This is a genomic window from Streptococcus caballi DSM 19004, from assembly GCF_000379985.1.
Lineage (GTDB): Bacteria > Bacillota > Bacilli > Lactobacillales > Streptococcaceae > Streptococcus > Streptococcus caballi.
Genome location: NZ_KB904122.1, coordinates 1 through 57,671, shown reverse-complemented (window position 1 = coordinate 57,671; position 57,671 = coordinate 1). Strand labels below are relative to the sequence as shown.

The 57,671-nt window shown below is 39.8% G+C and carries 57 protein-coding genes and 5 pseudogenes (1 of these 62 running past the window's edge); 7 read left to right on the top strand and 55 right to left on the bottom strand.

Annotation, left to right across the window (positions count from 1 at the left end; translation table 11 throughout):
• From parC to parE, 5 genes are all read right to left on the bottom strand, one after another.
• On the bottom strand, window positions 1-2,277 hold the 5' portion of the coding sequence (parC, locus tag A3GS_RS0110760) for a DNA topoisomerase IV subunit A (RefSeq protein WP_026216386.1). The gene continues 183 nt to the left of window position 1, outside the view; the window shows 2,277 of its 2,460 coding nt (coding positions 1-2,277); it begins with the start codon at window positions 2,275-2,277; its stop codon lies off the left edge, out of view.
• Between the two features lie 303 nt (window positions 2,278-2,580).
• Complete coding sequence (locus A3GS_RS0110755; protein WP_018365400.1) at window positions 2,581-3,399, bottom strand: hypothetical protein; 819 nt, start codon at window positions 3,397-3,399, stop codon at window positions 2,581-2,583.
• A gap of 3 nt (window positions 3,400-3,402) precedes the next feature.
• Entirely contained in the window at window positions 3,403-4,149 is a 747-nt protein-coding gene (locus A3GS_RS0110750; RefSeq protein WP_018365399.1) for a DUF6261 family protein, read from the bottom strand.
• A gap of 259 nt (window positions 4,150-4,408) precedes the next feature.
• A complete protein-coding gene (locus A3GS_RS0110745; RefSeq protein WP_018365398.1) occupies window positions 4,409-5,302 on the bottom strand; it encodes a hypothetical protein in 894 nt (297 codons plus the stop codon).
• A 9-nt stretch (window positions 5,303-5,311) separates the two neighbouring features.
• Window positions 5,312-7,261 carry a DNA topoisomerase IV subunit B gene (gene parE / locus A3GS_RS0110740; protein ID WP_018365397.1) on the bottom strand — a complete coding sequence of 650 codons (1,950 nt, stop codon included), beginning with the start codon at window positions 7,259-7,261 and terminating at the stop codon, window positions 5,312-5,314.
• 123 nt (window positions 7,262-7,384) lie between these two features.
• On the opposite strand from parE, the gene plsY reads away from it, so the two are divergent.
• A complete protein-coding gene (gene plsY, locus A3GS_RS0110735; protein ID WP_018365396.1) occupies window positions 7,385-8,029 on the top strand; it encodes a glycerol-3-phosphate 1-O-acyltransferase PlsY in 645 nt (214 codons plus the stop codon).
• A 172-nt stretch (window positions 8,030-8,201) separates the two neighbouring features.
• Here plsY and nt5e read toward each other — a convergent pair whose 3' ends face one another.
• From nt5e to pyrF, 7 genes and pseudogenes are all read right to left on the bottom strand, one after another.
• Complete coding sequence (gene nt5e / locus A3GS_RS0110730; RefSeq protein WP_018365395.1) at window positions 8,202-10,466, bottom strand: cell surface ecto-5'-nucleotidase Nt5e; 2,265 nt, start codon at window positions 10,464-10,466, stop codon at window positions 8,202-8,204.
• 136 nt (window positions 10,467-10,602) lie between these two features.
• Entirely contained in the window at window positions 10,603-11,871 is a 1,269-nt protein-coding gene (locus tag A3GS_RS0110725) for a dihydroorotase (protein ID WP_018365394.1), read from the bottom strand.
• Window positions 11,872-11,883: 12 nt separating this feature from the next.
• Window positions 11,884-12,537: a uracil-DNA glycosylase gene (locus tag A3GS_RS0110720; protein WP_018365393.1), complete on the bottom strand. Its 654-nt coding sequence runs from the start codon at window positions 12,535-12,537 to the stop codon at window positions 11,884-11,886.
• An 8-nt stretch (window positions 12,538-12,545) separates the two neighbouring features.
• A complete protein-coding gene (locus A3GS_RS0110715; protein WP_018365392.1) occupies window positions 12,546-13,046 on the bottom strand; it encodes a YbhB/YbcL family Raf kinase inhibitor-like protein in 501 nt (166 codons plus the stop codon).
• A 40-nt stretch (window positions 13,047-13,086) separates the two neighbouring features.
• Window positions 13,087-13,716, bottom strand: coding sequence for an orotate phosphoribosyltransferase (gene pyrE / locus A3GS_RS0110710; RefSeq protein WP_018365391.1), 630 nt, complete (start codon window positions 13,714-13,716; stop codon window positions 13,087-13,089).
• A gap of 12 nt (window positions 13,717-13,728) precedes the next feature.
• A pseudogene (locus tag A3GS_RS11925) lies at window positions 13,729-14,055 on the bottom strand (inorganic diphosphatase).
• Window positions 14,048-14,740, bottom strand: a complete 693-nt coding sequence (gene pyrF / locus A3GS_RS0110700; protein WP_018365388.1) for an orotidine-5'-phosphate decarboxylase — start codon at window positions 14,738-14,740, stop codon at window positions 14,048-14,050. The pseudogene A3GS_RS11925 and the gene pyrF overlap by 8 nt, the downstream one beginning before the upstream one ends.
• Window positions 14,741-15,119: 379 nt before the next feature.
• Between pyrF and A3GS_RS11920 the strand changes: the two are divergent.
• Together A3GS_RS11920 and A3GS_RS0110690 are read left to right on the top strand one after the other, a co-directional pair.
• Window positions 15,120-15,390: pseudogene (locus tag A3GS_RS11920) on the top strand (type II toxin-antitoxin system Phd/YefM family antitoxin).
• On the top strand, window positions 15,383-15,640 hold the full coding sequence (locus A3GS_RS0110690; protein WP_018365386.1) for a Txe/YoeB family addiction module toxin: 258 nt from the start codon (window positions 15,383-15,385) through the stop codon (window positions 15,638-15,640). Before A3GS_RS11920 ends, A3GS_RS0110690 begins: the two are co-directional and overlap by 8 nt.
• 87 nt (window positions 15,641-15,727) lie before the next feature.
• Here the strand turns inward: A3GS_RS0110690 and A3GS_RS0110685 are convergent, their stop codons facing one another.
• The 23 genes and pseudogenes from A3GS_RS0110685 to cpsA all read right to left on the bottom strand — a co-directional run bounded on the left by A3GS_RS0110685 (window position 15,728) and on the right by cpsA (window position 37,861).
• Window positions 15,728-16,672: a dihydroorotate dehydrogenase gene (locus A3GS_RS0110685; RefSeq protein ID WP_018365385.1), complete on the bottom strand. Its 945-nt coding sequence runs from the start codon at window positions 16,670-16,672 to the stop codon at window positions 15,728-15,730.
• 14 nt (window positions 16,673-16,686) lie between these two features.
• Complete coding sequence (locus A3GS_RS0110680; RefSeq protein WP_018365384.1) at window positions 16,687-17,460, bottom strand: dihydroorotate dehydrogenase electron transfer subunit; 774 nt, start codon at window positions 17,458-17,460, stop codon at window positions 16,687-16,689.
• 185 nt (window positions 17,461-17,645) lie between these two features.
• Window positions 17,646-18,617, bottom strand: coding sequence for a hypothetical protein (locus A3GS_RS0110675; protein ID WP_018365383.1), 972 nt, complete (start codon window positions 18,615-18,617; stop codon window positions 17,646-17,648).
• Window positions 18,618-18,731: 114 nt separating this feature from the next.
• Window positions 18,732-18,839 (bottom strand): annotated as a pseudogene (locus A3GS_RS12835) (dTDP-4-dehydrorhamnose reductase); the annotation flags it as partial.
• A 164-nt stretch (window positions 18,840-19,003) separates the two neighbouring features.
• The gene (locus A3GS_RS0110665; RefSeq protein ID WP_051069785.1) at window positions 19,004-19,267 is read right to left on the bottom strand and encodes a hypothetical protein; all 264 of its coding nucleotides are present in this window, start codon (window positions 19,265-19,267) and stop codon (window positions 19,004-19,006) included.
• Window positions 19,268-19,381: 114 nt separating this feature from the next.
• On the bottom strand, window positions 19,382-20,488 hold the full coding sequence (locus A3GS_RS0110660; protein WP_018365380.1) for a glycoside hydrolase family protein: 1,107 nt from the start codon (window positions 20,486-20,488) through the stop codon (window positions 19,382-19,384).
• A 127-nt stretch (window positions 20,489-20,615) separates the two neighbouring features.
• A complete protein-coding gene (locus tag A3GS_RS11915) occupies window positions 20,616-21,434 on the bottom strand; it encodes an acyltransferase family protein (RefSeq protein WP_240430917.1) in 819 nt (272 codons plus the stop codon).
• 139 nt (window positions 21,435-21,573) lie between these two features.
• The gene (locus tag A3GS_RS0110650; RefSeq protein WP_018365379.1) at window positions 21,574-22,554 is read right to left on the bottom strand and encodes an acyltransferase family protein; all 981 of its coding nucleotides are present in this window, start codon (window positions 22,552-22,554) and stop codon (window positions 21,574-21,576) included.
• Between the two features lie 14 nt (window positions 22,555-22,568).
• The gene (locus A3GS_RS0110645) at window positions 22,569-23,561 is read right to left on the bottom strand and encodes a Stealth CR1 domain-containing protein (RefSeq protein WP_018365378.1); all 993 of its coding nucleotides are present in this window, start codon (window positions 23,559-23,561) and stop codon (window positions 22,569-22,571) included.
• A 1-nt stretch (window position 23,562) separates the two neighbouring features.
• Window positions 23,563-24,609: a glycosyltransferase gene (locus tag A3GS_RS0110640; protein ID WP_018365377.1), complete on the bottom strand. Its 1,047-nt coding sequence runs from the start codon at window positions 24,607-24,609 to the stop codon at window positions 23,563-23,565.
• A 35-nt stretch (window positions 24,610-24,644) separates the two neighbouring features.
• Window positions 24,645-25,751 carry a glycosyltransferase gene (locus A3GS_RS0110635; RefSeq protein ID WP_018365376.1) on the bottom strand — a complete coding sequence of 369 codons (1,107 nt, stop codon included), beginning with the start codon at window positions 25,749-25,751 and terminating at the stop codon, window positions 24,645-24,647.
• A 9-nt stretch (window positions 25,752-25,760) separates the two neighbouring features.
• Window positions 25,761-26,702 (bottom strand): beta-1,6-N-acetylglucosaminyltransferase, encoded by a 942-nt coding sequence (locus tag A3GS_RS0110630; RefSeq protein WP_018365375.1) that lies wholly within the window; start codon window positions 26,700-26,702, stop codon window positions 25,761-25,763.
• A gap of 3 nt (window positions 26,703-26,705) precedes the next feature.
• Window positions 26,706-27,698, bottom strand: a complete 993-nt coding sequence (locus A3GS_RS0110625; RefSeq protein ID WP_018365374.1) for a glycosyltransferase family 2 protein — start codon at window positions 27,696-27,698, stop codon at window positions 26,706-26,708.
• 17 nt (window positions 27,699-27,715) lie between these two features.
• Window positions 27,716-28,888, bottom strand: a complete 1,173-nt coding sequence (locus A3GS_RS0110620; protein ID WP_018365373.1) for a hypothetical protein — start codon at window positions 28,886-28,888, stop codon at window positions 27,716-27,718.
• Window positions 28,889-28,897: 9 nt separating this feature from the next.
• Window positions 28,898-29,689, bottom strand: coding sequence for a DUF4422 domain-containing protein (locus A3GS_RS0110615; protein ID WP_018365372.1), 792 nt, complete (start codon window positions 29,687-29,689; stop codon window positions 28,898-28,900).
• 239 nt (window positions 29,690-29,928) lie between these two features.
• Complete coding sequence (locus tag A3GS_RS13360) at window positions 29,929-30,186, bottom strand: sugar transferase (protein WP_420805173.1); 258 nt, start codon at window positions 30,184-30,186, stop codon at window positions 29,929-29,931.
• Window positions 30,187-30,219: 33 nt separating this feature from the next.
• Window positions 30,220-31,329, bottom strand: coding sequence for a UDP-galactopyranose mutase (gene glf / locus A3GS_RS0110610; RefSeq protein ID WP_018365370.1), 1,110 nt, complete (start codon window positions 31,327-31,329; stop codon window positions 30,220-30,222).
• Between the two features lie 14 nt (window positions 31,330-31,343).
• Window positions 31,344-32,789, bottom strand: a complete 1,446-nt coding sequence (locus A3GS_RS0110605) for a flippase (RefSeq protein WP_018365369.1) — start codon at window positions 32,787-32,789, stop codon at window positions 31,344-31,346.
• 28 nt (window positions 32,790-32,817) lie between these two features.
• The gene (locus tag A3GS_RS12560; protein WP_018365368.1) at window positions 32,818-34,194 is read right to left on the bottom strand and encodes a sugar transferase; all 1,377 of its coding nucleotides are present in this window, start codon (window positions 34,192-34,194) and stop codon (window positions 32,818-32,820) included.
• 21 nt (window positions 34,195-34,215) lie between these two features.
• Entirely contained in the window at window positions 34,216-34,935 is a 720-nt protein-coding gene (locus A3GS_RS0110595) for a tyrosine-protein kinase (protein WP_018365367.1), read from the bottom strand.
• Window positions 34,936-34,945: 10 nt separating this feature from the next.
• Window positions 34,946-35,644, bottom strand: a complete 699-nt coding sequence (locus A3GS_RS0110590) for a CspC family polysaccharide chain length determinant protein (protein WP_018365366.1) — start codon at window positions 35,642-35,644, stop codon at window positions 34,946-34,948.
• Between the two features lie 8 nt (window positions 35,645-35,652).
• A complete protein-coding gene (gene cps4B / locus A3GS_RS0110585; protein ID WP_018365365.1) occupies window positions 35,653-36,384 on the bottom strand; it encodes a capsular polysaccharide biosynthesis protein Cps4B in 732 nt (243 codons plus the stop codon).
• 1 nt (window position 36,385) lies between these two features.
• A complete protein-coding gene (gene cpsA, locus A3GS_RS0110580) occupies window positions 36,386-37,861 on the bottom strand; it encodes an LCP family glycopolymer transferase CpsA (protein ID WP_018365364.1) in 1,476 nt (491 codons plus the stop codon).
• A 244-nt stretch (window positions 37,862-38,105) separates the two neighbouring features.
• Here cpsA and A3GS_RS0110575 point away from each other — a divergent pair, with 244 nt between their 5' ends.
• Window positions 38,106-39,014: a LysR family transcriptional regulator gene (locus tag A3GS_RS0110575; protein WP_026216383.1), complete on the top strand. Its 909-nt coding sequence runs from the start codon at window positions 38,106-38,108 to the stop codon at window positions 39,012-39,014.
• Window positions 39,015-39,093: 79 nt separating this feature from the next.
• Here A3GS_RS0110575 and A3GS_RS0110570 read toward each other — a convergent pair whose 3' ends face one another.
• From A3GS_RS0110570 to rpiA, 7 genes are all read right to left on the bottom strand, one after another.
• A complete protein-coding gene (locus A3GS_RS0110570) occupies window positions 39,094-39,873 on the bottom strand; it encodes a hypothetical protein (protein ID WP_018365362.1) in 780 nt (259 codons plus the stop codon).
• Window position 39,874: 1 nt separating this feature from the next.
• Entirely contained in the window at window positions 39,875-40,579 is a 705-nt protein-coding gene (deoD, locus tag A3GS_RS0110565) for a purine-nucleoside phosphorylase (protein ID WP_018365361.1), read from the bottom strand.
• A gap of 8 nt (window positions 40,580-40,587) precedes the next feature.
• Window positions 40,588-41,838: a chloride channel protein gene (locus A3GS_RS11910; RefSeq protein ID WP_018365360.1), complete on the bottom strand. Its 1,251-nt coding sequence runs from the start codon at window positions 41,836-41,838 to the stop codon at window positions 40,588-40,590.
• The gene (locus A3GS_RS0110555) at window positions 41,831-42,532 is read right to left on the bottom strand and encodes a glutamine amidotransferase-related protein (protein ID WP_018365359.1); all 702 of its coding nucleotides are present in this window, start codon (window positions 42,530-42,532) and stop codon (window positions 41,831-41,833) included. The genes A3GS_RS11910 and A3GS_RS0110555 overlap by 8 nt, the downstream gene beginning before the upstream one ends.
• 13 nt (window positions 42,533-42,545) lie before the next feature.
• Window positions 42,546-43,367, bottom strand: coding sequence for a purine-nucleoside phosphorylase (locus A3GS_RS0110550; RefSeq protein WP_018365358.1), 822 nt, complete (start codon window positions 43,365-43,367; stop codon window positions 42,546-42,548).
• Between the two features lie 19 nt (window positions 43,368-43,386).
• Window positions 43,387-44,598 carry a phosphopentomutase gene (locus A3GS_RS0110545; protein WP_018365357.1) on the bottom strand — a complete coding sequence of 404 codons (1,212 nt, stop codon included), beginning with the start codon at window positions 44,596-44,598 and terminating at the stop codon, window positions 43,387-43,389.
• A 178-nt stretch (window positions 44,599-44,776) separates the two neighbouring features.
• Entirely contained in the window at window positions 44,777-45,451 is a 675-nt protein-coding gene (rpiA, locus tag A3GS_RS0110540; RefSeq protein WP_018365356.1) for a ribose-5-phosphate isomerase RpiA, read from the bottom strand.
• 466 nt (window positions 45,452-45,917) lie between these two features.
• On the opposite strand from rpiA, the gene mnmE reads away from it, so the two are divergent.
• Window positions 45,918-47,291 (top strand): tRNA uridine-5-carboxymethylaminomethyl(34) synthesis GTPase MnmE, encoded by a 1,374-nt coding sequence (gene mnmE, locus A3GS_RS0110535; protein WP_026216382.1) that lies wholly within the window; start codon window positions 45,918-45,920, stop codon window positions 47,289-47,291.
• A 47-nt stretch (window positions 47,292-47,338) separates the two neighbouring features.
• On the opposite strand, the gene pepV is transcribed toward mnmE, so the two are convergent.
• The 10 genes and pseudogenes from pepV to A3GS_RS0110485 form a co-directional block, all read right to left on the bottom strand.
• Window positions 47,339-48,745 carry a dipeptidase PepV gene (pepV, locus tag A3GS_RS0110530; RefSeq protein WP_018365354.1) on the bottom strand — a complete coding sequence of 469 codons (1,407 nt, stop codon included), beginning with the start codon at window positions 48,743-48,745 and terminating at the stop codon, window positions 47,339-47,341.
• Entirely contained in the window at window positions 48,735-49,163 is a 429-nt protein-coding gene (locus tag A3GS_RS0110525) for an ACT domain-containing protein (protein ID WP_018365353.1), read from the bottom strand. Before A3GS_RS0110525 ends, pepV begins: the two co-directional genes overlap by 11 nt.
• On the bottom strand, window positions 49,163-49,765 hold the full coding sequence (locus A3GS_RS0110520; protein WP_018365352.1) for a nitroreductase family protein: 603 nt from the start codon (window positions 49,763-49,765) through the stop codon (window positions 49,163-49,165). The genes A3GS_RS0110525 and A3GS_RS0110520 overlap by 1 nt, the downstream gene beginning before the upstream one ends.
• Window positions 49,766-49,958: 193 nt before the next feature.
• Window positions 49,959-50,327, bottom strand: a complete 369-nt coding sequence (locus A3GS_RS0110515) for a VOC family protein (RefSeq protein WP_018365351.1) — start codon at window positions 50,325-50,327, stop codon at window positions 49,959-49,961.
• A gap of 127 nt (window positions 50,328-50,454) precedes the next feature.
• Window positions 50,455-50,775: a bacteriocin immunity family protein gene (locus A3GS_RS0110510; protein ID WP_018365350.1), complete on the bottom strand. Its 321-nt coding sequence runs from the start codon at window positions 50,773-50,775 to the stop codon at window positions 50,455-50,457.
• A gap of 363 nt (window positions 50,776-51,138) precedes the next feature.
• Window positions 51,139-52,065: an AraC family transcriptional regulator gene (locus A3GS_RS0110505; RefSeq protein WP_018365349.1), complete on the bottom strand. Its 927-nt coding sequence runs from the start codon at window positions 52,063-52,065 to the stop codon at window positions 51,139-51,141.
• A gap of 85 nt (window positions 52,066-52,150) precedes the next feature.
• Window positions 52,151-52,360, bottom strand: coding sequence for a hypothetical protein (locus A3GS_RS0110500; protein WP_018365348.1), 210 nt, complete (start codon window positions 52,358-52,360; stop codon window positions 52,151-52,153).
• Window positions 52,361-52,365: 5 nt separating this feature from the next.
• A pseudogene (locus A3GS_RS0110495) lies at window positions 52,366-52,692 on the bottom strand (ATP-binding cassette domain-containing protein); the annotation flags it as partial.
• A 33-nt stretch (window positions 52,693-52,725) separates the two neighbouring features.
• The gene (locus A3GS_RS0110490; protein ID WP_018365346.1) at window positions 52,726-53,445 is read right to left on the bottom strand and encodes an SIR2 family NAD-dependent protein deacylase; all 720 of its coding nucleotides are present in this window, start codon (window positions 53,443-53,445) and stop codon (window positions 52,726-52,728) included.
• Window positions 53,442-54,092, bottom strand: coding sequence for an NAD(P)-dependent oxidoreductase (locus A3GS_RS0110485; protein WP_018365345.1), 651 nt, complete (start codon window positions 54,090-54,092; stop codon window positions 53,442-53,444). Before A3GS_RS0110485 ends, A3GS_RS0110490 begins: the two co-directional genes overlap by 4 nt.
• 88 nt (window positions 54,093-54,180) lie before the next feature.
• On the opposite strand from A3GS_RS0110485, the gene A3GS_RS0110480 reads away from it, so the two are divergent.
• Window positions 54,181-54,780, top strand: a complete 600-nt coding sequence (locus tag A3GS_RS0110480) for a TetR/AcrR family transcriptional regulator (protein ID WP_018365344.1) — start codon at window positions 54,181-54,183, stop codon at window positions 54,778-54,780.
• Window positions 54,781-54,819: 39 nt separating this feature from the next.
• On the opposite strand, the gene A3GS_RS0110475 is transcribed toward A3GS_RS0110480, so the two are convergent.
• Window positions 54,820-55,461: a Rossmann-fold NAD(P)-binding domain-containing protein gene (locus tag A3GS_RS0110475; protein ID WP_018365343.1), complete on the bottom strand. Its 642-nt coding sequence runs from the start codon at window positions 55,459-55,461 to the stop codon at window positions 54,820-54,822.
• 307 nt (window positions 55,462-55,768) lie between these two features.
• Between A3GS_RS0110475 and A3GS_RS0110470 the strand changes: the two genes are divergently transcribed.
• Window positions 55,769-56,140 (top strand): potassium channel family protein, encoded by a 372-nt coding sequence (locus A3GS_RS0110470; RefSeq protein WP_018365342.1) that lies wholly within the window; start codon window positions 55,769-55,771, stop codon window positions 56,138-56,140.
• Here the strand turns inward: A3GS_RS0110470 and A3GS_RS0110465 are convergent.
• Both A3GS_RS0110465 and A3GS_RS11905 read right to left on the bottom strand, forming a co-directional pair.
• Complete coding sequence (locus A3GS_RS0110465) at window positions 56,137-57,351, bottom strand: chloride channel protein (protein ID WP_018365341.1); 1,215 nt, start codon at window positions 57,349-57,351, stop codon at window positions 56,137-56,139. The genes A3GS_RS0110470 and A3GS_RS0110465 overlap by 4 nt on opposite strands.
• A gap of 181 nt (window positions 57,352-57,532) precedes the next feature.
• A pseudogene (locus A3GS_RS11905) lies at window positions 57,533-57,671 on the bottom strand (IS200/IS605 family transposase); the annotation flags it as partial.

Below are 57,671 nucleotides of genomic sequence, written 5' to 3'. Positions count from 1 at the left end.
AAGATTTGCTTGGTCACTTGCTGCCTGAACTGGTCCTGACACAAACACCCGGTGTGGTTTTGTCTTGAGATCACGCAGAACTTGCAGCCCACGGTTGGCACGGCTGGTCACAGGAATGACATCCATAGCGACACGTTTGATACTACCGCGCTGAGTCAACAGATAGAAACTATCTGTGCTGGCAATGAAGGCTACCCGCACAACATCATCAGCCTTAAGGTTGATAGCCTTAACCCCTGCCGCCTTAGCACCGACAACTTGGACTTCGTCAATGTTAAAACGCAGAGCGTAGCCATTCTCCGTAATAATCATCACATCTTGCATGATAATCGGTGACACAGTTACGACACGGTCCTCATCATTTTTGAGTTTAGCATACTTGTTGGACTTGGATTTGTAAGTGCGCCAAGGAGTGAGCTCCTTACGCTCGAAGCGTTTGATTTGACCAAGTCTGGTCACCGCAAAATAAGTCTGACTACCAAAATCATCAACCAACTCAGCATATAAAATTTCTTCGTTAGAAGCAAAATTGACTAGACTTTGTGACAAATGCTCTCCGATGTCTTTCCAACGAATATCTGTAATTTCATGTACTGGACGATAGATGGCATTGCCCAGATTGGTAAAGAGCAGTAAGTGCTGGGTGGTCTTAGCCTGCTGGACAAAGATAAGGTCGTCATCGTCACGTTTGCCAACTTCTTCTACCGTTGAAGAATTGAAAGAACGTGGGCTGGTACGTTTGATGTAACCGCCGCGAGTCACGCTGACAAAGGTATCCTCTTCAACGATAAGGCTAGCAGTGTCAATCTCAATCGTTTGGGCGTGATCTTGCAATTCTGAACGACGCGGATTAGCGAACTTTTTCTTGACCTCACGCAGTTCACGTTTCATGACATTATACATAGTACGCTCATCGCCAATAATGGCCTTGAGAGTCGTGATGCGGTCGCGCAGCTCAGCTTCTTCATTTTCCAAGGTAATGATGTCGGTATTAGTCAAACGATAAAGTTGCAAGGTCACAATAGCTTCGGCCTGCTCCTCAGTAAAGTCATAACTTACTTTCAAATTTTCCTTAGCGTCAGCCTTATTTTCAGACGCACGGATAAGGGCGATGACTTCATCCAAAATCGACAAAACGCGGATGAGTCCTTCAACAATATGAAGACGTTTTTCTGCCTTTTCCTTGTCAAACTTAGAGCGTGCAACAATGATGTCCTTACGGTGGGCAATGTAACTGGTCAACATAGGGACAATTCCCACTTGACGAGGCGTGTAGTTGTCGATGGCCACCATATTGAAGTTGTAGTTAACTTGGAGGTCAGTGTATTTCAACAGGTAATTGAGAACCGTCTTTTCGTCAGCGTCCTTTTTGAGCTCAATGGCAATGCGCAGACCATCTCGGTCTGACTCGTCTCGCACTTCTGCAATGCCAGGCACCTTGTTATTGACACGCACGTCGTCAATCTTCTTGACTAGTACCGCCTTGTTGACCTCATAAGGAATTTCGGTGACAATAATTTGTTTTTTGCCGCCGCGAAGCTCTTCCATGTCTGTGCGGGAACGGACAACCACGCGTCCCTTACCAGTCTCGTAGGCTTTCTTGATTTCATTCTTACCTTGGATAATGGCTCCCGTTGGAAAATCTGGCCCAGGCAAGAATTCCATGAGTTTTTCCACCTTGGCAGAGGGATGGTCAATCATGTAGACCACCGCATCAATGACTTCAGCCAAATTATGGGGCGGAATGTCCGTCGCATAACCAGCGGAAATCCCTGTGGCACCGTTGACCAGAAGGTTCGGAAAGGCAGCTGGCAGAACCGTTGGCTCCTTCTCCGTATCGTCAAAGTTCCAAGCCCAAGGCACAGTGTTTTTGTCAATGTCTTGAAGCAGGTAACCAGCAATTTCTGAGAGGCGAGCCTCGGTATAACGCATGGCAGCAGCTGGGTCACCGTCCATGGAACCGTTGTTCCCGTGCATTTCAATCAGGGTTTCACGATTCTTCCAATCCTGTGACATACGGACCATAGCGTCGTAGATGGAGCTATCACCGTGAGGGTGAAAGTTCCCCATGACGTTACCGACAGATTTGGCAGACTTACGGAAGCCCTTTTCAAAGGTATTGCCATCCTTATTCATAGAATAAAGAATGCGACGCTGAACGGGTTTGAGTCCGTCACGAATGTCGGGCAGCGCCCGCTCTTGAATGATGTATTTGGAGTAGCGACCAAAACGCTCTCCCATGATGTCCTCAAGGGACATATTTTGAATGTTAGACATAGGATATTAAGCCTGCAAAAGTCTCAGTCAAAATAGGAAGTTGGCAGGATATCCTAATTTCCTAGACGACTCATCTTTTTGACAAAGACTTTAGGGCGATTTCAACTCCTTTCATAAGTTACAAAGGGCATTAAACAGACACTATCAAAGACAAAAAACTAACAATGATTCACAAATCTATAAGTATCCTATTTTTGATACAGTCTGTAACCCATATTTAGCTAAAAATACTAACTAAATAATCCTTCCTATCATAGGTTAGAAAGTTAAATGTATGGAAATCTTTTTAAAATGATAAATTCATTAGCCGTATTTAGCTAAATTTTCAACACATTGATAAACCTTACGTGACCAACTCTCCATTCCTTCCTGACAGTAGTCTATATAATAAACTTTTGAAGATATATCTGGTGGAACAATTGTCTCAAAATGAGATTTTTCACTAGAGGGAATGATACAGGCAGATAAATTTTTCAAACTTAAACAATCCTTGACCTTTGCAGGGTGATATCCATCAAAAACATAGCCATCAGCATTGATTATATCATCATACTTAAAATGGAAACTTACACCTGGAATAAAATCTTTCTCTAGTTCATCATCAGTCGGCATTCTTCCAAGCAGTCTCTCCATAGCCAGCCGATAACCAGAAGTTGTATTAGACCAACCTAACATAACATAATCAAAATAATCTTCTGGATCGCCAGCAGCATTTCGATTGTCCTGCACGAGCTCTTGAGATTTTTTGTTAAATGCACGAACAGCAGATAATAACTGACCACTCTTGAAAATCTCCTGTGCCGTTTTGATTGTACAAGTATGACTTAAAAAATCTGAATAAACATAATGACCTTGTGCATCATAAGTAGATGCCACTATCTTACTGGAGGGAGTAAAGGGAAAAGCATCAACTGACAGACTAGGCAAAGTCGCAAGCTGATTACGCACCGACTTATCTTGACACACTATTTCAGTTTCCCTGCCGTGTAGCTTTTCATAAGCTAGAAAAGTTGCTATCTTCTCCTGTTCCCAATCATGAAGTTTAGGATAATCAAGCAAAGCAAGATGATAGATGCCATCCCATTGAAGGCTATATCTCTCATCCCAGATTTCTAGTCTCATAGATTACTCCCCTTCTGTCGTTGCTTCCACTTTCTTCACAACCTTACGCTTCTTATAGCGTTTGCGGATGGTGTTGATGTCAGCGAGGAGGTCTTTGAGGTGAGGTTTATCGGTGTGATGATAGGCATTGACAGCGATGTAGTCCACAAGACTATCATAGGTGTCGGTTAAGGTTTGCTTCAAGGCTTTGCTTTGGCTCTTAATCTTTGCTTTGCCTTCATTAAGGCGAGCTTGGTAAACTGTCTCAAAGTTTTCTTGAGCTTGTGCGAGACGAGCGATGTGGCTGTCAAGTCCAAGTGTTTTTACGCTGGCCTTGAAATCACTAGACTTCAATTTTTTAAGCAACTGCTCAAGTGCGGCGCTTTCTTCTTCATAGCTCTTATTGGCAATATTCTTAAATTGGCTAAACTGCTCTGCTATTTTCGCATAAGCCTCTTGAATATCGGACTCGTCAATCTGACTATAAGTCCGTATAAACTGGTTCAAGATGGAGAGAGCGTTGTCTCTAGCTGCATCGGCAGCAGCCAACTTTTCAGCCAGCTGGCTTTTAGTGCTAGTGCGCAAGCTATTTGGGAACTTTTCCAACTGCTCTGCCAAAGTATTAGCACCCTTAACAAGTGGCACTTCTTCACTATGTTCAGTCACAAAGTGCTGAATTTTAGCCAAGCTGTCGGTTGAAATCTTATCCACTTGGTCAGGTGTTAGGTGCGTGAGGTCGATGTTTTCTAATTGATATCGTTTATTTAGCATAAGCATAAGTCCTTTACATTTTTTAGTTGAGGTGAGGGGCTCACCAATTAGATTTTCAGTTAAGACAGACGAAATCGTCGCGCGTCAAAGCAAATACCGAACATTACAGTCTGAATCGTCGCGATTTAGAAAGAATTTCTGAAATTTCAAACTAAATCGCCGCGATCTAGTAAGAATTTCTGAAAAGACAACCGAAATCGCGGAGATTTAACAAGAATTTTAGGAAAGGGAAGAAAAAGCGTGGAGATTGAGGAGAAAGTTATTCAATTTGTTTCTTTTGTTCCGCCCAATCTACTCTTGCTTGAGCTAACTTCGGTAATATTCTAGCTTCATCAAGACTTAGAATAACAAACAAGGTTGAAGTATAAATATCATCATACCACTGTTCAAGTTCTTCATCTGTCAGATCAGCATGATATTGCTTATTATTGTTATGTCGCAAGCCAAACTGATTAAACATTTCAAAAAGTTTCTCAACAGCAATAATCTTTTTATTGTTAACTTTCAGAACCTCTTTCAACTCTTCAGAAGAATTAAGTTCAGCCCTGAGAGGTTCAAGATGTTTTGCTAAAGAGGTCAAGATCTCTTGCTTACGCTGGATATTCCCCTTGTTAGCAAAATGATTATATTCCAGAACTTTCATCGCCTCCTGAATATTGGTTTCAGATACAATTTGTGAAACTTCTGATGCGTAAACATTTTTTTCAACGATGATTTGATGACCATTTGCTAATTCAAGTAGTTCATGATTAGTTGCGTTAAGAGAATAGTTAATTCTCTTCTTAACCATAATATACATACTCTCAAGTGATGTTGTCGGGTATATTATTAGATCTGAAGGATTTCTCCTTTTGCTTAAAAAAGAATATAAATCAACAATAAATTCTATATAGGTAAATAAGCTATCTAAGCCACCTAGTTTTTCTTTCAAGTATTTTTCCACTTCATCATAAGAAGTAAATTGAATACTTCTTTGATAAAGATATGACGCAAAATTTATATTGAAAAATTGTCTTAGCGAAAAAGTATTTGGGTGTGCCAAAATGTTAGAGTAATTTTCTTTTTCAGAAATAAACTTTGAAATTATATCAAACTCTTTTTCTGCATCAAACTCCATATTCTGGATAAGCTCAAAATAATTTTGTCTCGCCATAATAACTCCTTAAAACACCGTCTGCTCTTCCAAAGTAAACTTAACGTTATCCTCAATCCATTTGCGGCGAGGTTCGACTTTGTCACCCATGAGGACGTTGACACGGCGTTCGGCACGCGCGAGGTCTTCGATGGTGACGCGGATGAGGGTACGGGTGTCAGGATTCATGGTGGTTTCCCAGAGTTGGTCTGCATTCATTTCCCCCAGCCCCTTGTAGCGCTGGAGGATAGCGCCCTTGCCAAACTTCTTGCGGAGATCTTCTAATTCCCCATCGGTCCAGGCATACTCAACCACTTCTTTTTTACCCTTACCCTTAGACATTTTGTACAATGGGGGTAGAGCGATATAGACATGTCCTGCTTCCACCAAGGGACGCATGTAGCGATAGAAGAAAGTCAGCAGAAGCGTCTGAATATGGGCACCGTCGGTATCGGCATCGGTCATGATAATGACCTTGTCATAGTTGGCATCTTCCACATTGAAGTCAGCGCCAACACCAGCACCGATAGTGTAAATCATAGTGTTGATTTCTTCGTTTTTGACGATGTCAGACATCTTAGCCTTAGCGGTGTTGAGCACCTTACCACGCAGAGGGAGGATGGCTTGGAACTTACGGTCACGACCTTGCTTGGCTGAGCCGCCGGCAGAATCCCCTTCGACCAGATAGAGTTCATTCTTCTTAGGATTCTTGGATTGGGCTGGCGTCAGCTTACCAGACAAGAGCCCCTTGTCCTTTTTATTTTTCTTGCCGTTGCGGGATTCATCACGTGCCTTACGGGCAGCTTCACGCGCATCACGCGCCTTGATGGCCTTACGAATGAGGTTAGCCGCCACGTCCCCATTTTCCATAAGGAAGAAGGTCAGCTTTTCAGAGACAATCCCATCGACCACAGGACGAGCCAAAGGAGATCCAAGTTTGTCCTTAGTTTGCCCTTCAAACTGCAAGTGCTCTTCAGGCACCAAAAGGGAGATGACAGCTGACAGGCCCTCACGGTAGTCAGATCCTTCAAGATTTTTATCCTTTTCCTTGAGTAGACCAGCTTTTCTGGCATAGTCATTCATGGATTTGGTAATGGCAGACTTGAAACCTGTCTCGTGCGTTCCGCCATCCTTGGTGCGGACATTATTGACAAAAGACAGAATGTTGTCTGAGAAGCCATCATTGTATTGCATGGCCACTTCTAATTGGAAGCCTTGGTCTTGCCCCTCGATAGAAATGATTGGCGTCAGCGTTTCCTTGTCTTCATTCAAGTAAGCAACAAAATCCTGCACCCCATTTTCATAGTGAAAACTTTCGGAGATAGCTTCTTCTGCCCGCTCATCGGTCAATGTCATGGTAACGTTCTTGAGCAGGAAGGCAGATTCCTTGAGTCGCTCTGCTATGGTGTTAAATTTAAAGTCTGTCGTTGAGAAGATAGTGTCGTCAGGCATAAAGCTGACCTTGGTCCCAGATTTTGACTTCGGAGCTGTGCCGATTTTCTTGAGCGTGGTAACAGGCTTTCCGCCATGTTCAAAACGTTGCTTGTAGATTGCACCATCGCGGGTGATTTCCACCTCCAACCAGCTAGACAGGGCATTAACGACGGAAGAGCCAACCCCGTGTAGACCGCCAGAGGTCTTGTAACCGCCCTGACCGAATTTCCCGCCGGCGTGCAGCACTGTGAAGATAACCTCAACAGTCGGAATGCCCATAGCGTGCTTGCCCGTCGGCATCCCGCGTCCATGGTCAGCCACCGTCACCGAGCCGTCTTTGTTAATGGTAACATCAATCCTCTCACCAAAGCCAGAGAGCGCCTCATCAACCGCATTGTCCACGATTTCCCAGACCAAATGGTGTAATCCCGTTCCATCAGTTGAGCCGATGTACATCCCAGGACGTTTACGAACCGCATCCAGCCCCTCTAAGACCTGAATAGCATCATCATTATAGTTGTTTATGTTTATTTCCTTCTTAGCCAAAAGTGACCTCCAGATTTATTCATCCATTTTATCTTACAAGTTTTTTAGCAATTTTGCAAAATAATTCTTTAAGAAAGCTGAAAAGATTTTTTCCTGACAACTTGATTATGGTATAATGAGAACATGAAAATTCTAGTTTTATTGATTGTCGCCTATTTGCTGGGGTCTATCCCAACAGGCCTTTGGATTGGAAAGTACATTTACCATATCAACTTACGCGAACATGGTAGCGGAAATACCGGCACGACTAACACATTTCGGATTCTAGGTGCCAAGGCTGGTATCATAACCTTTATCATTGACATGCTCAAGGGAACCATTGCGGTGCTACTGCCGATCCTTTGTGGGGTGACGACTGTTTCGCCTATCGTCTTTGGATTGATAGCTATCCTCGGTCATACCTTTCCTATTTTTGCAGGCTTCAAAGGAGGCAAGGCCGTGGCAACCAGTGCTGGAGTGCTCTTGGGATTTGCGCCGACCTTTCTCCTCTATCTGGCAGTTATCTTTGTCATCAGCCTTTATCTTTTCAGTATGATTTCCCTATCCAGCGTAGCGGTGTCAGTGGCGGCTATTCTTAGCGCCCTAATTTTTCCAACCTTTCATCTTATCCTAGATGGCTATGACCCACTCTTTACAGTTATCATTATTATCATTGCCAGTCTCATCATCATCCGCCATAAGGACAACATGCTGCGCATCAAAAATAAAGAGGAGAACCTAGTCCCCTGGGGCTTGAATCTAAGTCAACAGAAAAAGAAGAAAAATTGATTTCTTCTTTTTTTCCATTAGTCCAGAAATTGTCTCAGTAGAATTACCTCTACACATTAGAAAAAGCAGGCTAAGTCTGATTATTAGACTTAGCCTGCTTCTTATTTAACATTTCTATGCTTACCATGCAGTCCTAGGGAAACAGACTTAAAAGATAAATTAGGTGGCCAGTTTATTTTCCGTAACTTCTGCGGCGTAGAGCATAAGAACAAAGGCTAGTAAGGGACAAGCCCAAGAGAACCATCACTATTGATTCTTGGTCGCCTGTCGTTGGTAGGCTAGTTTGATGTGCTGTTGCTTCTGGTTTAGCTGCTGCCTTGTAGTTAACAGCAACGGAAATCACTTCGTTTTGTGCTGATTTGAAGGCTGAAGCTTTTGGTTGAATGGCACTTGAAGCAGCTGGCTCCTCAGCTTGTTTTGGTTGAACTGCTTGAGCACCTGGGTAATCTTTGGCGTCCTTAGTATCAGTGCCTACGATTAATTCTAAGTAGTCAGCGAAGCCATCCTTGTCTGTATCCAATGCCGAATCAACTGAGATACTGCGTGAATTTGGATTGATGACAGCATATTGTGAAAGATTGGCAGTTTGAAGATAATCTGCAAAAACGGTATCCATTGATGGGCCTTCTTCGCGTGGGCCACCAAGCATATCATAGCCATCACCACCTGCAGCCAAGAAATCATTGGTTACCAGATAATAATTTTCTGTAGCATTCAAGGGTTTATAAGTGTTGGTTTCTGGATCAAAGATCTCAACAGATAAAATACGTTTTTCTGGCTCTAACTTCGTATCATAGTACACTTTAGCACCGGCAATTTGCAGGAAACCACCGCTTGGTTCCAAGAGAGGATTGTCGTTTTCGTCTAAGACAGGATTACCGTTTTCATCTGCTTGAAGGATAGAACCCAGTGATTTTTTGAACATATCCTTGATCTGTTGACCAGTAACAGCAATTTGGGCAACGTTATTACCAAATGGAAGGACAGCGATAATATCCCCCTTTGTCACTGGTTTGTCTTTAGCGATTGTTTCACGAAGGCCACCACCATTGGTTACAGCCAAGTTTGATTTGTGGCTGAAACCTGTTTGACCATAATCAAGCAGAGCATCTGCAACGACATTACCAAGGTTAGTTTCACGGACACGAACATTTTCCCGTTGTCCACTCAGCTCAACAGGGCTATTTGGAATAACAACTTTAGCACTGTCGGCTTTATATTTAGCTTGAATAGCTTCAACCATTGACTTAACATTGGTTTCAGGAGTTACGTTTTTGGCATCAGCTGCTGAAAGCAAAGCGTTACTTAAAACTTCTTTTGAATTCAGCTTAATGATACCGACGTTATTTAGGTAACTACCAGTTTGGTTGTAGGTGACATTGCCAAAAGTTTCAGTCTTAGCTGTGTGAGAGTGACCATCCAAGACAATGACCTTCTTGCCAGCTAACTCTTTATTCTCCGATAAAGCTTTTGCCAGCGTGTCCCCACGCCATTCTTCTTTAGTGGTTGTGTCCACACCCAAGTGAGCTAAAATAATGTAGTTATTGTAGGCCTTTCCTTCTGCTCGAGCTTGTGCCTCTGTCTGAGCAATGACATTGTTTACTTCTGTAATCGGATCAGTGAAAGTTACACCAACAACGTTCTTAGGGTGTGTCTTTGTAGCTGTTTCTGGAGTGGTAACACCGATAACAACAAACTCATCGCCATCAACTGATTTATTTTTATCAATAATTGTAGAAGCTTGGAACAAACGTGCACCGTCAACATAAACATTAGCACTCACAACTGGGAAGGTCATTTTTTTACTCAATGTCTTCAATTGATCAAGTCCAAAGTCAAACTCATGATTTCCCAAAGTCATGGCGTCATAACCAGCAGCGTTCATAAGAGCTACAGCATCTTCACCTTTACTATTGTTGGTAATTGGAAGCCCTTGTGTTGCGTCACCAGAATCTAATACTAGAGTTTCTTCTTTTTGACGAGATTCCTCAGCAACACCAGCTAATTTAGACATACCAATGACACCATTCTTAGCTTCTTCTGCAAAACGACCGTGCATATCGTTGGTGTGAAGAATTGTCACTTCATCTTCAGGCTGCGTAGCTGTTTCCTGATCAGTAACTGGTGCACTGACTAGAGTTTCAGCCACTGATTTTTCAGCTGGTAGCGTTGTAGCCAGTGTTGTTTGCTCTGTCACATTAGTCTCAGCACTTACTGTCTCCGTAGAGGTTTGAGGTGCTGCAGTACCAGTATTATCTTGTCCTGTTTGTGTCGTCTGAATTGCTGCCACTTCAGACTGAGGCTGTTGCGCTTGCACAGCTGTAGAAGGCGTGCTAGCTTCTGACGCTTGATTCGTCGCTTCCTCTGCATAGGCTTGATTTGTCAAAATGGCTGTTGACAATAGCAAAGCAGGGATAATCATTGATTTCTTTCTCATAAAATCCTCCAAATAGATTTATTTTTCTATTATACCATTTAAACGAACGATTTGAATGTATTTTTAAAAAAAGTTATCATTTTCCCGCACAAAAAACTCTTTTGATAACTTGAATCATCAAAAGAGTTCGTTTTCTTTATGCTTGATAAACAACCTGACCATCGCAGATAGTGTATTTAACCACACCTTGCAATTTTTCTCCGATGAATGGAGAGTTGGATGCTTTAGAGGCAAAATGTTCTGATACAAGACGCTCTTCCTTGTCAGCAAAAATCACGATGTCAGCTGGGCCATTTTCAGCCAAATATCCCGCATCAAAATCATACATGCCTGCTGGATTGACGGTCATCTTTGTCAAAAGTTCAGACAGTGTTAAGTCGCCAGTGGCTACTAAATTAGTAAGCCCTAGAGACAGCGAAGTCTCAAGTCCTGTCATGCCAGATGGTGCCTTTGTGATGTCAGCAACATTCTTCTCATTAGCGTGGTGAGGGGCGTGGTCTGTTGCAATGACTGAGATAACACCCGATTTGAGACCTTCGATAACAGCCAAGCGATCTTTTTCTGTTCGCAAAGGCGGGTTCATCTTAGCATTGGCACCTTTTATCAGTAGTAAGTCTTCTGTTTTTGAAAAATGCTGCGGTGCTGCTTCGGCAGTTACAGGTGCACCCAAAGACTGAGCAAATTCAACAACCTTGACAGACTCGGCCTTAGACAGATGCTGAATATGCAGGTGTGCTTGACGGTCATAGGCAATCATAACATCCCGCGCTATCATACTGTATTCTGCGACACCTGTTGCACCACAAAAATGAAATTTATCACGAGCGATGCCTTCATTGAAACCGAGAATTCCATTGAGTTCAGGATCCTCTTCATGCAAAGCGATAAAAGTATCATTGGCTTTAGCTAAGTCCAGAGCTTCCTTAACCACTTTAGAGCTTTGCAGCGGAATGCCGTCATCTGAAAAAGATACCGCACCAGCTGCCAAAAGTGCTTTAAAATCAGTCAAATGCTGACCATCAAAGTTTTTAGTCACGGTTGCGTTGGTGTAGATATGAATATTTTCTTTGTCGGCACTAGCAAGGACTTCTTTGAGAGTTTCGACATCAGAAATGGTTGGGTTAGTGTTAGCCATCATGACAACTGTGGTAAATCCACCTGCCGCCGCAGCCAAGGCACCTGTATGAATGTCTTCCTTATGAGTTTGACCTGGTTCACGAAAATGGACGTGAATGTCAATCAAACCTGGCGCCACAACCAGACCCGTCGCATCAATGACATCTGCAGCATCCATCTCGATCTGCTCTGCTATTTTCACAACCTTTTTACCATCCACAAGGACGTCACAAACTTTATCGAATTGCGATTTAGGGTCGAGCACACGACCATTTTTAATCAGTAACATAGAAACTCCTTCTTAGTTTAGCCAGTCAATCGGCGTAAGTCCATCCTCTGCCAAATAATGATTTGCCCTTGAAAAAGGCTTTGAGCCAAAGAAACCACGGTAAGCAGACAGAGGACTGGGGTGAGCAGACTCAATCACGTGGTGAATAGGATTACTAATCAACGTCTTCTTCTTCCTAGCATAACCGCCCCAGAGAATAAAGGTGACAGGGTGATTCTGTTGGTTAACGACTTTGATGATTGCATCGGTAAAAGGTTCCCAAATCAAGCCAGCATGACCATTAGCATTCCCAGCAGGGACTGTCAGGCAGGCGTTGAGGAGAAGAACCCCTTGCTGCGCCCAAGTCGTCAGGTCATGATGAGAACGCTGGCCAATATCATCTGCCAATTCTTTAAGGATATTTTGGAGGGATGGCGGAGCGGGGATATCATCAGGAACTGAGAAAGACAGACCCTGTGCTTGTTTTGGTCCATGGTAAGGGTCTTGTCCAATAATAACCACCTTAACCGATTCAAGCGGCGTTGTCTGAATAGCATTAAAAACCTTATTCCTTGGTGGATAAACGTTCTCTTGGCTATAAACCTCATCCATGAAATGATTGATTCGGGCATAGTAGCCTTCAGGCAATTCCTGCTTAATCAAATCATGCCAAGTCGAATGCTGCATATCCTCTCCTAACATTTTCCAATCAAATCAAGTTTAGCTGTCGCCAACACATGACCTTCTAATTGATGCAAGAGGTCATTCATGTAAAAGCCATCAGTCAAATCCAATTCCTTGTCCAAAGCATAAACCGTCAATGTGTAAAAATGATCCTTATCTGGCGGATATGGCCCCATATAACCATCATCAATAGAAGAATAATCCGCCGTCAAAAACTTGCTAGTTAAAGAATTCTTTCCTTTAACATGCTGATGATTTAAACGCGCGAAATCTTCTTCAATGCTAATCTTATCAGCTGGTACATTTGCCACCACCCAATGAATATAAGCAAAGCCACAAACAGGAATGGAGTCATAATCTACCAAGGTCCAAGCAAAACTTTTGGTCTCGTCTGGTGCATGCACAATCTCAAAAGGAAATGAGATGACAGCATTGCCTAAAACCTGTGTTTCAGCCTTTTTACTGTATTTGTCTGGAATAATTTTTTCTTCAAAACTTGTTTTAATCCTCATGACGCAACCTCCATTGACACTTGATGTCTTTAAAATCCGTTTAATCTTGCCATGTTTCTTGATTTTCTTTGAATTTCTTCAAAAGCTGCAAACCATCAGCATTGATATATCCTTGAACTTTTGCAACCTTAATTAGTTCTGAGTAATTTGATAGTGTCACCAATTTGACACCAGCTTTTTCAAAATTTTCTGTTGCCTTTGGCAATTCATAGGTGAAGATGGCTGCCACACCAAGCACATCAGCACCTTCACGTTCTGCTGCCGCAACAGCATCCAGTACTGAGCCACCAGTTGAAATTAAGTCTTCAATGATGACCATTTTTTGCCCTTTAGCCACACGGCCTTCAATCTGGTTACCAGCACCATGATCTTTTGGTTTCGAACGGATGTAGGCGAATGGCAGATTCATCTTGTCGGCAATAATAGCACCGTGCGGAATGCCTGCTGTCGCTGTTCCTGCAATGACTTCCACGTCTGGAAATTCTTCTTTAATTTTTTCAACAAAACCATTTTCAATCAAAGTACGCGTCTCTGGGTAAGAAAGTGTGATGCGATTGTCTGTATAGATTGGCGATTTGATGCCAGAAGCCCATGTAAAAGGATCTTCAGGCTTGAGATAGACCGCCTTGATGTCCAATAAATCTGATGCAATTTGTGATGCCAATGTCATTGTGGTTCTCCTTTATAAAAGTTCAATAGTTGATATAAAATATTGCTCTAAAAACTGTATTTTTTCTTGAATCGTCTCAAGACTGAGTCTCTCATCTGGCGAGGTCAAAATCCACTTGTCCTCTACATCGTCTGCACGATGAATGATGGCTACCAGCTCACCTTCAAAAGTCTTCAAAGGTTGAGTGACCTTCTCAGAAATGATGTAAACATCCTATTCCTCACCATCACCAGCCAATAAACCTGGAACGTAACCGTAATTGACCGGATAAACATTTCCAAACTTATCCTGATAGCCAATCGGTCTGTCAATGATAACCTTGAATGTCTGTCTAGCCATTCCATTCTGCCTTGATAGCTTGATAAGCAGCCACTGGATCTTCAGCTTGCGTAATTGGGCGACCAACTACGATGTAGTCTGAACCAATAGCACGCGCGTCTGCTGGTGTCATGACACGTTTTTGGTCGCCAGTAGCAGAGCCCGCTGGACGAATACCCGGTGTTAAGCAGACAAAGTCCTCTGACGTTGCTGCTTTGATAGCTTCAACTTCATGAGCAGAGCAGACTACACCATCAAGACCAGCTTCCGCCGTTTTTTTCGCGTAATGAACAACAGATTCCGCTAAACTGGTTTGAATGTTTTGGAAATCATGCATTTGTTTTTCTGATGTTGATGTTAATTGTGTCACAGCAATCAGCTTCGGTCCAGAGCCAAGTCCTTCACGCGCAGCCCTCATCATCTCAACGCCACCAGCCGCATGGACATTAGTCATATCTACGCCAAGCTTAGCCAGCACAGCCATTGCCGACTTAACCGTATTAGGAATATCGTGCAATTTCAAATCAAGAAAAACCGAATGCCCCAGCGATTTCACGTAGGAAACAATCTCTGGACCAGCCGCATAATAAAGCTCCATACCAATCTTGACGTAGAGCTTTTCCTCCGCTGGGAAAAGAGCTAGGAAAGCTTTCACATCCTCAAAAGAAGGAAAGTCGAGGGCAACAATGGGACGATTTTCGCGCATAAACATGATACCTTAGGGCATCAAAATCCAGTTGAAAATAGAAAACTGACGCAGAGCCCTTAAGACTCTAAGAAGTTTCTCTTTTTCACTAGGATTTCAGCCCGAGTTCAAATAAACTCTATCCTTTCTAAACACAAATAAAACCTTGCCAAAGGGCAAGGTTACACGAAAAATCTGGGTACACAGCACCCTTTATAATCTGTGAACCTTTCTCGCCTCTCTGGACTCGATTAAAGGTTATTTAGTTGTATATATTATACCCTTTTTATAGGGCAAAGTCAAAAAATGACTTGACTTGTAGGTGGTAGAATTTTTTGAATAATCGCTGCCATATTTTCTACAAGATATTGTACATAAATTAGCCAAAGGAGTTAATAGCATGGAAGCTGTTGCTTATTCTAATTTCAGACAAAATCTCAAGCACTACATGAAGCAGGTCAATGAAGACGCTGAGGCTCTAATTGTCACTTCAAAAAAACGTTGAGGATACAGTCGTCGTACTCTCAAAACGTGATTACGACAGTATGCAAGAAAACTTCCATATCATGTCTAATAACTACTTGATGGATAAAATGAGACGAGGAAATCAGCAATTTAAGGAAGGTTCATTTCTTTCCCATGAACTCCTCGAGGTAAAAGAGGATGATTAAAGCTTGGTCTGATGATGCTTGGAAAGACTATATGTATTGGTATGACCAAAGCAATAAAGCAACGATTGAGAAGATTAACCGTCACATAAAAGAAATTGATCGAAGCCCGTTTTCAGGGATTGGAAAACCTGAACCACTTAAACATGACTTATCTGGCAAATGGTCCAGACGGATTACAGATGAGCATCGACTGATCTATCGTGTTGATAAGAAAATACTATACATTTATTCTTGTAAAGACCACTATTAAAGCCCTTGGAGATGCATTTCCCAAAGAGCTTTTTTACATATCTAAAAAACTCTTACCACTTACCTTGACTGTTGGAAAATGGCTGAGCTAGTTTCCTCGTAGGCTCTCCCGCACTTCACGTCGAAGAGTTTCAAGGTCTGTCACGCCATATTTGTCCATGACTTCTGGCAAACGGTCAATGATATTTAGACAGGTATATGGATCTGTGAAGTTTGCCGTCCCAACGCCAATAGCTGACGCTCCCGCAATCATCATCTCCAGCGCAGCTTCTGCACTGTCAACGCCTCCCATACCGATAATCGGCAAATCAGATGCCAACGCTACCTGACGAATAAGTTTTAGTGCTACTGGGAAAACGGCTGGCCCAGACATACCACCTTGACCATTGGCAATGATAGGCTGACGTGTTTTTAGATCATAGCGCGTACCAACTAAGGTATTAATCATCGTAAAACCAGTTGCACCAGCTTCTTCGACTGCCTTGGCCACCGTTGTGATATCTGCCACACTAGGTGTCAACTTGACATAGACAGGAACTTCCGAAACTCCTACTGCTGCCTTAACTGCTGCGTAAGCCAGTTCTGGCACTTGACCAATAAGCAGACCGTTATTACCGTGATCAACATTGGGACAGGAAATATTGAGCTCGATAGCCTTGACATTAGGAGCCTGTGAAACTTTCTCAGATACATAGGCATATTCGTCATTTGAAAAGCCTGCCACATTGGCAATGATAGGTAATTCTGGAAAATGCTGCGCTAGCCAAGGTAACTTTTCAGCCAAGACGACATCGACACCAGGATTTTGCAGACCAATGGCATTGAGCATACCAGAGGGTGTTTCTGCCACACGTGGTGTTGGATTGCCGAAACGCGCTTCCTGAGTTGTCGCCTTGATCATGATTGAACCCAATTTATTCAAATCATAATATTTAGCATACTCCTGACCAAATCCAAAGCAGCCTGATGCTGGGATGATAGGATTCTTCAAATCAAGACCTGGCAAACTAACTTTTAAACGATTTTCTGACATGACAAACCTCCTCCTTATAGAATGATTGTGCCTGTTTCAAAAACAGGGCCATCTTCACAAACACGCTTATTGGCTGCCTCTGCTTGGTCACGCAAATGCACGACACAGGCATAACAAGCTCCCATGCCGCAAGCCATACGTGATTCCGTTGATAAGTAGGCATGTGGATGGTTTTCAAACTTTTTATCGACATACTTTAGCATGCCAGGTGCTCCACAGGCATAAACCGCGTCAGCAACTTTTTCAAACGTATCAATAACGGTCGAAACATAACCCTTGGTACCGTAAGAGCCATCATCTGTCGTCACAATCACTTCACCATACTGGCGCAGCTCTTCTTCCAAAATGACAGCTGACTCAGTCGCAAAGCCAAGCACCGACTTGACCTTGACACCTTTAGCCTGTAGTTGTTTGGCGAGTTCAAGTAAAGGAGGAACACCGATACCACCGCCTACCAGTAAAGCAGAATCACCTTTTTTCAAAAAAGAGATATCAAAACCATTTCCCTGAGGTCCCATACAATCCAGATAGTCACCAGATTTCACCTGAGACATTAGCTTCGTTCCGGCCCCTTCAATACGATAGATAATCGTTGCTTGATTATTAATCTTATCTACTTGAGAAATAGATATGGGACGACGTAACAATTTACTGGGATCTGGTACTCGAATATGCAAAAACTGTCCAATCCCCATCTCAGCAACCAGTTTTCCTTGTAAAACCAGCTTAAAAATCTTTGGAGCAATTTCAGTCTGCTCAACAACTAGCATATTTTCCTTCAATAACATGAACTATCCTTTCTCAGCAACTCTGCTTTTTCTACAAAAAAACCTTGCCCCAAGGCAAGGTCGCATGAAAATTAGGCAGAAAACTCCTGACTATTATTCTTGTCACCTTTTGCAGCCTCTCTGGACTCAATTAAAGGTTTTTAAATTTCTATAATTGTAACTTGAATCTATAGACTTGTCAAGCTTTACACATAGGCCTGATAAGACAAGATTTGTAAGTCAGCTTTATCAGCTTGAGCAGTTAGTTCTGACAAGAGGCTGTCAATGCGACTATCCTCGGCCAACTGGTTTTGACCGAACAAAATGAGATAGATGCTGTCTGAACTTTGCGCAGCATTTTCCTTAGCAGCATCTCTCTCGACAATAGCCTGTATTTGCTCCAACAAAATAATAGACTCGCTAATATCATCTGCCGCACCAAAGAAGCGGTCAAAAGCATTATAGAAGTTAATCTCCTTTTTCAAGTCCTCTTGCGCATCCAAAACATAGACCTGACTATTCCCTCTATCAAAAAGAAAGTGGCGAATCATTTTGACCACATCGTCTTTATTGCCTGGCAAAAGTTCTATGGTGTCATCAAACTCAGGAACTTCTTCCTGCTTTTCATTTGTTTTATTTTTCGGGGGCAAGGGCAGAGCGTCAATTTTAGCTAGTAATTCTTCTTTTTTAGCTTCTACTTCCTTTTGATCAACAAATTGTAACGGAGAGAAAATTAGCGGATTATCAGCACCTTCCTTCAGAGACATATTAACAACACGTAAAGAAGAAAAAACATCTGCCAAAATACCAAATACATTGGGCCTGCTATCTCCAAGAATAGCCTTAAAAACAGACTTTGACAGACAAGTATCTAACAAGTGATCAATCCCTAGAATCCACCGATCCACAATTTCCAAAGTATGATTCATCACTTTAAAAGACTCTTCTTCATACCAATAAGTTGCTTTTAATAACTTTTCTTGTTCTTCCAAAGCATCAATAGCTGTCACAATATCCGCTAAATCAGATTGAATAAGAAAAGGGGAAAATGATGCTCCCAACAATGAAGGCGTTTTCTCCACCAGAATAATTTCATCTCTAAAAAGGGTCAAATAATGGATGCTGACAAGCAATTTCTGAATTAACAATTGATGACTATTTTCTTCTGCTCTCTTCATTTCTTTCAACACCCTCACATTACAATTTGATGACAAAAATAACTACTATTACTATATCACACAGAAGAGAAAAGAGCAACGCTAAGGCTGCTCTTTCGCTTGTGATAAAACATCTTATTTTTTCACATCTTGTTTGTAAAATTCTTGCAAAGCTTCTTGCCATGTTGGGATGACAAAACCAGTTGCTTTTGCCTTTTTCAAGCTCATGGTTGAATTGAAGGGAGCCAATCCATCAGTTGTGATCCTTAATGAAATCCAAAATGCCCTCATAGCCTAAGTCAGAGTTTGCTCCGCCAATCCCTAGTTAAACAATTCTTCATCAGTACCTCCTGATGTCAAAATCATTTGACTATGTCATTGCACTATTTGAGAGGTTGTTAATTGCCTCATTTCGCTAATTCTTTAAAGGCCTCTAAGTGGCGTGATAAGACGGAGCTTGCTACCTCATCAACACTAGCTTGATTAGCCATAATAGTCTCTGCCTGCTCGTTTTTGACTAAAGCGTTGTAATCAACTAAGACATACTCTGGTTTGTTGTTTTTTTTTTTTTTAATAACAGCTGTATCATTGCTATCCACCATATGAACCACCTTTGAAAAATCAAAAATACAGGATAAAACCAACCTAAAATACTTCTTTCTGAAAAAGATATGCTTTTTAGAAAGTTTAATATTAAAATATAGAACCTAAATAAAAACGACTATTTCAGTTGTAAGGTAAGCACCCAATGACAGAGGGCATTGGACACTTACCTTTAATTTTGTTCAATTATATGAATTTACAAAATTCAGTTTATTTGCTTTCTTCCATATTACCATACCATCTATCACGAACAATATGAAAAAAATTAACGCAATAATCCCACATGAATTTAAAATCATGATAATTGCATAAGGTTTCTTGATATAAAGTATTCCTGAACCATGCCTTAAAATTGTCATATTTTTATCTGTAACAACAACTGGTTTAGTAAATTTTTTAAAATCTTTAGTTGAAATCACATATTGATTTTTACGGAAATTCGTATTTCCCTCATATTTATCAAAATAGATATAATATGTCTTATCCAATTGTAAGATAAACTGCCCTTCCGTATAATCAATAGGATTTCTCAATGCAAAGCTTAGAAAATCCTCTTTGATTAACTTCCAACTCTTAAGGTCATTAGACTGATAATAATCAATTTTCTTTTGATATTCATCCTTGACTAATAAATGGTATACTCCATTTCTGTAAAATATACTAGGATCAATGTAGTTTTTACTAGACTTCAAATTTAGCTTCCAAGACTTCTTTGATATAAAATCATCCATGTCCATTTGAGATATGTAGAGACTGTGTTGAAAAATAGTTTCATTATTTTTATCAAGCGTTTGTCCCCTGTCATTAGCAGCCGAAAGTAAATAAACAGTTTGATTATTTTTATCCTCAAAAAATTCTGGTGCCCATACCTTTTGAACTTTCCTTCCTTGCTTTTTAGCAATTTTACGAATACCAAGATTAACGTGATGAGGAGTTAGATGATAAACATCATAGCCAGTATATATTGTTGTCTCAAAGTCTTGAGTAAAATTATAATTTGTAACAGCACCATATATCCTGCCACTTTTATCTTGCCATAAGGACATGTCTCTACCTGGCATCTCTTCTGAAGTATAGGATTTCATTTTACTCAATTTGTTCGGTTCACCTAATGATGCCTTATAAAAAATAAATCCATGATTTTGAGTCCAATCACCATCAGGCATAAAACTATAAAGAACCTCTGAACTTGTCATAAAATGAGAAATTATAAATCTAAGTGAAAAAAGAATAGCAGTTATTACTAAAACTACTTTTGATTTATAAAAAGCCCCACCAAACAGTCTCAAAATAGTTCTCCTTCTAAAAAAACTAAGTTTATTTCTTCAAATATTTCATTGAATAAAATACAAAATCACTATACGGAATTTTTGAAGTCAAATAGATAACAAAAACACTTCCAAACCACCCCATACATCAGCCAATACAAATATGAATAAAAATGTTGTCAATTCCAAGTTTCAAAAGCAATATCCTTGTTACACTTACTATCGGTACATGTAACAGATAAATGATTATACTATCTTTACCAAGTTTTCTGAAATATGGCCCAAATTTACTAATTTGATTCATAATGGGATAACTTGCAAATGCCAAAAGTATAGAAATAGGAAATATCAACCCTAAGAGACCTGGTGTATCATACGATATATAAAAATCTGGTTTACTCAATTCCCAAAGTATCATAAAAATAGCAATAATCAGCAAAGTTGAACTTGTAATAAGTTTCCAATACTTTTCCCAAAACTTAGTCAATTCAGATTTTCTTAACCAGTAACCTAAAATAAAGAAGAACGACCACAATAATAGTTTCTGAACAATATATATCCCAACAGTGACTATCATTGATACTCCATAAGCAATGATAGTCACTGTTAGCAGATAATTATGATTTTTAATCCATAGTGTTAGAACACCTAAGGTAGCATAGATCCACCATAAGACATAAAGGTACCACGAAACTCCAAGCGGTGTATGAAAAATACCTAGCAATTCTGAAAAAGAAGCAGGATTTCTGACCGTACTTCCTCCAATACTCTGTAATATGAACTGCACAATTGAATAAAAAATGTAAGGAATTCCAAGTGCAATAGTTTTATACTTCATATACTTAAAATAGCATTTTAAATCCAAGATTGGTTTAAAGGAAAATCCTGATAATGCAAAAAAGACTGGGATGTGGAAGAGATAAAAAAACTTGTATAATGAACAAAAGTGCTGTTTCGCTTGATTCAAAACGATTTGATTCAAACAATCCTAAAACGACATGTCCAAATACTACCATCAGAACCGTTAACCCCTTGCCAAAATCAATCCAATTAATACGATCTGCTCTGATCAATATTATAACTCCTTTTTTCAAAGTTTGAATTCTTTACATTAAATAATTTAGCCATCGCCAGTTAAATTTCTTTTTATACTGAAGAAAGATATAATAAAGTATAAAGGAAACTGATATAGTTAAGAGAAAGATTAGAATTTGCTGTTCAAAAATATTCATTCTAATAATAAATGAAATAATTGCTTTATGAATGACATATAAAAACGTCGAAAAATTTCTAAAAAACAACGCAAACCGAAATTTCAAGCTAGAACTTATTGACCAAATAAATATTACAAGAGCTGTCGGCATTGTTAAAAAAATTTCCTCAGCTGTAGAGATACCATCTAAAAAATTTTGAATAAAAATGTTTTCACAAATGAATAAGATGAGCAGTGCTACCATAGTATATGTATATTTTCGATTGCTTACCTGTTCAATATTCCTACTCTTTGTAACTAATAAATATCCTAAAAAGAGATATGGAAGAGCTCGCACTGTGGTTAATGGAGAGAATATCAGTATACTACTCGGCAAAAACATATAGTATCCCTGAGTGAAAATAAAATATAACTCAATACTAATAAATAATAAAGATAAAATAACAACGGGGACACGCCTGAGTAAATAAATCAAAGTTGGTAATCCATATAATATAGCCAATAAATACCATGATTGACCCCAACCATTATGCTTACCAAATGCTAACAATTCAAAAAGTTGTTTCAATATATTTATAAGAGAGTAATTTCTAGGTAGGTCCTCTTTGAATTGCATTATTAATAGTGGTGTAAATAGGATTTGCCAAGAGATATAGAGTAGAAATATTCTTTTTAGGTATTTTTTAAGATAGGCATTTGAATTAAAATCAAATTTTGTAAAGAAAAAATAACTACTGGTAATTAAGAAAAATGGGACACCTAGTCTCCCTAGCGTTTGTAAACCTACAACTCCTGAATGGATACCAACCACACCTATAGCCATAAGTAACTTAACTAAATCAATCGTATCAAATCTCCGCTCTGCTCTACTCAATAGTATAACTCCTTCTATTTTTCAAACTCTGATTTTTCTGGGAATTTTTCCTCAAAAGCCCGCCTTACTTTCGCAGAACTTTCTTCGTAATCATAATTGTTATTTTCATCATTGATACAGATCACTTTATATTTATTCTTCAACATTGCTTCGACAATTTCATCTTCAGATTCTGCTGAAAAATAATGTCCAAAGTTAATCTTTTGTGGAACAAAACGACCACTCTCAATATTCCAATGTGACATTGTCCAGTGGTTAATATCCTCGATAGACCGAAAACGATGTTGACAAACTTTATCCAAATACTCCCCTTCCAATTCCCAAATCTCTTTAAAAGTTGATTTAAGATGAGGAACTGTTATATGAAAACTTTTATAACCCATGATTCCTGAATAAAAAAGTGCAAAAAGATTATTAACATTAAATATACCATAATCTAGACGGAAAAATTTTCTAACTGACCTCAGGATACGCTTTTTATGATTAGTGAAATGTCTATTGAGCACAATGGTATTATTTAATTCCGTATGACTAAAACTTTCCTTTGGAATAATTGGCTTGTAGATGCCAAAATCTTTAACTTGATCACCAACAAAAAAGTCTTCAGGACTAGTCTGATTGACCAAATAAAAATCATCATTAAATAACACAAATCGTTGACTTAATTCTTCAATACGATGAAGATTCAACTCAATCACTGCTGAGTTATACGTTGGTAAATACTTTTCAGGAATAAATTCTTTGTGAGTGACCACTCGAAGCTTAGGATGATCGGTATTCAACCACTCTGGAACATGACCGTAGGTGATGAAGAAGATTTTATTAACCCAAGGGGCATTCTTCTCAATCCCACGAAACCAATAACGAAATAAATCAGACGGTCTATAGCGCTGAGTATTATCAGCTTCATCAAAAGTTCCATCTGGTGAGTAGGCTTTCTTTTCAGCTAACCAAACGGGATCTGTTCCATCAACCCAAGTCACTACGACATCTATTACATTTTCCATATTACTTTCCTAGCTGTTTCAATGCAGTAGAAATCGCTGTTTTCAAATAGTGACCAGCCTGCAATTGTTCTTTTATTTTTTTAGTATTTGCAACCATTTGTTGATAATCCGCTTCACTAACAGTATCTAATTTTTCCTTCAACTCATGAAGTGAAGATACGGTGATACCAACTTGATTCTGTTCCACAAATTTAGCTTCGGCTGCTTCTGACCAGATAACAACTGGTAGAGAGGAAGAAATATAGAGCGACAGTTTGTGAGGATTATTATAACGAAGGTAGTCACCAGTTTCACCAACACAACTTTCAACAGAAGGACCATCCCAAACTAGTCCAAAACCACTTGACAACTCATTTGGAACATCGTCTGGTGGAAATGCTCCACGATAGTTGATGTTGCTTGTAGGTGCAAGTGTCTCAAAGTTTACTCCTAAAAGATCGAAGGAAACATCACTTACCTTCCCTAGTTCATAAACATATGGAGATTTCTCCTTTGCCAAATTTCCAGCAATAATTACTTTTTTAGAAAACTCTGTAGGAATGTCCGAAGATTTATCGTTGAGATAGTCAAAAATCTCCAATGACACTAAACGACTTTCAGATACTCCCTGCTTAATAAACCACTGCTTCATAGAATCATTATGCACAATAAGCTGATCTGCAATTTCCAAAGTTTCTTTAAACTCGTTCCTCGAGTTGGGTTTGTCATAACGAAGAAGTTCTACATCATGTATTAAAGAAAGAATCCTAACATTTTTTCTGCTTTTCAACTTCATCAAAACTTGGTAACGACCAAGCTGACGAATAGTAAAGGGATTTTGGATGACTAAAACGGAATTAGCCTCGATAGTTTTGTACACTTTTATCCAATCCGATAAAAACTTTACTTGACGTTTTACTTTCGATAATACTCCGGATTCACGAGTAGCAATTATTACAGAAATTTTTTCTGCTCCAAATTCTGAAAAAATTGCTACTGCATCATTTGTAGCTTTACTACCAGCATGCTTTGAATTACTATAATCTTCTACAATTTGATAAATTTTCATTTTACTACTTTCTTTTTACTTATAACACTTCGAGACTATTTCAACAACTCTTTATATTGATCATCTAATTTCATGGCTCCTTGATGAATATCAAAACCTAACCCCTTAAAAATATCTAGATTATTAAGCTTCAATCTTTCTTTTGGAAAAGAGTGAACATAATCACCCCAAAACTTTACTCCTTTGTCCAATGGAAGTCGAATAAAATTAGGATTGATTTTAGCCATTGAAGGGATAGCGTCGCTGACTAAACACGGGATACCTCCTACTTGCGCTTCAATATTGACTATTCCAAACCCCTCAAAGATCGAAGGTAAAATAAAAAGATCCATTGCCATTAGGAGATTATTAACATCCTGCCTATTGCCCAAAAGAAGAACATATTTCGTTAATTTTCGAGCTTCTAATTCTCTCTTTATCGAAACAAGCATTTCCCCTTCACCTATCCATAAGAATTTGAAATTTGGATTTATTTTAGAGTAGTATTCAATAAAATCAACAATAAAGTATGGATTTTTTTCACTACTAAATCGTCCAATCGTACCAATAACCTCATATTTTGAGATAGAAAGAGTCTGTCTATAACTTTCTCGAGTTTCTTCAGAAAATAAATAATTTTCTAAGAATATCCCATTTTCAATAATTTCAACTTCATTTTTATTGCCAAACATATAATTCGCAGCTTCAGGACTACACGCAATTTTTTTTATACAAAATTGATTCATTAACCCTTGAGTAGCTTTAAGAACAATATTTTTTAATTTACTATTATCTTTCTTGACCGAATGAGCATGAATAACGAATTTTTTTACCCCCATTAATCTGAATAGAAGCAACAATTTTACTGACTCGATTGAGTTATCAGCGTTTATATGAACAATGTCATATCTATTTTTTTGTACTTTTGAGGATAGCTGAAAAAATTTTTTTATTTTATTATTGGTAGATAGCTCTAGTATATCTCCACCTCTATCCGATACTTTATCAAAGTAATCACTATCTCTTACAGTATGCCTTGATAGAAAATCAAATTTGTAACTTTCACAAAGTGGTAGTGTCAAATTCCAAGAAATGACTGAACGACCGCCTCTACCAAAATTTTCTGCTCCAACCATTAAAATGCGTGGTTTCAATTTATTCATTAGTTTACCTTAACTATCATTATTTTTTATCCACTCCAAAATCTTATCCTTTAATATTGGACTAGAAGAAATATCAAATTTTCTAGAAAACAGATACCCCATATTTCGTGCCTCTTCCAAGGCACTAATGTCTTTTTCAGTATCTGTCCAAGTATATGGATTACCATCCCACCAGTTGATATATCTGAGATTTCCTTGAAAATCTTCTTTTCGACCATAAGATAAACTATCATCGTATAGACGTCCAAGTAAACCTTTTTGATAAAGTAAGTGTGGAATAAAGACCTCATCCGCTAAAAAACTATACTGAAAGGTTTGTTCAATTTGTTTTTCCGATGACACCACCATTTTGACAATATCATGAGGAAAACTTCCCCAATTCGCTGCTTTTATTGGTGTCAAGTTTTCACGTTTTAAGCGATTGACCCTTAACATCTTTTGTAGTAATACTTCCGTTTGACGATAGATTTTAAAGAACCCTTTACCAATTATTCCTGGAAAAGTTCTAGGCGTTAGTCGACCAAAAAGATGATAGTATTTTAGACGATCAATATTCTCTTTATCACCCTCAAGGGTCATCATAGTCAAGAATATTTTATCTGGATGTTGTTCAAAAAAGTTATGTACCGTCTCTTGAGATTGAAGCGGTAAATCTATTCCAGATAATAAATGGTAGAAACAATAGTCACCGTATTGAACAGCTGCTTTGAAGAGGCTCATCTCAGCTTCTATCTGAGAATATCCTCCCCAGTAAACAGCTACTCTGGGTACAAAAATCAACCGAGACTTTTCCACCTTCTCCTGCAGTTTTTGCTGATCATGTTCGGAAAAAGTGGACTTTTTATCAATATGAAGAAAGATATCATTCTTATCATGATCTAAAAGACTGATTAAAAAGCCTAGCTGTTCGTAAGAACCATGAGCCATTATCAAATAGGCATGTTTCTTCATTTCTTATCCTTTTCTTTTCAACTGTAATAGTTTATTCAATGCCCCAGCTGTAAATCTATAATTTAAAGCAAAAGCAAGGACTAATGGTTTACGATTGAGTGGCATAGGTCCTTTTAAGAGGGTCAAGCAATCTTTTCGAATTGCTTTTGCCAACTCTTCTACTATAGTCGCATTACCTACCATTACGTGACTGTAATTTTCAGACAAAGCCAGTTCCGTCAAAAGAGCAAAATTAGCTCGTTTACGATTAAAAATCGCCCAATTCTGATAATCCAAGTCCCCTGATTGCCCTGCTTGTGCTACGACCATGTCCCAGCCTTTCAGCACATCAAAATGATGATTGCTGAATTTCGCCGAAAGGCCGTCCAAATTGACAAAGTAATTGTATACTACTTTATCCGAAATCACCACTTTTGATGTATTTAAAATATACATAAAGGTAGATGGCACATCTTCTGCATACAAGCCTTTGGGTTGTTTAACATCAACAACTACATCGCGTCGATATAGCTTGTTCCAAACGTAATAATGAATTTCCTGACTACCAATTTTGAAGTAGCGTTGTGCGTATTCTTTTTGAGTTAACACCTCTACTTGGTTCCCACTGGACGTTTCAGAGACGACTCTTTCAGTCCGCCTAATACCTCCAATACTGACATCAGCATCATGAGCAATCAACAACTGTAGCAAATACTCATAAGCATCTAACTCTAGCCAATCATCTGAATCTAGAAAAGCAATGTAGTCACCTGTAGCAGCTGCAACTCCTGTATTTCTAGCCTCACTAAGACCTGCATTTTCCTGATGAATCAGTTTAATACGCCTATCCTTTTCTTGATAGGCTTCAGCAATGGCAACTGAACCATCCGGCGTCCCATCATTGACCAAGATAATCTCTAGATTAGCATATGTCTGATTGACCACAGAATCCAAACATCTTGCAAGATAGTTTTCCACGTTATAAATTGGAATAATAACACTGATTAAAGGTGTCATGAAATAGTTCCTTTCTTTTACGTATAACTTTCCAATCTAGCAATTTCCATATCTTCCGAAGATTGAGAGACTAACACAGATATAAAAAGTAAAAACGGGTTAAACCATAACTCTAGAAACTGTGGGTCCCACATAGAATGTACTACAACAACAAAGAATGAAATTGAATAATATATATTGCTGTAAGGATTTCTTTTAGACAGCATCCAGTAAGAAAATATCAAAGTAATCAGAAATAAAATACCAAATTGAAGTAATATATTTAAAAATGAAGCATCTACATACAAATATTCCCCTTGTGCTCGTCCATACAGGTCGTAAGTATTCCAAACAATATTATTTCCAAATAATGAAATCCCGTAATTTCTAATTGCTTTTAATCCAAGGTATAAACGACCTGTCAATAACTCATTTAATGCTATGTTAAATGAATTTCTTTGAGCGTAAGCCTGCGTTAATAAAATACTAGCAAGTGCGACTACTGGAATACTCCATTGCTCAATTATAGAAACAATTAACTTTGGAAGCTTTTCGATTCTAAACACTTTAATGACTAAGATTAGGGCCAAATACACCATCGCTAGATAATATGCACTTTTTGTATCTGTTTGAGTATAGTAGTAATAGTTAATAATTGCGAGTAATAGAATCTCCCAATATTTAATCAACTTACCTTTAACATATCCCCAAATACAAATCAAATGAAATATTGTATTAGCTCCAAAGGTGGTAAAGCGAAATCCTACATATTTCCTGATGAATTCCCCACCTCTTCCGACGTGACTAATATTTTGGATAATATCTAATTTAACTCCTAAATAAGTAATAACTAAAGTTCCAATTAATAAATAAGCATGTATCTTTAAAACTTTCTTTAAATTAATATTTTTAGAACCTACTAAAATTAATCCAAAAAATAACATTTTCGGTAGTTGCCCACTACTATAGCCAACAATAGTAAGTAATACTACGATAATTATCGTAAGAAGAATTGTTCTATATGAAAAATACCTATCAATTACTATTTTGACGAATAATATACCAGTTGATACCCAAGTGAGCATCGTTGCTATACTTCCAATAAAAGTATATGTCAATGGATACATTGTATATCCTAAAAGATAAGCTGACACCCATAACCCATAGGCAAGAAAAAATAAAATTTTACTCAGCGAATTATTATTTTTCATACCTACTCCCTAAAAACTCTTTCCATACTTCTTTCCCAAAAACTTTGCTTCTAAGAAAGCTTTTCCCTTCTGAAAGAGGTCAACCTTTTCCATATACATAAATGGAATTTCCTTTGGGTTAATTTTTCTTTGACATAGCCAAACATTAAATAGCAATTCACTTACACGTCCAAACAATCTAGCCTCGAAAGGGGTATAGGTTGAAATATCAATAGTTTCATATAAAGCATCTAAAATAGGAAATAGCCAAGTTAGATAGTCATTGACTAACTCTTTCTTCATGATAAACATATTAAACATGTAACCACTGCGCTGTTTCATAACCTTATCAAATGACTCTAGGTAATCTGGAGATATTTTTTTAATAATCTCACGTGTTTTATCTAGGTGACTACCATCTAAAGTATTTGCATAATGAGAATAAAGAGTCTCAATATAATACTTTCGTTTCTTAGGAACAATGACATCTGCTTGGTCCAATAAATGATCAATTTGATTGTGATTTAAAATAACCTCATCAATCTTGATTTTCTCGCTGTATCTCTCTTGTGAAGCTGTAAAATAGCGACGATAATGCACCAAGCCAAGATAGTCACAATCAAGATTCTTCCAAGCCCAGTACAAACCAGTCAACTCACAGTAATAAGGATTTAGACTTGAAATATTATCACCCGTATTATCTCCAACTAAGCCTAAATCATCCTTACCTTCCCGTCCAACATGAACAGGAAGATAAAGGTTAGAATCCGCCGGCATTTGAAATTTCTTATGCGTCGCTACAACTAGTTTAACGTTTTTCAAAATTTTCTCCTACATATTGTTTCCTAAAATAACAGTCTTAATTCCTTGAACTAAGATTTTTAAATCTTCTATAAAGGAAAGATTCTTGGCATAATCAACGTCCATTTTCATACGATCTTCAAATGGCACGTCGTTTTAATTTTTAGTAATTTGCCAGTAACAAAGAATACCTGGTTTTACCTCGAGACGTTGCTTCATTAATTCCTTGTTGTTAACCCTAGAGAGGCTTAAGAATTCATCTACTCCCATCTCCTGTAATGGGCGTTGACCAATAAAATCCAAAACATGTGTATTTCCAGATACAATTGAGATTTTATAAGCTTATCAGTATTACTTGTTATCGAACGGAATTTAATCACATCAAACTTCTTGAAACGAAAGCCTGCTCTCTGCTGGATAAAGAATACCGATTTATAATCATAAATAAAAATCAAGAGCATCATAATAGGAATTATAATAAGTACTATAAGGAGCAGTAAAGCAATCACTCTATCAATAATATTTTTTTACTGTTAAATACACTACTACTTTTATTTCACTTCATTTCTAACACACTGCAACGCTGCTGCAATAACTTGATGCATGTCATAGTAGCGATACTGCCCAAGTCGACCACCGAAGATGACATTGCCTTGCTTATCAGCGAGTTTTTTGTACTCTTTGTAAAGATGGTTGTTACGATCGTTATTTACTGGATAATATGGTTCATCACCTTTAGACCAAGTCTTAGAATGTTCCTTTGTGATGATGGTCTTAGGTTGGGTACCGAACTCAAAGTGCTTATGTTCGATAATTCGTGTATAAGGGGTTTCAGAGTCAGTATAGTTAACGACCGCATTACCTTGGTAGTTTTCCATATCTAGTGTTTCTATTTCAAAACGAAGGCTACGGTATTCTAGTTCTCCAAGTTGATAATCAAAGAACTGATCAATCATCCCTGTAAAGACAATTTTAGGAAATTCTTTGAGGTATTCTTCTTTTTTATCAAAGAAGTCAACGCCAGTCTCCACATCAATATTATCGTGAGCAAGCATTTTTTCGACGATTTGAGTATAACCACCGATTGGAATACCTTGATAAGTATCGTTAAAATAGTTATTGTCATAAGTCAAACGAACTGGTAAACGGCGAATGATAAAGGTTGGCAGTTCAGTAGTTGGTTTACCCCATTGTTTTTCGGTATAGTCTTTAATCAGCTTTTCATAGATGTCTGTACCAACTAATGAAATCGCCTGTTCTTCCAAGTTTTCAGGTGTTTTCCCACCAAGCACTGCACGCTGTTCATCAATCTTAGCCTGTGCCTCTGCTGGTGTCACCACACCCCAAAGTTTGTTAAAGGTATTCATATTGAAAGGTAAGTTATAAATTTCACCCTTGTAGTTAGCAATTGGCGAGTTGGTATAACGGTTAAACTCTGCAAATTGTTGGATATAATCCCAAATTTCCTTATCTGAAGTATGGAAGATATGAGCACCATACTCGTGGACCTGAATCCCTTCTACCTCTTTTGTGAAAATATTTCCAGCGATATGTTCACGTTTCTCAATAACTTTAACTTTCTTTCCTTTTTTGGCTGCTTCGTGAGCAAAAATAGCACCAAACAAACCTGAACCAACAACTAAATAATCATAATTTTTCATTTAACTTTATCTCCTCATTTTTTCATATATCTCAATAGATACATTGTAAATTCTTCTTTTAGAAATAAGCCAACTACACCGTAAACAATGCCAAAAATTCCTGCCGTTATAATAAGAATTAAAAACAAAGATATTCGACCATTGATTAATGTTAGGACTCCTAGCGCAGCAGAAGAAGAACAGGCCGTCGCAATAATATTTTTGAATAACTTTACATTTTGGATAATGGATTTTAAAAAATCTCTCAAAACATAAATTTGATAACCCGTCACAAATGCTTCAGCAACTAAAGTACCAAAGGCTGCACCAGAAGCACCAAACTTAGGAATACAGATTGCATTGACAATTAGATTAACAACCGCACCAATGGCAACAGATTTTAGGACCTCATTTTCTCTATCCATAGGAACCAGTATCTGAATACCTAGAAGATTAGAAATACCGATAAGGAATAACGTTGGCATAATAATCTGCATTGGTACAATGGAACCTGTATATTCTGTCCCAGATAAGAAATAAATACCTTCTTTGGCAAATAAGGTAAAGTAAATCCATAGTGGAATAGAAATAAAACATACAAATTGCAATGAACGAACAGTCAGGTCTTTAAACTCTTTATCTCGTCCCTCTTTTAAATAAAAAGATAAACGTGGTAGTAAAACAGCCCCCATTGAAGTGACTAAGCTAACCAAGATTGTTTTAATTTTGACAGCTGCATTGTAATAACCTACTGCTTCGTCCCCCTTCATAAAGCCTAGCATAACAGAATCTAAATTTGTATAGATTGTAGTTGCCACAGTCATCATGAAGAAACTGAAAATTGGACGAATATGCTGCCTTAAATTCATATTAGGATACCACTTCAACGTCAAAAATCGTCTTAAATTCAAAAAGTTGAACAAATTTGAACCAACACTCGCTAAGATTGAGATGGCTCCATAAATGACATAGTCACTTTTTTGATGAACCATTAGGAACATCAAAATGAGTGCGACAAACTTCAATATAATTGATCTGATAGTTATATATGAATATTGCTCTAAAGCTTTATATAACCATTCGCAACCAATTAAGTTAAATACAAGAGAAGCAATATTAATCATAAACAGTGTGCTATCATGTGCCATACGAGGAACGAATATAATAGCAATAATGTAGCTTACAAGAGAAAGCGTCATAGCAATTGTATTAATGACCATAATTTCTTGAACCGTCTTTGATAACTTCTCTTTATCATCTCTAACCTTTGCACAGGCTCGAATACCATAGGTAGGGATACCTAACATACCAACCATTGTAAAATAAGAAACGATGGATGTCGCAAAAGCTACCTTACCAGTTCCTACTGGCAATAATACACGAGATACATAAGGAAAGGTAATTAGCGGAAAGATAAAATTTGACATTGTCAAAATAAAATTCATGACAATATTCCACTTCACGGAAACATTTTTTTTCATTGTGATACTCTATTCAGAATAAGAATCCTTATTTACTTCCTTCCCGTTTTAAAACAACAGCTATTGTTTTAAATATAATTTTAATATCTAACCAAATTGACCAATTCTTTATGTAAGACAGATCAAGTTCGACCACTTTTTCAAAATCTGTGATATTACTTCTTCCAGAGACTTGCCACATACCGGTGATACCAGGTTTCATAGCAAGGCGTTTAAAGTGATGCAAATCATACTTTTGATACTCTTCAACTGTCGGTGGCCGAGTCCCTATCAGAGACATATCGCCTTTAAGGACATTGATAAACTGAGGCAGTTCATCTATTGACCAATCTCTTAGCTTTTGCCCAAATGGAAAGATACGAGGATCATTTTCCATTTTAAACATATGATCCGAGCTCAATTCATTAACCTTCATCAAATCTTTTTTACGCTCTTCCGCATCAAGATACATGCTTCTAAATTTATAAATGTCAAAAACTTTACCATTTTTTCCGACACGCTTTTGCTTAAACAAGAGTGGTCCCTTAGATTGCTTTTGAACGATAGGATAAATAATAATCGCAACTATTCCTGTTATGATAAGCCCTATAAGAGAGGCAAGGATATCAAATAAACGCTTAATGAGGAGGAGACGATAATTAACTTGATTTAATGAATAGGTCAAAACTGTCTGATTATCATACTGATGCAAAGTCGCCGACGTAAAGCTAGACTTCTCCATGCCAGAAAGACAGATGGTTACAGGAATGCCTAGGCTGGCAAAATAGTCTTGCTCCTCTAAAAACAGCTGTCTTGCTTCATTGGTCACATAAACTTCATTCACTTCGCAATTTGTCAAGAGGTAGCGCACTTCATCAAAACTATTTAATATGGGATAGTTTGTTCCTGAAAACAGATCATGACTTAAACAGGCAACAACCTGAGCATTTTGTTGAGTCAAAAAATCCAGCCCAGAAATATAATCCTTTGAATTAGTCACAAGAATGATATTTTTCGTGTTTAACTGATGATTTTTACTAAACAAGTGGACTAATGTTCGAATCAGGTAGGTTAAAACATATACTACCACTACCTGACCTGCAATGAGCCTCAGGGGAAAGTCAGCCCTTGTCGCACTATCAAAATAAAAAGCACAAAAAATCACAAAAATGTAGGCAATCAGAAACTCAATGCAAAACACAAAGACGTAAACCACTTCCTTAAGAAGTCTTCTGTGGTGTATGATTGAGTACTGATTACTAGCAACGCTTAGTAACAGTGTCAATCCTACCGTTATAAGATTAAAAGCTGGATTTAACAAGCTTTCATAGCTAAAGAAGAAAAATATGACAAAGAAAGAAGCAAAAACGGCAACAGCATCACCAATAAGAAATAAAAACTTAGCAATAGTTGATTCACTATACATCTGGCACTTTCCTCTCTGTGATTATTTCTTACGCTTTTTCCTTTTTTCTTCCTTCTTGCCATACTCACCGTATGAACCATAGGCACCATAACTACCGTAAGAATCAACCGTGTTATCAACTTTATTTAGAATGATACCAAGAAATGGCGTTCCACTTTGTTCCAATTGTTCTTTTGCTTTTTGGATAAAGCGCTTCTTGATAGCACCAGCCTCCGTCACTAAAATACTAGCATCTGCTTTTTGAGCAACAACAGCCGCATCAATAACTAGACCAATCGGAGGAGTATCAATAATCACATAATCATAAAGATTACGGACAGTCTCAATCATGCTGTTAAAGTTAGCGTTCTGCAATAGGCTAGTCGGATTTGGAGGAACTTGTCCAGCAGGAATAACCATAAGATTCTCAACGTTGGTATCACAGATGACCTCAGATAGCTCCGCATTTCCTGAAAGAAAACTTGACAAGCCTTGGTAACGTTCATTTGCCTTAAAAGTTCCTGACATCACTGAGTTACGAGTATCAGCATCAATCAACAAGGTCCTAAAACCAGCACTTGCAAAGGAAATAGCCAAGTTGGTAGATGTCGTTGACTTTCCTTCTCCAGGTTGAACTGATGTAATAGTTAGAACTTTTAGATCCCGACCGCTAAATTGAATATTAGTTCTGATGGAATTGAGATACTCTTCCGTAGATTTGGCTATTTGAGCTTTAGAACTCACTAATTCTAATTGTGGCATTGTTTACTCCTTATAATTTGTTAATATCTGGAATCACACCAATCAGAGTCATTCCCAAGACATCTTCTACATCTTCAGGACGTTTAATACGATCATCTAAGATTTCTGATAGAAGAACCCCTACGATTGCAAGGAAAGCACCAACTAAAACACCGAGAATCAAATTGCGTTTAATATTTGGTGAAGATGGTTCATCAGGAACTTCAGCAGCTTCCAATGTCGTGACATCTTGAACTTTTGTAACATCTTTAATTTTGTCAGAAGCAGCTTCACGAATGGAATTGGCTAACTCGCTAGCTTTTTTAGCATCATGATTTTTAACTGAAATAGAAATCACACGTGTATCTGTTGGAATCGCTACAGATATCATTTTAGACAGCTCTTCAGGTGTCAAATTTTCTTTGTTCTTTTCAATCGCCTTAGTCAAAACTTCTTGTGAGGTAATAATTTCTTTATAGTCATTGACCAAATAAGAACCCGCTTGCAAATCTTGCGCTGTCAGATTGCTAGCGTTATTGTTATTATTTTGGTTAACAACATAGATTCGTGTTGTTGACGTATAGGATGGTTTGATAAGGAAAATACTCCCTAATAGTGACAAGGTCCCAAAGAAGAGGGCAATGAAAATGATTAAAAACTTTTTAAACCATAACTTCTTTAACAGGAAAAGCACATCAATTTCGACGGTTGAATTATTTTTGTTACTCATGTTTACTCCTAAATATATTGATTATCCAACAAAGCTTGTTGATTATTTTTAAATAAATCTTGGGCTCTCTTGCGTCCATAATTTTTGTAGATGTATTTATAAGCTTGTTCCATATAGGGTGGGCGCTTATCCAAGTTGTGCATATCACTGGCAACACAATGCACCATATCTTCATCTAAAAAATACTGGGCACGTTTTTTGAAGGCCTTATACTTATCTCCAAAAAGCTTTGGCTTAAGAACATGCAGGCTATTGATTTGAGTATAACAACCCATATCAATCAACTCCTGCACCCTCTTTTTATTGAACTCCAAAGCATTATACCGCTCAATATGAGCAATGACAGGCGTAATACCCAGCATAAGGACATTACTAAGCGCTGTGTGGATCTCTTTCCATGGTGTTGTCATACTAAACTCAATGAGAGCAAAGCGCGTCCTGTTCATACGAGGAACCAGAGCATTTTCCAATTTTTCCAAAAGCTCTTGAGTATAGTAGAGTTCACCACCAAAATAAAGTTCCAATCCAGGATAGAGCTTTTCTGCTTCTTCTTTGACCTTAGAAAAATTGTCAAATATTTTCTCTTCTGGAGTCTCAAACATGCCCTTTCGTCTATGAGATGTCGAAACAATCTTGCGGACGCCTTGTTTATAACTCTCACCAATAAGTAAGAGGCTCTCTTCCAAAGTATCTGGTCCATCATCTACATCAAAGACAATATGCGAGTGGATGTCGATCATCTTATTTTCCTTCCATAGTATCTGAGATAGCTTGTTTAGCATTAGCCAAACTTGCATCATCAAGCTGCATCATGTAAAGACTAGCAGTTGGCATGGCATAGGACTGCAACTGACCTGTAGAGCCTGTACCTGTGATAGCTTGTGATGTCACCGTGAAATGATCCCCAGATGACAACTGCGTATTAGCCAAGGTCATCAACGTATCCAGAGACATGTTTGTTTGGACTGAATCTTGCAAACCATTGGCAATGCTTGAAATTTTAGAAATCGAACCAGCAGACGTTAACTTATCAATAATAGCTGAAATAACTTTTTCTTGGTTCTTACCGCGATCATTATCGCCACCACTTAGAGAATAACGTTCACGAACAAAGGCTAAAGCACCTTTCGAATCTAAATGAACATTTCCTACAGGAAAACTATAGTCATGATTTGTATGAGCAGTAAATGCTTGATTATTATAAACTTCGATACCCCCAAGAAGGTCTACCAGTTTAATAAATGAGGTGAAGTTGATTCTTGCATAATAGTTGATGTCAATACCATAAAGATTTTCCAAAGTCTTCATTGATGTTTCAACACCATAAATACCAGCATGGGTCAGTTTATCATATTGATTATTACCACCATCTGGAATTTGGACATAGGCATCACGTGGTGTGGTAGTCAAAAGAACCTTGTGGGTCTTCATGTTCACTGTCATGATGATATTGACATCAGAACGTGAGACCGTTGAGATTGAACCATAGGTATCAATACCACTGATGTAAATATTGAAAACATTGGCATTTGTTTTTGTTGTTGATTTTGAATTCTTGACTTCCTTAGAGATAGTATAAGAATAGATGGTTTTAATCTTTGATTCGTAATCTGGATAAGACAGCTCAAGCAAACTTGAATAAGCACTATTCAAAACCATAGCCTTGCTTTCACCAGCAATCAAATTTTCATAGGCTTTTTGATAAGAATCAACTGCTTCAGTTTCTAAACTAAAGTCTTTTTCAGATTTTATCTTTGAAATCAGCTCCTCAATATTTGACTGGTCGCTATTCAAAGGTGCCTGTACACTTGTCAACTCAGAAACATTTGAAATAGTGCTATCTTTTGGAACAACAATACTCATCTTAGTCTCTGAAAAAGAGGCTGTCTTATTCATATTAGCAGTCACATCAATGGCAGACTTAAAACCAAAAAGTGTTAGGCCTGAAATCAGTGAAAAAACGATTAGTAGAATCGTTGTCAATAACTGTGCTTTTTTCCGAATAATCAAAATTAGAGCTAGTAGGAAAACTAGAGCCAAAACAACAGTATAAATAATATTAATATGCCGGAAAGCCAAAAAATTATAAGTATACATGTTGAAGAGTACAATGCCAGTTAAAATAGTATAAAGCACTAAAAAGGCAAGGTTGACAATTGTCCAAGTAGCTGATTGAGACGAGCTTTTTGAACTTCTACGACGTGAATGTGTAGCCATAATTTCTCCAAATCCTTAAAATAAACTTAATTATCACCGCTATTATAGCATTATTACAGCAAATTTGCAATTTTATAATTGTTTACAATATCTAATAGTTTTTATTACAAAAGTGTTTTGTTATGTGACCAAATTCATCTTTTAAGTATAATTGTTTCTACACTTCCTTTCTCGATTTTTTCTTTAATAATCATTCTACCTCATTTTGCTTGCGCCATTTTCTCTTTTGGGATAAACTTAAGTTATGCGAATTCAACAATTACATTACATTATAAAAATCGTCGAGACAGGCAGTATGAATGAAGCTGCCAAGGAGCTCTTTATTACTCAGCCCAGCCTTTCCAATGCTGTTCGTGACCTTGAACGTGAAATGGGAATTGAAATCTTTATCCGAAAACCTAAAGGCATCACCCTGACAAAGGATGGGGTTGAATTTCTATCGTACGCTCGTCAGGTCGTTGAACAAACAACGCTCTTAGAGGAACGATACAAAAGCAAAAGCAATGTACGCGAACTTTTTAGCGTTTCAGCTCAACATTATGCCTTTGTGGTCAATGCCTTTGTCTCACTCCTTAAAGGAACAGATATGTCACGTTACGAGCTCTTCTTGCGTGAGACTAGAACCTATGAAATCATTGATGACGTCAAAAACTTCCGTTCTGAGATTGGTGTTCTCTTTCTCAATAGCTACAACCGAGATGTCTTGACCAAGATGTTTGATGACAATCACCTAACTTATACCAGCCTTTTCAAGGCTCGCCCTCACATCTTCGTCAGCAAGTCCAACCCACTAGCTGAAAAAAAACTGATTACTCTGAAAGACTTGGAAGACTTTCCCTACCTCAGTTATGATCAAGGGATTCATAATTCCTTCTACTTTTCTGAAGAAATCATGTCGCAGATTCCTCATAAGAAATCAATCGTCGTCAGCGACCGTGCTACTCTCTTCAATCTCTTGATTGGCCTGAACGGCTATACCGTTGCGACTGGTATCCTCAACAGCAATCTCAATGGTGATGATATTGTATCTATTCCGCTGGACGTGGAGGAGACGATTGACATTATCTACATCCGTCATGAAAAGGCAAACTTCTCCAAAATGGGAGAAAAATTCATTGATTATCTACTTGAAGAAGTTAAATTTGATAAATAGTAGATTTTGACTTTCATATATGCAAATAAGGCTGGGGCTTTCGCCCCAACCTTATTTTTGTTTCAAACATTTTACCAGATTAGATACTTTCCTCATTCAGTAAGGTCAAAATCACTTGATTGACAGAGTCAAAGTAGAAATTTCTACCATCGTAGTAGACGCCTGCTTGTCTGGCAAGATAGATAATCTGATTCAAAAATTCCTGAGAAGAGAAATTCGTTGTGCGGTGCAACTCCTCTTCATCAAAAGATTTAATGAGATGAGCAAGGGGATTTCTGACATTCTTTTCAAAATTCCTCAAAGTTAGCACTGCCTCTTTCACGCTTTTGGAGACATTGGTCAGCTGAATGAATTCTGCCAAACTTTTTGAATTAACACGCGTATCCCGCCACTTACTAGCAAAATGACGAACAGCTTCATTATCCGCATTCTTCATCTTATAAAATTTCCAACAATCATAGTTATCATTTTTAGAATCATTAATATAATCCATGATGTCAGGAACTTCTCTCGTCAGAAAAATCATAAAGAGACGATATAAAATCGGACTGACAGCTCTGACAAAATCAATGATTTCACCATTTCTAAGCTTGGCTTCCAAATCCATGATGTAGTTGGCTAACAATTCTTTTTCGTACTTGTTGTGCAAGAGCTTCAGCCCATAAGACTGCTCAAGCTGCTTAAGCCGAGACTGATGCTGGAAGAGATAATCCACATTCAGCTCACGCCGCTCCTTGAGCATACCCAAGATGAAGAGTAAATCATCAGAACTATCTTTAGAAGACAAAGCCAGCTTATAGGCGTGATTGTAGGCATAAACCTCCGTTAAAATGCGAATGGCTTCTTTTAAATCTGTCATCTTAAGCAATCAGGGTTTCAAGCCCAACTTTCATCATGTCAGTAAAAGTAGTCTGACGTTCTTCTGCCGTTGTGTCCTCATCGTTGACCAAGCTATCTGAAATAGTCATGATACCCAGAGCTTGCACACCGTGTTTAGCAGCCAAATAGTAAAGTGCCGCAGCTTCCATTTCCAATGCCTTGATGCCTAGTTGACCAAGCTTGATGTTATTATCTGCAAAATCTGAATAAAAAGCATCAATAGAAAGCACGCTACCAACATGCGCTGTCAATTTCAAATCCTTAGCAATGTGATACGCTTTATCTAAGAGATCAAAATCAGCAATTTGTGGGAAATCATATTGTGGCCACTCATTTTTAATCATGCTTGAAGTGGTTCCAGCAGCCTGCGCCAAAACTAGGTCACGCACATGCACATCTTTATTAACTGAGCCTGCTGTTCCGACACGGATTAACTTTTTAACACCGTAAGAAGTGATGAGCTCATTAGCATAGATGGAAATAGAAGGCATCCCCATCCCTGTTCCCATAACTGAGACACGATGCCCTTTATAGGTTCCTGTATAACCAAGCATGCCGCGGACCTCATTAAAACATACAGCATCTTCTAAAAAATGCTCTGCGATAAATTTGGCACGCAAAGGGTCACCAGGAAGTAAAATTTTATCAGCAATTTGGCCTTGTTCGGCACCAATATGAATTGACATAAGTTTCCTCAATTTCTATTTAGTAATGTTGTAAGAAAAATATTGATAAAATGAGCTGTAACAACTGCCACAAGCAAGGGTAAAAGGGCTGACGGTGGTTGACCAGTAAAGGACATAACCAAGCCAACAGCTGTCAGTGGCGCGCTCATAGTCGTAGCCAGAAAAGCTACTGCACCCGATAAAATAGCTGCATTGCTAGCAAGATTTGGATTGAGCAGATGCAAGCCAGAAAAGATGATAAGTCCTAAGGCACTACCCATGGCAAAAGATGGTGTCAAAGTGCCACCATAGGCACCAGCACGCATGACAAAAACAACCAACGCAGCTTTTAAGAATAACAGCAAGAAAGTATGCTTCATACCCATACCATTAAAGACTTGCTGGGCGAAAGCTCCGCCATTTCCCAAAAGTTCAGGAAAAGTAAGAGACAATAGAGCCAGTAGGGCAAAAACAAGCGGCAAATAGGCTAAGATAAGCTTGTCTTTTTGCTTATGACAGTTGGCAACGACAACAATCCTTTGAAAAAGTTGCGCCAAAGGACCAACAATTGCTCCTACCACAAGTGCCACGAGAAGACTCGACCAATTCGTCTTAAAAGCAGCAATCTGATAAAGTGCTTCAGACGAAATGACCAACTGAGCCATCCAAGCAGCTAAGAAGGTCGCCAAGCCTGCCAATAAAAGGTTGCGTATGGACAGGCCAATAGCCAAAGTTTCAAAAATGAAGAAGGTACTAGCAAGCGGTACCTGATAAACAGCCGCCAAGCCTGCCGCCGCACCGCAAGCAATGAGAAAGCGCCTGTCTGGTAAAGTCAACTTGAAACAAGCTGCTATTCTCCCTGCACCAAGAGCACCCAATTCACGCGGAGCTCCTTCTTTTCCGATTGGTGAGCCTGCACCAACAGAAACAATCTGCAAAAGAATATGACAGAAATGAACCCACAAAATGGGACGGTCTGACTGACTTTGTTCATCTTGCGCCATTTGCGCTTTGATAGATAAGATTTGCCTATGTTTGCTTTGTAAAATCAACCAACCAAAGGCTGACAAAAGGCCTGTGCCAAAGGCAACCCAGAACCGTCGCAAAGGAGGAACGGAGAGAAAGAAAGTTGCTCCCTGACTTTCAGCTTGACCAAAGAGAAGTTTCTCAACAACATGTAGTAGCTCATGCAAAAAGATACCACCCAAACCTGCAAAAATTGCTGTCAGGACAAGGGCACAGAGTAAACGCCACTGGTAAGTGTTTTGTAGTTTAAGCATTAAAATGGTCTAGGAATGATACTAAAGCTTGGTTCATTTCAGAATAATCATAAGACAGAATAGCTTCTGCTTCTTGCACAAAAGGATGACTGGCTACGCTTTGTTCATAGTCAGCCTCCTGAGCCAAAAGTGCTTCAACCATTTCCTTTTTAAATTCCAAGTGGCATTGAAATCCATAATGCTTATCGCTGTATTTGACAATCTGACGAGGACAGCCTTGACTTTTGGCCAAGACCTGAGCATTCTCAGTCAAACCAGGCATATCTCCATGCCAATGGCCAACAACCAAGTTGGGTTTAAAAGACGATAACTTCTCATCTTCCAGACCAGCTGTTGTCAAGTGAATAGGGAAATTTCCAATTTCCTTATGTGGACTAGATTGAACTTGAGCCCCGTAAGACTGACCTAATAGCTGAGCGCCGAGGCAGACACCGATAACGGGCTTGTCGGCTGCAACAAAACGCTGAATGAGTTCCATTTCAGCTGCCGCATCAAAATGAGGACACTCTTCCTTTGTCGTCTGAGGACTTTGTGGCCCTCCCATGACAATTAACATGTCCAAATCATCAATAGACTGTGGCAAAGCCCGATTTTCATAGCATTTGGTCATGCTAACTTGATGGTGCTGATTAGCCCAATCCAGATAAACACCTGGTGCTTCAAAACTCTCATGAATAATAAAATGAACACGCATATTAACCTAATTTCTACAAGGCTTCCAGAATAGATTTAATCAAGCTCTTGAATTCTTCCTTGATGCGTCGGGTAACGGCAACCACTTCTTCATGGTTAAGTTCCGATTGAAAACCTGCTGCATGATTAGTAATAGCAGATATCCCCAAAACTTTAAGCCCAGAATGAGCTGCAACAATCACTTCAGGAACCGTTGACATACCAACAGCATCCGCACCTAGTGTCTTAAAGGCACGAATTTCAGCAGGCGTTTCATAGCAAGGTCCAGATACACCAACATACACCCCTTCGTCTAACTTAATGCCAATCTTATCAGCTACTTCATGAGCAACTTTACGGTATTCGGGCGTATAGGCGTTTGACATATCAGGGAAACGTGGACCAAAATCATCCAGATTAGCACCAATCAGAGGATTTTGACCAGTCATATTGATGTGATCTGAAATAGCCATCAATGTACCAGGCCCAAAGCCAATTCCACCAGCAGCATTGGTGACTAAAACTCCTTCACACCCCAAGGCCTTCATGACACGGACAGGAAAAGTCACCAGCTCCATAGGATTTCCTTCATAATAGTGGAAACGGCCTTGAAGAGCCAAGACCTTGTGTCCACCAAGGTCACCATAAACTAATTTGCCAGCATGCCCTGCTACTGTTGACAAGCCCCAGTGTGGAATGTCTTTATAATCAACAGTAATAGAGTCGGTAATTTCTTCAGCCAATTCACCAAGACCAGATCCTAGAATGAGACCAAATTCTGGCGCATCACAACCACGCCATTTCAAAAAATGACGTGCTTCTTCAATTTTTTCGAGTAAACTTAATTGTTCAGACATAAAATTTCCTTTTCCTGTTTTAGACCAACTTATCTAAGAAACTTTCCCCAATCATGGCTGTTTCAACACCGAAATTATCAGCGATGGTTGCTGAGATATCCGCAAAATGTCCCACTGGAATAAGGCCATTGCCTGTAAAGGATGGACTGTAAGCCAAAAGCGGAATGTATTCACGAGTATGGTCAGTTCCTGCATAGGTTGGATCATTTCCGTGATCAGCCGTGATCAGCAGCAAATCTTTGTCGCGCATAGCAGCAATAATCTCTGGTAAACGCTTATCAAATTCGTGCAAACAATCACGATAACCGTGTGCATTGCGGCGGTGTCCATAAAGAGCATCAAAGTCAACCAAGTTAGTAAAAGAGAAGCCTTTTTGGAACTCAGACAAGCCCATAGTCTTAATCAATGTATCCATACCATGACTATTTGATTTATTGTGTCCCATGTCATGATTAATACCTGAACCATTGAAAATATCGTTGATTTTACCAACAGCAAAGGTGTCAATGCCTGCTTCGTCCAACTTATTAAGAACAGTTGGGGCAAAAGGTGACACGGCAAGGTCACGACGATTAGCTGTACGTGTGAAATGTCCTGGAGTTCCCACATAAGGACGAGCAATAATACGGCCAAGCAAAGCTGGACGTTCTAAGGTAATAGAGCGTGCGTATTCACAAATACGATAGAGTTCATCAAGCGGAATAATATCCTCATGTGCTGCAATTTGGAGAACTGGATCAGCTGAAGTGTAGATAATCAATTCACCTGTTTCCATTTGACGTGGACCAAAGTCTTCAATAACAGCTGTTCCTGAATAAGGTTTATTGGCTTCACGAATAACTTTGCGACCGGAAAATTCTTCAATCTTGGTGATAATTTCCTCTGGAAAACCATTCCAGAAAGTGTCAAAGGGTTCGGTGATATTGAGTCCCATAATTTCCCAGTGACCAGTCATAGTGTCTTTACCAAGAGAGACTTCCTGTAATTTTGTAGCATAACCGCTTGGATGTTCTTCAGCTGGGACAGTTTTTAATGCTTGCGGACGCGGGATATTGCCCAAGCCAATCTTGGCCATGTTTGGTACATTAAGTCCAACAGTTTTTGAGATGTGTCCCAGAGTATCAGAAGCACCATCTGGTACACCAGCGTTTTGGAAATTATTGGCATCTGGAGCTGCACCGATTCCGACAGAATCCAGAACGACTAAGTGAATACGATCAAATGTTGACATGTTATTTCTTTCTAAGGGTGGTTACGGTTGGCACCCATGACCTGCCCAAGTGCTTTCTTTGCTGATTCCTTTATTTAATCGCTAAAGCCACCGTTTCCAGCAACGCCAAACAAGATTAAGATAATCAGAAGCAAAGAGAGAAGCTTAGGAATTTACTTATAGATTTTGCTTAAAAATACTAAGGTCTTTCAAGTACTTTGACGCCGTCTTTACCAGCGACAATGACTTTATTAACCATTCCAGTGAAAAGTCCATGGTCTACAACACCAGTCATAGCCTTTAATTCCTTGCCAAATTCAACTGGATTGTCAATGACACCAAGATCTAGATCAATAATGAAGTTCTTCATGTCTGTCACGAAGCGCACACCATCATATTCACGAAAAGAAGGTTTATAACCCTTAGCTGCAAATTCGCGGAAGATGCGTTCTGCACCATATTGCACGACCTCAACAGGAAGTTTGAAAGCACCCAATTTTTCAACCATCTTGCTCTCATCAACTACCCAAATATAATTTTTTGTTGGTGTGGCAACAATTTTTTCCATGAGAAGAGCGCCACCGCCACCCTTAATACCGTTAAAATCTGGATCAACTTCATCTGCACCGTCGACAGTGACATCGATGATATCAATATCATCAACAGCTTTGAGAGGAATCCCCAAGCTCTCAGCCTGTGCAGTCGTCCGACTAGATGTTGTAACACCTATGATCTGCAAGCCTTCTTCTTGAACACGACGACCGATTTCTTCAACAAAATAATAAGCTGTTGAACCTGTTCCAAGACCAACAACCATACCATCTTTAACATACTGAGTCGCTGTGACAGCGGCAATTTTCTTTAGTTTTTCCATAGACTCCTCCTAGATTTTATAAAAGTCATCTCAAATCATATTATAACATGACTAAAGCCATTTTTGGAAGCATTTTAATATTTTAAGTCGCAAAGAGAAGGGAAAGAAAAATCAACGCTTACCGATTATGGTGGCCTCCTCGCCATTTTTCTGAAGGACTTTGCACATCGTATCGGGGGTCAGGTTTTCTGACGAAAAATACAGACTGAGTTACAAGGAACTCATTTTCTGAACAACTAACTTTTAAAGATCGGCTAACTATCAATTCAAATAAAACATTTGTTAGCAGGAATGACTGCAACATTAGTCTTTTTCTACTTTCGAAATGTTTTATTTCACCCCTTTGAGGAAGGATTGGAGACAGATCTTCAACATTTTTTGTTAATAGATTTTAAAAAGAAGGGAACTACCAAGCAGGAGATAGCAATCACTTGCCTCCTCTATTCTTTTGCGTTACAATAACCGTATGATTACAAAAGAGTTTGATACTATCACTGCTATCGCAACACCGCTGGGAGAAGGAGCTATCGGTATCGTCCGTATTTCCGGCAGCGATGCGCTAACCATTGCCAAAAGCATTTTTAAGGGAAAAGATCTTGAAAGGGTTGATTCGCATACGCTCAACTATGGTCACATTTTTGATCCACAAAAAGATGAGATTTTAGATGAGGTTATGGTTGGGGTCATGCGTGCGCCTAAGACATTCACGCGCGAGGATGTTATTGAAATCAATACGCATGGCGGTATTGCTGTAACCAATGAGATTTTGCAACTGATTTTACGTCAAGGAGCTCGCATGGCTGAGCCAGGAGAGTTTACCAAGCGTGCTTTTCTCAATGGCCGCGTTGATTTGACTCAGGCTGAAGCTGTCATGGATATTATCCGTGCCAAAACAGATAAGGCCATGAATATCGCTGTTAAACAGTTGGATGGCTCTCTCAAATCTTTGATTGACAACACGCGCCAAGAAATTCTCAATACCTTGGCTCAGGTCGAAGTTAATATTGACTATCCTGAATATGATGATGTTGAGGAAATGACCACTGCTCTCATGCGCGAGAAAACGCAAGAATTTCAGGCTCTTCTGGAAAATCTTCTACGAACAGCTCGCCGTGGCAAGATTTTGCGCGAAGGTCTTTCTACTGCCATCATTGGCCGACCAAACGTTGGTAAATCAAGTCTGCTCAACAACCTTCTTCGTGAAGAAAAAGCCATCGTTACTAACATCGAAGGCACCACTCGTGATATCATCGAAGAATACGTCAATATCAAAGGCGTTCCTCTCAAACTTGTTGATACCGCTGGTATTCGCGAAACAGATGATATCGTTGAAAGAATTGGTGTTGAACGTTCCAAAAAAGCCCTTAACGAAGCTGACCTTGTGCTACTTGTCCTCAACGCAGCAGAAAAACTCACTGAACAAGACCGTACTTTGTTAGAACTCAGTCAAAATAGTAACCGCATCATCTTGCTCAATAAGACTGATCTACCCGAAGTCATTGAAGTTGATGAGTTGCCTAGTGATGTCATCCGTATTTCCGTTTTGAAAAATCAAAATATTGACCTCATTGAAGAACGTATTAATCAACTCTTTTTTGATAATGCTGGTATTGTGGAACAAGATGCCACTTATCTATCCAATGCCCGCCATATTTCCTTGATCGAAAAAGCTGTTGAAAGCTTACGTGCTGTCAACGAAGGACTGGAACTGGGTATGCCAGTTGATTTATTGCAGGTTGATATGACTAGAACTTGGGAAATTCTCGGAGAGATTACAGGTGATGCCGCACCAGATGAGCTCATTACCCAACTCTTTAGTCAATTTTGCCTTGGGAAATAAAAAAGGAAATCCTAGCGGATTCCCTTTTCTTTATAGCCTTTGAAAGATTATTTGATTAACTCATAAATAGCTTCAGCATAGATGGCTGCGGCGCGGTAAAGGTCTTCTACATCAGCGAATTCATTGGCTTGGTGCATGGTGTTGACATAATCTGGGAACATGGCACCGAAGGCTACGCCTCGTTTTAAGAGACGTCCAAAAGTTCCGCCCCCAATGATTTGTTCGTGACCTTTGAGGCCAGTTTGTTTTTCATAAACTGACAAAAGCGTTGCCACCAATGGATCATCAGCAGGCACATAGTGAGGAGTGTGTTCATGTTCTGACAAGGTAACCTTTCCAATGCCTTCTAATTTTTCAAGACCTGCCTTGATAGTTTGAGCATCTGTCCCTTGTGGGTAACGGAAGTTCAACGCAATGGTATTGTCAGCAGAAGTCTTGTCAAAGTTGAAGACACCTGCGTTCATGCTGAGAGGCCCCATTTTATCGTCTGTGTAGGCTACGCCTAAATTTTCACCAGAAAAGTCTTCGTGAAGGACAGTTGCGATGAAGTCAAGATAGGTTTTAGCAGAACCGTCAAAAGCAAATTGATTGAGGAATTTGGCCAGGTAAGTGGCACCATTGATTCCCGCTTCTGGTGTTGAGCCGTGAGCTGATTTACCAAAGACTGTCAAGACAAATTGACCTGCTTCTTCTTTAAGCTCGGCTGTCACTGGATATTCTGTAATGAATGCATTCAGCTTTTCTTGCAAGTCTGTTAGCGCAAAATCTGCAGTGAAGGCTGCGGTTGCTGATTCAGGTACCATGTTTTCGCGAAGTCCGCCAGCAAAGCGATGCAAGGTGAAAGCTCCGCTATTTTCCCCAGTAAAATGAAGGTACTCGGTGATGTTACCTTTTTCGCCATTGATAATAGGAAACTCAGCGTCTGGTGAGAAGCCAAAATCTGGATCTTTGAGACCGTTGTGGGCGAAATAATAGTCCATGTCCCCCCAACCAGATTCTTCGTCGGTACCGACAATGAAACGAACTTTTTTAGACACTGGTAAGCCAAGTTCTTTGATGATTTTAAGAGCATAGTAGCAAGCCATTGTTGGACCTTTGTCATCTGATGACCCACGCGCATAGAGTTTACCATCTTTGATGACTGGCTCGTAAGGATTGGTGTCCCAGCCACTACCTGCTGGCACGACATCCAAATGGGCAAAAATCCCAAGAACTTCATCTCCCTCACCAAATTCAAAATCACCAGCGTAATTATCAATGTTGCGGGCTTTATAACCATCACGCTCTGCCATTGCCAAAAAATGCTCCAATGCCTTCACAGGTCCAGGCCCGAAAGGATGTTGATCATTAGCTTGGGTATCATCGCGTTCCGAATTGATGCGCAAAAGACTAAACAAGTCTTCCATCATGACATCTTTGCGTTTGTCAACCTCTGCTTTAAAATCAATTGTCATTTTTCTCTAAACTCTCTTTCTGTGCTACTTCTTGTAATCCTTTTAATGTTCTCATCGCCAAGTCCGCTTTATCATATGGCACTAAGATATGATCATGGTAATTTCCAGCTACCACATTGCAGCTTAAACCAGCTTCTCCTAATGCGCTTGCAAAAGCGGCTGTTAAACCCACCGCAGCCAAATCGGAGTGAACATTTAGCGTAATCCAAGCTGATCTAAACTGAGCCTCTAAGCCATAGGTGTGTGCAATTTTTTCCGTGACAAGAACTGACAAACCTTCCTCTTCCTTAATACTTGCCTCAATCAAGTCAAAAGGAAGTTGTGACGAGGCAGTCAAGGTCGCAAACACAAAAACCTCTTCTTTTAAAACAGGCTCCATGCTCGCCAAAAGCTGATTTAAATCTTGGATGGCTGCCATTACCTTACCTCCATAATGTCATCTACAGGTAAACGATAGCTTGGCTCAGTCTTTTCATCACTGTACCCCACTGTCACTAAGACTTCTGGTCGAAAACGACGGTCAATCTCTAATACTTCATTGACTTTTGTCTTATCAAAACCAAGAAAAATATTTGAAGCCAAACCTTGATCGGTCAGCGCTAAAACCAAATTCATCGTCACCAATCCAATATTTAAAGCTAGATAGTCGCTAGTGACTTGTGGGCTAAACTGCTGAAACATAGTGGGGTAGGATTGCATATAGCGACTCAAGGTATCATCAGACAAAATTTTAACCCCATTTCGAGCAATTTTACGTGATCGTTTTGGAAGGTCTGTGTCACTAAAAATAACAATAACATATTGTGCTTCCTGAGCTTGATCTTTATTGCCACCATACATCACTTCTGCTAGTTGCTGTTTTCTCTCTTTTACAACTACAAACTTCCATGGTTGGATATTATGAGCAGAGGGTGCTAACGTAGCGATTTCAATAGCTGTGCGTAAATCGTTGTAATCAACCTTTTTAGCGTTGAAATGTTTGACAGCATGGCGTTTCTTGTTTAATTCTAGAAATTTCATAATAAAACTTCCTATCTATTTTTATTTGCCCTATCATTTTACCATAAAATCCGCTTTCAGACTTGCTTTTTGTGATATAATGTCCCAAATAAGGAAACTAAAATGAAGCCATACACTCCCACCAAAGACAATAATCTTTAAGCAAACAAAAGATCGCTAGAAAACTCTAACGATCTTTTTCAAATATACTCCATTAAATACCTTTTACAGCATAGTAATGACCACTTGGACTGGCAAAATTGAAATTGAAAAAGGGTTCCGCATTGATGGCGCTGACAGTACCAGTCACTGCCGCTACGCGCTCATGGAGAGCTTCAATCTCTGAACTTTCGAAAAGGATACTAGGCTGAAAATCGAGGACTTCTGGCGACACTTGACGAATGAAGTCCTTATCATAAACTGTAAAAAGTACTGTGCTGTCAATTGATGGGCGCATGTCAAAAGTTTTGAACCCCATCATCTCTGACTCCATCATAATATCAAAACCGATTGCCTGCCAAAAATCTTTTTCAGCTGTCACATCATCTACATAAAGCATGATAGCAAAATTTTTTGAAAACATCTTAACCTCTCATATTTACTTGCTCTTAACTGAGATGCTAACTTCTCACCACTGTCAAGAACAGTCAATTTGAACCTAATCATACTATATTGGCATGCCAGCGTCAAGTTTCTTGATTGACTATTAATTAGTTTAGCCAAATGCCTACAGAAGCTAAACCTCGAGCTATTTCAGACTCTTTCAAACCAGTGGTGATGAAATTTTTATAGAAATCTCTGACTGCTGGACTCAGTGCTTGCTTCTGGCTAAGCCGTTTAACTGATAATTGTCGTAGATTTTCTGACAAATAGCAGAGCTCCTTATCAAAGTCCTTCCCCGCTTCAAGATGATTTTTGAATGTCAATAAAATCTGACGCTCCTCGTCTGAAATCTCTGGATTCAAAACCAAATCATAAACAACCTGCAAAACTCTGTCTTGAGCTTCTTTTTTCTCTGATGCTTTTATCATGCCACACTTATCTCCTTATTAAATTGGCTATAATTATACTACTTTTTTAACTCAATGAGATAACAGTTTGGTAACATGAATTTTCAAGAGTCAAATGATTAGACCATAAACAAGACAAACCTCATCCCAGTCAACAGAGGTAGATACCATAGATGAGAATCAACTTATTTACCGCTAAACCTACAATAAAATAACAACGTCTCTAACACAAAAACAGGAGTTCATCATGGGATGACTCCTTTATTGTATACCCAGATTCTTGTTCAAGTTCTAGTAAATTTTTGCTATTTTAGCAGCAATAAGAGCAATGAATCATGTATTACTAAGTAACTTTTGTCTATATTCAGTAACCCTCATGCCCGTCTATTTCTTAAAGGCACGACTGAAAGCATTGACCTCGCTGTAACCAATCAGACTGGAAATCTCCTCTGTTGGCAGTTTCATCTTGAGATAGGAGAAGGCCATAGCCTTTTGAACGGCTTGCAGTTCCTGTTTGAAGCTGGTATTTTCAACCGACAGGTTGCGTTGCAGGGTCCGCACGCTGAGACCAAGCCTGTGGGCAATATCCTCTACCAAGAAAAAGCCGCTTGGAATGGCTGAGTAGAGTTCTTGCTGGACATAGCCTGCGAAGCTCTGCTCTCTGACCTGCTGGGCCAGGTGTTGATTGAGCTCGGTCTCCAAGTATTGCCACATGATATTGTTCTGGGTCAAAAATGGCTTTTTCAAATCTGCCTTATCAAAGACCAGACGATTGCTATCGCCTTTTTGAATCGTGACACCGAACTCCTCGACCGTTTCTGCCTCATAGTCATAGGGACTTTCCACCACTAGTGGCACAATCCTCTCCCCGACACCTGTCCGAATCATGTTAAGAACAAGTAGCTGCTCATTGAGGACAGAGAATTTAGGCAGGTCCATGTTGGCATGGGCGAATTTATAGGTGACAGAAACAGTCGTCTCCGCCTCGATGACATCTACCTCAATAGGACCAACAATTTTCTTAAAACGAGCAAAACGGTCTAGAGCTTCGATACCATGCGGAGATGAAAGTGCTACAAATAAGGCTGGCACGAACATCTGGATCTGGGAAATTTGACTGAGAGCACGGATATTTTCTTCAGACATAACGCGGTCAAATTCCTGTAAGAGACGGTGGTATTCCAGGGTGGTCAGGCTGATTTCTTCCTGCCAGAGCTTGTTGGGAACCTCCGCTCGCTGCAAGAGAACAGTGATATCTGCTCCGATAGCTTTTAGAAATTCTTGAAATTGGTTGGTAATGGTGAGTTTCATAGGCAATTCTTCTTTCTAAAACTATTGTACCAAATCACGCCACAGCTGACCAAGCAAAAGAGGATACTCGCCTCTTGCCAAGTTATTAACGCATAGATGCCAACATCATAGTGTCAAAGGCTTTGTCTCCGAAGATACGACGGATACCGACAAGTAATTTACCGCCACGACCAACAAGGTAACGTGTTTTAGGGTTGCGGGCGTTGATGATTTTAAGAACGGTACGTGAGATAACCTCTGGTTTTGAACCTGGGGCTGGGTTGTTTTCCATAGCCTTGATGTAGCCATTTACCAAGCATTTGTAAGGGCCATTTTGACATTTTCCAAGATACTCAAATGGCTAATCAAATTGTAACTTTGGAAGACAAAGCCAATAGTGCCATTCCGATAGGCATCCCAATCTTGTTTTTTAAAGGACTGGGTGGATGTGCCATTGACAAGCAAGTCTCCGCCGTCATAGGTATCCAAGCCACCGATGATATTGAGCAGGGTCGTCTTCCCGCTACCACTTGCCCCCAAAATAGAGACAAATTCACGGTTGGAGAAGGCCAGCGAGACCTGATCCAGCGTTGTTTGCACTTCATCGCCTGTGCGGTATTGTTTACTGATATTTTTTAATTCTAACATGTTTTCTTTCTTCCTTTATGATTTGGTTCGTCCTTACTGGTCAGGCTTGCGTAAGCCTTGGAGAGCGGCAAAGATGTCATCTGAATCCCTGCGAATCGTCAGAGTCGCTAGGTCGTCAAACTGAGTTGCTTGCGGATTGATTTGTAGGATAGGGCTTGTCTGTGGGCGATATGCGAGGTAGCTACCGTAGTTGCCCTTGCTCCCGATGATAAGGAGGAGGTCTGCTGTCGCTACCCAGTCACAAGCCTGCTGATAAGCCTCCTCTTCAAGCCCCACATGGGAATAGACAGGAAAGGCTAAGACCAAGCCACCGCACTTGGCGCAGCGAGGATAGCTCCCCCTCTGCCAGACCTCAAGCCCTCGATAAATCGTCTGGCACTTGGCGCAACGGTTGAGAGCATAGCTCCCTTGGATTTCTGCGACCTGCTTTGAGCCTGCTAGGCTATGCAGGTGGTCAATATTGGTCGTGATGATGCCCTGCACCATGCCTGCCTGCTCCAGCTCCGCCAATACCTGATGCGTCAGACTAGGCCCCTGCTCAAGCATAGGCTCTAAAAAGTGCTTGTGCAATAAGCGGTAACTCCGATTAGGGTGGAGGAGCACCAAGGGCTCAAAGGTAGTTTGCAAGATTTCTAAGGTATCCATGCGCTCCATATCCTTAATCCCAGAGCTATTGGATATGCCTGCTCCTGTCACGACAATCGTCCGTTGACTAGCTTTCAAATAGTGATAGAGGGTTTCTATTTCTTTCATCGCTTGCCCTCCTCTTGGGACGACATGACCAGCGCCTGCTGGTAGGTCTCTGGTCGTGCCAGCACCTCCAGCATGACAGCCGTTACATCTGCTCGCATGGTGCGGGCTATGCCTGAGACCTTGTAGCCTGTATGAGCCAGATGATAGCTGGGGTGGGCTGTCTTTTCTCCATTAAAGAGAGGACTTGGGTGGATAGTCGTCCAGTTGAGCCCAGAGTCTCCTAGCTCTTTTTCGCCAAGCCAGTGGTCACGATGATTGCCCCTTAAAAAGGTCTGCACCCCCAAGCGGTAGGGGTAGCGGGTATTGCCAAGGGTCAAGCCAACTCCCAGCGAGGACAGACTGATGAGCCGTTGCACCTGCGCCTGTTTCATGCTGGCAATGATGGTCGGCATAACCTTTTCAAAGAAAGGCTGGCTCCGATTGGCAAAGCTGTTTCCCAGCGTGAGCAAGACTGCGTCCTGCCCTGTCATAGCCTGTCTTAGTTTGTCTTCTTCACTCAACTGACCTTGGTAAATCGTCAAGCGGGAGTCAGCTGGTAATTTCTGGGGATTGCGTACATAGGCAGACACCACCTGCCCCTGTGCCAGAGCCTGCTTGAGCAATTCCTGACCGGTCTGTCCTGTCGCTCCAATAATGAGTAACTTCATTTCTCGACTCCTTTCTTCTTGATAGTTCCATTATAGGCGGGATTGTGGTAAAATGAAACTACAAAATGAAAGATAGTGTTGCATTTTCATGGTTTATCAGCAAAAAAGAGATCAAACCGAGCTTCTCATCAAGGAAAGCCTGCTTGATCTGCTCAAAACACAGGAGATTCATACCATAAACGTCAGCAGTATTGCACAAAGGGCGGGAGTCAATCGCGTGACCATTTACCGCTATTTTGCGGATAAATGGGAGATTTTGGAGAGCATCGAAGGCGATGTCCTTGCGAGTCTCGTTCACCCCCACAAGGCACTGCAAAAAGGTCTTCAGGAAAATGCCAGCAAAGAGGAAGTCTTGCAGGCTCTGACCGACTTTTTGACAGTCATTCAGCGACAGCTAGACACCCTGCTAATCCTGACCTCCTATCAGTCTCATCTCGGTTTTAGCAATAAACTCCTCAAATTCCTGATTGAGCTAGAAAAAACTTCCCACCCTTATATTCATCAGCGCCTAGCCAAGCCCGCACAAGAGCTCTTTTCCTATACGACTGTATCTCTATTTCTCGGTGTGATTGAGTACTGGACTCAAAACCCTACTATCACTGCCGAGGAACTGGCCAGCTTTCTTTTCGATGTCCGAGTGGGAGCGAGCCGTCAGCTCAATCAAAAGAACCCTGCCTCTCAGGATTAGCCAAGAACGACAGGTTACGCAACCTGTCGTTTTTGTATGCTAGTCCGCCACCATATCCTTGTGTAGATAGACGGTTTGGGGATTGTTGCGGAGGGCATTTTTGACCATGGCACGCGCCACCTGCTCGGGGCGAATGCCTTTCCAGCCCGCCATGGGACCGATTAGGACTGGCGAGATAACTTGGAAGATTTTGATCCAAACGGCTTCATCCACCGTCAATCCTTCTCGCTTAGGCGCAATCAGCATAGAAGGACGATAAAAGCGGTGAGTGCCGAGATTGAGTTTGAGTAAATCCTCTTCCAAACGCCCCTTGACTTGCAAATACTTATAGCGTGTTTTACTATTGGCACCCATAGCGGAAACTAAATTGAAGCTCTTGACCTTGCCTGCACAGAGTTTTGCAAAACCGTAGGCGTACCCGTAGTCCACCTTTTCAAAATCTTGCCTCTCCCCTGTTCCGATAGCACAGAATACATCCGCTCCGAGTAGAACACCTGGGTTGACAATAGGCTTGTCAAAGTCGATAATGATTTTCTCGATTTTCTGATAATTTGGGAGTTTGTTAATGGAGAATCTTCCCAAAACATAAATCTTGCGGTAGTTGGGATTGGTCACCAATTCCTGTAACAGATGACCACCCACCTCGCCTGTTGCACCTAAGAGTATGGCTGTGTTTGACATGATATTCCTTTCCTAGTCGTCTGTTGAAATAGCTTCCTTTTGCCAGCAACCGTCACTAAACATCAAAACGACCTCTTGTAAAACGATCTCATCTGATTGGTAAAGAAAAAGTGTTTTACAAGATAGATTATAAACCTTCACAAGCAGATTTTGAATGACAGTTTGCGGCTTTTACTTATCATTTTACGTCAACGATATTACCCTTATCTTCGTCAACTAACATGGTATAATAGTTTTAGTGAATCATCACCATTCTTTCCAATAGTGTGCTGATGTAAAAAATTATCTTTAGGAGATAAGAAATACCATGACCGATAAAAATCACCACATCCACCGTCTTCGTATTATCTGGCATATCCTGAAAGTGACGGGCTTTACGACCTTTCTCGCTTCCTTTTTTAGTTTTATCTTTGTCGCCGCTGGTTTGCTTCTCTGGTTGGAACCTAACTTTGTCAGCTATGGGGATAGTCTCTGGTATAGTTTTGTAACAGCAACAACTCTTGGCTATGGAGACATGCTGGTAACGACGACTCTTGGACGAATCATCAGTATCATTTTAGCCATTTATGGTATCCTCTTTTTAGGAAGTCTATCTGGCATAGTTGTCAGCTACTATACCGAAGTCAGCAAACACTACTCATTAGCAATTGAAAATGACAAGCAAAAAACTGGCTCTTAGGAACCAGTTTTTTCAGTTTTTATAATCGATAAGCTCAGCTTTCGCCCAAGTATCATCAACCCAATCATCAACAAGGAGATAGGGAAAAACTGAATTGGGAAGAACAGGCTGATAAAAATACCCGCTAACCATTCCTTTTCAAGCAAAGCTATAGCCATGGACAAACTAACTACCAAGACAACAAACAAGCTATCTACCCGTGGAAAGACTTGGGCTACTGCGAATCCCTGTAAAAATGCCGAAAAAGTAATAGGGAAAATATCCCCACCTGTCCAACCTGACCACAAGCATATTTCCAAAAACAGCAATTTAGCAAAAGACAAAAAGATTAAGGTCAAAACAGGTGTTTCTAACCCAAGTTCGACAACTGAATGCAGACTATGTTGTCCTGAAAACAGCAAAGTTGGGGCTAGTAGAGTAACCAAAAAGATAGCGATACCACCAAGGCTAAGCTTGGTGGGTAAGGTAAAGCTTAACCTATCTAAACCTCCACGAATACCACCTTTCAACCACATATAGCCTTTACCGACTGCAAATCCATACAAGCAGAGTGGTAAAAAGAAGAGAATATCCATCAGTGACCAACTGGTGTCACCTAATTTAGTCACAAAAGAAGGTTGGTCTGTCAATCGCATCATCAACCAGAAAACCAATAAACCATTGGCAATCAAGAGATTGCGTAATTTTTTCCCTGTTTGTTTTTGGCTAGCTGGGTAAGGTAGAAGGTAGCGACTAGGGTGAAATAGGTATTCTAGCCATTTCAGCACCCTCTGACCGTTGACTTGATTCCAGTTAGCTTCTAAATAACGCAATTTATCTGCCTGCCAGATGGAATAGGCAATGACCGCTCCCAGTAAAGGAGCTTCTGGACCAACGCCTGCTCCTGAAATCAAGATAACTAGAGCCAAGACAAGATTTTGCCAAGTATTGTGATAAGAGACCGTTTTGTTTTCGGCCAGTTCATGCAACAAATCATGGCTAGTCCTGGGAAGATTGCCCCACTTGGTTTTGAGAAAAGTTACCAAACTAGTCAAAAGCCCTAAGACAAGCAAGGAATAGACTGAGCCCAGATGAAATTGATGTGGCAGACTTTCCCACAAGAAATGACTACCCAGCTTTTCAACCATGATAAAACCATAAGAAACCAGAGCGATCACGCTACTATAAACCAAACCAAGCAAGACCAACACAACATCTTTTTTTCCAAACATATCTCCACCTACAAGAAAGAGGCTCTATAGCCTCTCAGAATCATGACCACCCGTCTAACGGGTGGTTTGAACAGGGGCTATAAGCCCACATCNCCAGCCAGCGCCTAAAGACGCTGGCTTTCACTTTGTTCAAGCCTCACTGCTTTTGACTCGTCACTTGCCTCTTAAAGAGGCGTTGGTATTACTTGCCATCATCCCTAAAGGGATCTTCGTATTCTTTTACGCTCAATTTATCTAGGGCGAGGTCATGTTTTTCTTGTTCTTGGATATATTTTTTGATAGTGGCTTCGTTCAGTCCAACTGTGCTCACATAATAGCCC

Coding starts and splice junctions, on each gene's coding strand:
- A3GS_RS0110545 (WP_018365357.1), bottom strand. CDS start 44,598: ATGTCAACATTTGATCGTATTCACTTAGTCGTTCTGGATTCTGTCGGA.
- A3GS_RS0110680 (WP_018365384.1), bottom strand. CDS start 17,460: ATGTTATTGAAGGAAAATATGCTAGTTGTTGAGCAGACTGAAATTGCT.
- A3GS_RS0110575 (WP_026216383.1), top strand. CDS start 38,106: ATGCGAATTCAACAATTACATTACATTATAAAAATCGTCGAGACAGGC.
- A3GS_RS0110620 (WP_018365373.1), bottom strand. CDS start 28,888: ATGAAAAATAATAATTCGCTGAGTAAAATTTTATTTTTTCTTGCCTAT.
- A3GS_RS0110590 (WP_018365366.1), bottom strand. CDS start 35,644: ATGAGTAACAAAAATAATTCAACCGTCGAAATTGATGTGCTTTTCCTG.
- A3GS_RS0110490 (WP_018365346.1), bottom strand. CDS start 53,445: ATGAAAGAAATAGAAACCCTCTATCACTATTTGAAAGCTAGTCAACGG.
- plsY (WP_018365396.1), top strand. CDS start 7,385: ATGAAAATTCTAGTTTTATTGATTGTCGCCTATTTGCTGGGGTCTATC.
- A3GS_RS0110750 (WP_018365399.1), bottom strand. CDS start 4,149: ATGCTAAATAAACGATATCAATTAGAAAACATCGACCTCACGCACCTA.
- A3GS_RS0110605 (WP_018365369.1), bottom strand. CDS start 32,789: ATGAAAAAAAATGTTTCCGTGAAGTGGAATATTGTCATGAATTTTATT.
- A3GS_RS0110520 (WP_018365352.1), bottom strand. CDS start 49,765: ATGAAATTTCTAGAATTAAACAAGAAACGCCATGCTGTCAAACATTTC.
- A3GS_RS0110690 (WP_018365386.1), top strand. CDS start 15,383: ATGATTAAAGCTTGGTCTGATGATGCTTGGAAAGACTATATGTATTGG.
- A3GS_RS0110465 (WP_018365341.1), bottom strand. CDS start 57,351: ATGTTTGGAAAAAAAGATGTTGTGTTGGTCTTGCTTGGTTTGGTTTAT.
- cpsA (WP_018365364.1), bottom strand. CDS start 37,861: ATGGCTACACATTCACGTCGTAGAAGTTCAAAAAGCTCGTCTCAATCA.
- cps4B (WP_018365365.1), bottom strand. CDS start 36,384: ATGATCGACATCCACTCGCATATTGTCTTTGATGTAGATGATGGACCA.
- glf (WP_018365370.1), bottom strand. CDS start 31,329: ATGAAAAATTATGATTATTTAGTTGTTGGTTCAGGTTTGTTTGGTGCT.
- A3GS_RS0110475 (WP_018365343.1), bottom strand. CDS start 55,461: ATGTCAAACACAGCCATACTCTTAGGTGCAACAGGCGAGGTGGGTGGT.
- A3GS_RS0110505 (WP_018365349.1), bottom strand. CDS start 52,065: ATGAAACTCACCATTACCAACCAATTTCAAGAATTTCTAAAAGCTATC.
- A3GS_RS0110745 (WP_018365398.1), bottom strand. CDS start 5,302: ATGGCGAGACAAAATTATTTTGAGCTTATCCAGAATATGGAGTTTGAT.
- A3GS_RS0110625 (WP_018365374.1), bottom strand. CDS start 27,698: ATGACACCTTTAATCAGTGTTATTATTCCAATTTATAACGTGGAAAAC.
- A3GS_RS0110720 (WP_018365393.1), bottom strand. CDS start 12,537: ATGCAGCATTCGACTTGGCATGATTTGATTAAGCAGGAATTGCCTGAA.
- mnmE (WP_026216382.1), top strand. CDS start 45,918: ATGATTACAAAAGAGTTTGATACTATCACTGCTATCGCAACACCGCTG.
- A3GS_RS0110640 (WP_018365377.1), bottom strand. CDS start 24,609: ATGAAAATTTATCAAATTGTAGAAGATTATAGTAATTCAAAGCATGCT.
- A3GS_RS0110555 (WP_018365359.1), bottom strand. CDS start 42,532: ATGCGTGTTCATTTTATTATTCATGAGAGTTTTGAAGCACCAGGTGTT.
- A3GS_RS0110595 (WP_018365367.1), bottom strand. CDS start 34,935: ATGCCACAATTAGAATTAGTGAGTTCTAAAGCTCAAATAGCCAAATCT.
- pepV (WP_018365354.1), bottom strand. CDS start 48,745: ATGACAATTGATTTTAAAGCAGAGGTTGACAAACGCAAAGATGTCATG.
- A3GS_RS0110570 (WP_018365362.1), bottom strand. CDS start 39,873: ATGACAGATTTAAAAGAAGCCATTCGCATTTTAACGGAGGTTTATGCC.
- pyrF (WP_018365388.1), bottom strand. CDS start 14,740: ATGCGCGAAAATCGTCCCATTGTTGCCCTCGACTTTCCTTCTTTTGAG.
- nt5e (WP_018365395.1), bottom strand. CDS start 10,466: ATGAGAAAGAAATCAATGATTATCCCTGCTTTGCTATTGTCAACAGCC.
- A3GS_RS0110550 (WP_018365358.1), bottom strand. CDS start 43,367: ATGTCTGAACAATTAAGTTTACTCGAAAAAATTGAAGAAGCACGTCAT.
- A3GS_RS0110685 (WP_018365385.1), bottom strand. CDS start 16,672: ATGTCAGAAAATCGTTTAAAAGTTAGTTTGCCAGGTCTTGATTTGAAG.
- A3GS_RS0110515 (WP_018365351.1), bottom strand. CDS start 50,327: ATGTTTTCAAAAAATTTTGCTATCATGCTTTATGTAGATGATGTGACA.
- A3GS_RS0110635 (WP_018365376.1), bottom strand. CDS start 25,751: ATGAATAAATTGAAACCACGCATTTTAATGGTTGGAGCAGAAAATTTT.
- A3GS_RS0110485 (WP_018365345.1), bottom strand. CDS start 54,092: ATGAAGTTACTCATTATTGGAGCGACAGGACAGACCGGTCAGGAATTG.
- deoD (WP_018365361.1), bottom strand. CDS start 40,579: ATGTCAATTCATATTGGTGCCGAACAAGGCCAAATTGCTGATAAAATT.
- A3GS_RS0110675 (WP_018365383.1), bottom strand. CDS start 18,617: ATGAAGAGAGCAGAAGAAAATAGTCATCAATTGTTAATTCAGAAATTG.
- A3GS_RS0110470 (WP_018365342.1), top strand. CDS start 55,769: ATGACCGATAAAAATCACCACATCCACCGTCTTCGTATTATCTGGCAT.
- A3GS_RS0110715 (WP_018365392.1), bottom strand. CDS start 13,046: ATGAGGATTAAAACAAGTTTTGAAGAAAAAATTATTCCAGACAAATAC.
- A3GS_RS0110510 (WP_018365350.1), bottom strand. CDS start 50,775: ATGATAAAAGCATCAGAGAAAAAAGAAGCTCAAGACAGAGTTTTGCAG.
- A3GS_RS0110480 (WP_018365344.1), top strand. CDS start 54,181: ATGGTTTATCAGCAAAAAAGAGATCAAACCGAGCTTCTCATCAAGGAA.
- A3GS_RS0110755 (WP_018365400.1), bottom strand. CDS start 3,399: ATGAGACTAGAAATCTGGGATGAGAGATATAGCCTTCAATGGGATGGC.
- A3GS_RS0110630 (WP_018365375.1), bottom strand. CDS start 26,702: ATGAAGAAACATGCCTATTTGATAATGGCTCATGGTTCTTACGAACAG.
- A3GS_RS0110525 (WP_018365353.1), bottom strand. CDS start 49,163: ATGGCAGCCATCCAAGATTTAAATCAGCTTTTGGCGAGCATGGAGCCT.
- A3GS_RS12560 (WP_018365368.1), bottom strand. CDS start 34,194: ATGTATAGTGAATCAACTATTGCTAAGTTTTTATTTCTTATTGGTGAT.
- pyrE (WP_018365391.1), bottom strand. CDS start 13,716: ATGACATTGGCATCACAAATTGCATCAGATTTATTGGACATCAAGGCG.
- A3GS_RS0110725 (WP_018365394.1), bottom strand. CDS start 11,871: ATGTTACTGATTAAAAATGGTCGTGTGCTCGACCCTAAATCGCAATTC.
- A3GS_RS0110645 (WP_018365378.1), bottom strand. CDS start 23,561: ATGGAAAATGTAATAGATGTCGTAGTGACTTGGGTTGATGGAACAGAT.
- A3GS_RS11910 (WP_018365360.1), bottom strand. CDS start 41,838: ATGCTTAAACTACAAAACACTTACCAGTGGCGTTTACTCTGTGCCCTT.
- rpiA (WP_018365356.1), bottom strand. CDS start 45,451: ATGGAAAAACTAAAGAAAATTGCCGCTGTCACAGCGACTCAGTATGTT.